Origin of the sequence: Tardiphaga robiniae (assembly GCF_013359755.1) — a bacterium.
GTDB classification, from domain to species: Bacteria; Pseudomonadota; Alphaproteobacteria; order Rhizobiales; family Xanthobacteraceae; genus Tardiphaga; species Tardiphaga robiniae.
Map to the genome: position 1 here is coordinate 56,039 of NZ_JABMCJ010000063.1, position 53,601 is coordinate 109,639.

Below are 53,601 nucleotides of genomic sequence, written 5' to 3' on the forward strand. Positions count from 1 at the left end.
CGATGCTTCATGAGCACAAAACATGCGGCAAGCATTTCGACCCGCTTATGATTTGCTCGGAGTGCGGTGAGCCGGTGCTCGCCAAGGAAGTCCAGGTCCATCCAGGTCCCGGAGCTCGCGAGGCCGTTGCATCCAAAGGAAGAAAGACTAAAGCAAGCCCCGCTTGATTCCTTGGCCCATCCGCCCGCTGTTGGGACGGACCAAGGAAATGTCCTGGTCACTCCGAGCTTGCGTCCAGCACCTCGCCAAACGGCTCCCAGCTCGTTCCGCTCCAGCGCTGCAACTGTAGCTGTGTCCAGACCATGTTATTGGTTGGACTGGTGTTGATCCGGATGCCGGGTGCGGCCACCGGCAACGCCATGTCGTGGATGGCCTTTGCCTGTATCACGATGTTCTTCCGCGACAGATCGTCCCCACATTGCTTGAGGATCTGCTCCAATATCATGCCCTGCATGTAGCCCGTCAGGTAACTGGTGTTGCTGTAATCCGAGCCGGGCAGATACTTTTCGAAAAAGACCTTGTAAGCCTTCACGCCATCGTCGTTCTCCCATCGCACGTCCGAAGGGTCTTTGCTGATGGTGCCGACGACGACGCCTACGGATTTGTCCAGTCCCGCCGGACGCAGCGTGCCTCCGACCGAACTGGACGGAAAGTTGATGACAACCGTCGCCTTCCAGCCGATCTCGGAAGCCTTTCGGATGGCCTGTGCGGCGAACTTTGGCGTGCCGGCGATGAAGAGCGCTTCGGCACCTGAGCTCTTGAGATTGACGACCTGCGAGTCGACCGTCGGCTCCGACACTTCGTAGGCAGCAGTTACGACGCGCTTGTCGAAATCCGCCTTCATGAACGAGCGGAAAGCGTTCACGTAGTCCTTACCCAAGTCGTCGTTCTGGTAAAGGATCGCGTATTTCGCCGTCGGTAGCGCTTTGTTCAAGAACTTCGCATAGATCTTACCTTCGGTGTCGTAGCTGACCAGTCCGGTTGTGGTCAGCGGAAACTCCTTCCCATCGGTGAACTTGCTTGAACCGCTCACCACAGCAATGCTGGGTACGCCCTTTCCTTTAAGGTATTTGGCGACGGCAGTATTTCCCGCTGTCCCGAGCTGGCCGAAGATGAAGGACACTTCGTCGCTCTCGACGAGACGCCGGACATGCTCGACGGCTTTCGGTGGGCTGTAGGCATCATCCAGAGCAATGTAGTTGATCTTTCGGCCGTTGATGCCTCCGCGATCGTTGATGGATTGGACGTAGGCGGCCAAGCCTTTGCCCGTCAGCCCGATGGAGGAGGCCGGACCGCTAAATGGGTACACCCCTCCGATTTTTATCTCTCCGGACGTGACGCCGGGAGCGTCTGCCGCGCGGGCCTCCGAGCAGCCAACCAAGCAGGCAAGCGACATCGCTAACGCAGTCGATATTCGACGCATCGTAATCCTCCCCTGAAGCTCGCCGAGTAACAGGTACGGCGGCGTGCGATCATTCGATCGCGATTTTCGGCTGAACGCCGACGCCTGAATTAGTCAGTTCTTTTTTAGAACCTGTCAATGGTGATTTCGGACCGCCTCCCCCTCCGCCTACCGTGCGCGCAACATTTCAAAGTCGGCTTTGCGCCAGGAGCTGCCAATCGCCCAAGCTGAGCCGAAAAGCCCACTGCTTCACGATAGCTCGTAGCTGTCGTATCACCAGCCGCATAGCCGCCAATTAGAGGCACATGGGGGCACCAACCGACTGAGCCCCACCTTCCAGCCCGTTTCGTTTCCACGGTCGCAGTTTGGCGTTGGCGCCGGGTTGATGTCACTCATTGCAGAATGGCGAGATCACACCGAGTTAGCTGATCGCCGATGACTGTATAGGAAATTGCAGTTTCCTATACAGTCGTCAGCGTGGATGAATTCTCATGTTTCTTAGTTCAGCAATGATCGTCGAACTATCCCGCTCCTCGAACTGATCGCGCCTCGTTTCGAAGCGGGTTCAGAGCTACACGGCCCTCGTCAGAGCACCGTCGATGATGAGGTTGGTACCCGAGATGCGGCTCGCGATAGGGCTAGCCACGAACACGACTCCGGCTGCCACTTCCTCCGCGGTTCCCATTCGACCGGTCGGATTCAAGCTCATGGCCGTCTTGTAAAGTTCGGGCGAGCCGTGTTCGATGCCCTGCCATATGCCGCCTTCGAAATAGGTGTTGCCGGGCGACACCGCGTTGACGCGGACGCCTTTGCCGGCGAGCTGATTGCTCAATCCCTTGGCATAGTGGATCAGTGCAGCCTTGAAGGCGCCGTAAGAGCCGGCGGCGAAATCGACCTCGAACCCGGAGACGCTGGAGACGATGACAATCGACGGCGTCTTCGATTTTTCCAGATAGGGAAGCGCGGCCGCCACCGCATTGACCGTGTGCATCATGTCGATGCGGAATGACTTTTCCCAGGTTTCCGCGGTATCGCCGACCGCCAGTGCGCTGACATTGCATACGAGGATATCGACGCCGCCGAGCTCGGCGGCCGCGCCGTCAACCCATTGCTTGAGGGCGACGGGATCGGCGACATCGGTCGACTTGCCCCAGGCCTTGACGCTCTTCGCCTGCAAGGCCGCAACGACGCTGTCGATCTGCACTTGCTGTCGCGCGCAAATGGCGACGTTGGCGCCCTCGCTAGCGAACATGTCCGCAATCGCACGACCGATTCCCTTACTTCCGCCCGTCACCAGAGCGTTCGTGCCCTTCAATCCCAGATCCATGGTTCACTCCTCGGTTGAGATGCCTGACTGCTCGGCTTGCACGATTGTCATCGGTGCTCTCGCGCGTACCACCCCGCAGCCTTCGTGATCAACCCGCGGTAGCTGTGCGGCATCCGCATAGCAACCAGATCTTTCCGGCGCACAACGTTGGTCGGATAGACGGTGTCGAGATTCGTGGTGTCCACCACCGCCGTCGCCGTCCCTTCGGTATCCGCCGCGATGGCTTCCCGACGCGGAAACTCGAAGGTGTCGGGGCCGAACACGCCGCTGAGGCCTGGATATCCGTTGCCGGGATCGAACACATTCGAGAACGCAAAAAACACGTTGTTCTCGCCGGCGCGAACCCGGAAGTGATGCCAGTGATAGAGATCGGCGCCGGTCGGGATCGGATAGTTCTGCGACACAAGCGATCCCACATGCGGGGTGCTGAAACGTTCCTTAATCGCTGCCGCGCAGACGATGAGATCACACCCCTTCAGCGCAAGGATGCGGCCGGCTTCAGGAAACGATGCATCGTGACCGATCAGAAGGCCGATGCGCCCGACCGACGTGTCGGCCACCACCCAGTCATCGCCGTGACGCGCCCAGGCACGCTCGGATTCCGTCAAGTGGGTCTTGCGGTAAACCGCGACAAGGCCTTCTGGCCCGATCAGGCACGCGCTGTTGTAGATCGCATCGCCGTTACGCTCGGCGATGCCGACGACAAGATACACCTTGAGCTGGGCGGCCAGACGGCAGAGCTGATCGGTCTCCGGCCCCGGAACAGTCTGCGCTCGCGCGCCGGGATTGTTGAGGCCGCTCAGCGCGAGTTCCGGAAACACGACGAGGTCGGCCTTGCCCTCAAGCTCCGCCTGCCGCGCAAGCGAGGTGATGCGCGCGAGATTTGCTTCGACGTCATCACCGGGACTCATCTGCGCGACCGCAACCCGCGACGTCCGCCCCGTCGGCCAGGGCTTGTGGCCGTACAACTTGAAGAAATCGCGAGGATTCCAGCTGAACGTATTGGACAGCAGCCCCGCATAGAGTTCGGGGCGGCGCTGAGAGAACACGGCTTCACCGCCAACACGCCGCGCGCGGGACGCGTCCAGATCCATGTCAGCTAGTGCGAAGCCGTCCCCGCCATCGATCAGGGCCGCAATTGTTCCGTCCGGCGCGATCACGCAACTGCCGCCGCTGAACTGGACGGTGCGTTCAAGTCCCCACCGATTGCTTTCGATCAGATAGCAACCGTTCTCGAACGCCCGGCTGATCCAATACGGAGCCGGTGTGCGCTCAGCGAGCCAGTTCGAGATATGGCAGATCACGTCGGCGCCCTGCAAGGCGACGAGACGCGCGGTCTCCACAAAGTGGATGTCCATGCAGATCAGCAGCGCGATGCGCCCGATCGGCGTGTCTAAGACCTGATGGCCGAGATCGCCTGCCGCCGACCATTTCGGCTCCGCAATATAGGGATGCGTCTTGCGATGCTGGCCAATCACACCTTCGGGTCCGATCAGCACCGCAGAGTTGAAATAGATGCTGTCGCTATCGACCTCCGGCATGCCGACAACAATGTAGCAGTCATGTTTCCGCGCGAGCGCTGCGAAGCGATCCGTGGTCGGCCCCGGGATCGTCTCGACGAACGGTGCGACCTCAGCCCGGTCGAACCAGCAATAGCCCGTGGTGCCCATCTCCGGCGTAACGATGAGCCGGGCGCCCGCTGTCGCCGCCGCTTCGCAGAGTTCGAGCAGCCGCGCGATATTGCGCTCCTTCTCGAACATGGTCGGTTCGAACTGAACCGTGGCAACCTTGTGCACGCGCGACATGATCGGCTTACCCTTTTAGACCAAAAATGATTTCTTGATCGAAGCGCCGAGCGTATATTTCGGATCCACCATGTTGCCGAGCCGGACGCGGCCGGTCTGGGTCAGTAGCATGTAGGCATCGATCTCCTCAAAGCCGTAATCGGCCGTCATCCAACGGCAAAGCTCGCGATAGGCGATGCGCGCAGCATCTTCCATCGGCCGCGCCGAGCCGATCGTCATGATGAAGTCGTTGGTCTCCAGCCGCGGCCAAGCAATGCTCCAGCCCTTGATCAGATCAATCTGGACCGTGGTCACGGTCGGATGCTCGATCGCGACGCCGCAGAGTTCGCCGTCGCCCTGCGCCGCGTGGCAGTCACCGAGATAGAGCAACGCGCCCTTGGTATTGACCGGCAGATAGATCACCGCACCGACACCGACGTCGGGCAGGTCCATGTTGCCGCCGTAATAGTCCGGCACCAGCGACGAAATCGCCTCGATCTCCGGCGAAGTGCCGATGGTGCCGATGAACGGCTCATAGGGCAGCGTGATCTTGTCGTTCCATTTGGTGCCGTTCTCGAGAGTGATCTCGAGCTTCTTGACGCGCTCGGGCAAAGCCGGATTGAGCAACGCGGTCTGGCCGGTGCCGACCAGCCCGCCGAATTCCGGCATGACGACAGTGGTGCCGCGCGGTTGCGGCCCACGCGGCACGATGCTCTCGATATAGACCGCGAGCGTATCGCCCTTCTCGGCTCCGTTGATCCAGATCGGCCCGTTCTGCGGGTTGAGAAAGGGAAAGTTGAGAATCTTCGAGGGGATGTCGGTCTCGTGCTTGATGGCGCCCTCGAACGCATCATGGGTTTCGGCGGAGACCACAGCGCCGGGATCGACCGTCAGCACAGGCCCTACGTAAGGGCCATAGACATAGTGGTACTTGCCCTGATCCTGTTCGGTGATCATGTGATGGGTGCCGGGTTTTCCCTTGGCGACGCCCTTGCTCGCCATGATCGAATTTTCCTGCCAGGCCATCGATTCACTCCTTCGTCTCTGTGTTGTTATGGGCGTGGGTTGGTTTCAGACCGCGAGATGACGGCGCATTTCTGCCTGATCGTCGAGCGCGGCCCGATCGAGGCTTGCGACGATGCGCCCCTTGTCCATCACGTAGCAGCGCTGCGCCATGGCGCGGATCATGTCGAGATTCTGCTCGACCAGGATGATAGTGACGCCGGTGCTGCGGTTGAGTTCGACCATGTTGCGGGCAATGTCCTGAACGATATTCGGCTGAATGCCTTCGGATGGCTCATCGAGCAAAATGAGGTGGGGATCGGCAATCAGCACACGCCCGATGGCGAGTTGCTGCTGCTGGCCACCGGACATGGTGCCGGCACGCTGGCTCCAGCGCTCCGCGAGGATCGGAAAGGCTTCCACAATCCGCCGCCGTCCCTCCTCGGGGATATCGCCCTTGATCGCAGCGCCGACGGCGATGTTTTCGGCCACCGTCAGGCGCGGAAACACGTCGCGCCCCTGTGGCACATAACCCATGCCAAGCCGCGCCCGTTTGTGCGGCGGCAACAGTTCGACGGCCTCGCCGCGATAGACAATCGAACCGCTCATCGCCGGCACGAGGCCAATCAGGCTTTTCATCAGCGTCGATTTGCCGACGCCGTTGCGGCCGATCACAGCGACGATCTCGCTCTCCCACACCTCGATTTCGAGGCCCTGCAACACCGGCTTGCCGCCGTAACCGGCGCGCAAGGCCTGCGTCGAGAGAATGACTTCCTTACGCATGGGCCTGCCCCAGATAGATAGCGGCGACGCGTTCGTCGGCGACGATCTCATCGATCGAGCCTTGCGCGAAGACCTGTCCAAGATGCAGCACCGTGACGCGCTGCGCGACCTGGCGCACGAAGGCCATGTCGTGCTCGATCGCCAACACTGTCATGCCGTCCGCATTCAATCGCTGCACCATCTCGCCCGTCTGATGCGTTTCTTCCGGCGACATGCCCGCAGTCGGCTCGTCGAGCAGCAACAGTTGCGGCTTCAGGCTGATCGCCATGCCGATTTCGAGCCACTGCTTCTGGCCGTGGCTCAGATTCCCGGCGGTCTGCATCTGCTCGGCTTCAAGGTTGAGGAACGTCAGCAACCGATCGATCCCGCGCGCGAGCTCAACGCTGCGATGCGTCCGCTGCAGGGCGATTTCGAGGTTTTGTCGGACGGACAATCCCTTGAATACGCCAGGCACCTGGAATTTGACCGACAGCCCGCGGTGAATGCGCGCGAACGGTTTCAGCGCAGTGATGTTCTCGCCGGCGAACAGAATATCGCCGCTACCGGGATGGTGTTCGCCTAGGATCAACCTGAACAGCGTACTCTTCCCCGCACCGTTCGGACCGATCAGGCAATGGATTTCACCGGCCTCAAGCACGAGATCGACCGAATTGGTGACATGCAAGCCGCCGAAATGTTTATTGAGTCCGCGAAGCTCGAGAAGCGCCATCAGACGTCTCCCTTGCTGCGGCGCGCAACGAGCCGGGAAATCAGATTCATGGCACCGAGCACGAGCCCGTTCGGCGCGATCAGCACGGTCAGGACCAGCAGCACACCCATGAACACCAGCGCGTATTGGCTGCCGTAAATGGTCAGGGCCTGGAAGGCCGCGAGCACCACCAGCGTGCCGATCACGGTCGACGTGAGATCGCTGCGGCCGCCGACCGCGACCCAGATCAACGGCAGCGCGGCCGCGGTCATGCCCATGCTCGACGGCGTGATGTACTGTCCCCACGCCGTGTAAAGCACGCCGGAAATGCCCGCGAGCGCCGCTCCGATCACGAAGGTGATGAGCTGATATTTGCGCACGTCGTAGCCCAGCATCTCCGCGCGCTCCGGATTCTCGCGGATAGCAACGATGACATTGCCAAACGAGGAGTTCATCAGGATGCGCAGGCCGAGATAGACCAGCAGCAGCAATCCCAGCACGGCGTAATAGAGTCCGATATCGGCCAACAACACGATGTCGCCACCGGACCATGGGATCGTTAGCGGCGGCATCGCGCTCATGCCATTAAAGCCGTTGAGGCGCGCCGCGCCGATGCGCCACTCAGGGCCCGCGGTCTGGGCCATAAAGCGCTCCAGCATCAGCGTCACCGCCAGCGTGACAATACCGAGGAAGACGCCGGCGATACGGCCGAAGAACATGAAATAGCCGAGCAGCAACGCAAACAGCGCGGCGATCACGACCGCCAGCACCAGCGCGGCCAAGGTGAACCCATAAGCCGAGCCGAAATTGAGCGTGAGGATGCCGTAGCTATAACCGGCAATGCCAAAAAAAGCGGTCTGCCCGAACGAGAGCGAACCGCCATAGCCCCAGATCACACACAGGCTGAGCGCGATGAACACCCAGACGAAGAAATACACGGTATTGCCGACCGTATAACCGTCGCTGAACAACGGATAGGCGCAGGCAATCGCGAACACGATGGCGAACGTAATCCAGAACGCCGGACCACGACCCACAGTCTGCGGGCCTTCGAGGCGGCGGAGGAAACCAGGCAAACCGTTCACAGCTGCGGATCCTTCAGGTTCGTTCGCGCAGCAGGAAGCCGGAGATGCCTTTCGGCAGGACCCGGACAACGATGATCACGGCGACCAGCAAACCGATCTGGCCAAACAATTGTCCCTGCCAGGAGGTCATCACCGACTTCACCACCGCGAGGATCGCGCCGGCCGGCGCGGTACCGAGGAATACGTCGGCCCCACCAATCACCACGGTGACGAAGGCCTCCATGATGAAGGTGGCGCCCATCGTCGGCACCAGCGTCATGGTGGGCGCGTACAGGCCACCTGCAAGACCGGCGAGCCCGGCACCGCAGGCAAAGGTGAGACTGTAGATCAGGCGGGTATCGACACCGAGAGCCGCGGCCATGTGCGGCACCTGGATGGTGGCGCGGGCAAGCACGCCGAAGCGCGTCCAGTTGAACAGCATATAGAGGCCGCCGAGTACGCCGAGCGCGGAGGCAAACAGCACGAGGCGATAGATGGAATAAGAATACTCGCCAACCTGAAAGCTGCCGAACGGCGTTCCGACGCCGGCCATGGACGAGCCCACCAAGATCAGCGTCCCCTGGGTCGCAATGAGGCTCAGGCCCCAGGTTGCCACGATGGTGTCGAGCGGCCGGTCATAGAGATGGCGGATCACCACGAGTTCGACTAGCGCGCCGACCAACGCGGCGACGATGGCCCCGGCCAAGATCGCCAGCGGCAGCGGCAGGCCGAGATGGACGGTGGAAGCCGTCACATAGGCGCCGCACATGATGAACTCGCCATGGGCGAGATTGATCACGCCCATCATGCCGAAGATCACCGCGAGTCCGCATGCCGACAGCACGAGAAAAGCGAATGCATCGCCGAACTGATAGAGCGCCGAGAATATATGCGTTGCGATGTCCATGAACCAACCGGGATGATGCAAATTCGAAATGCGAGGGAAACTTCAGCTCTTCGAGAACACTGTCCCGGCAGGCAGACGTACCTGCCGGGACGGCGCCGACGCCGATGTCAGGGTTTCGGCGGCGGGTTCGAGGGCGTGTACTGCGCCATAGGATCCTTCTTGGTCAGATCGCAACCGGCATCGCCCAGCCAGTACGGCTTGATGCCCTCCCACACTTTCGGAAACGAGATCGAATGATCGGCCCCGACCTTGGCGAGATAAATGGTGTGCGACATATGCTGGCTCTTCGGGTCGATACAGACCTTGCCCTCCGGCGCATCCATGCAGACATCACCGACCGCGATTACCTTGCGGATATCTTCCCGCTTGGTCGACTTCGCCCGTTCGACCATCTGCTTATAGAGATAGACTGCGAGATAGGAATTCTCGGCTTCCTGGTTCACATAGGGCTCGTTAGGGAACTTGGCCTTGAACTTGGTGTAGAATGCCTTGCTGGCCGGGGTATCGATTTCCTCGATGTAGTTGGTCGTGACGTACATGTCCTTCAGGCTTGGCGGCTTGAAGCGTTTGTGTTCGTAGCCCTGCCCGACGTTGACCGACGAGGCCATCGGCAGATTGACGTTGGCGGATGCCGCCTGCTCGTAATAGGAAGCCTGCGCAGTGCCAACCAGCAGCGTCACCACAAAATCAGGCTTTGCTTTCTGGATATTCTGGATGCTCTGTGAGAACTGGGACACGCCGAGCGGGATGAACTCCTCACCGGCCATCTTGCCGCCGTTCTCCTTGACGATGTTGCGCACCCACTCCGCCGATATCTGGCCGAAATTGTAATCCGCGGCGAGCGTGTAGACGTTCTTGCCGTACTTCTCCATCATGTAGGGAATGAGCGTGGAGAACTGCTGTTCCGGCACCGCACCGGTGACAATCATATGGCCGTCGCAAACGCCGCCTTCGTACTGATTGTTGTAGAATGCGAAGCCGTTGAACTGATCGACGATCGGGCGATAGGCCTCGCGCGAAGCGGACGAGAAGCCAGCGAATACTACGTCGACCTTGTCGCGCTGGAGCACACGCCGCATGAATTCCTGATAGCGTGTGTTGTCGGACTGGGTGTCGTAGGCGACCAGCTCAAGCGGCCGGCCGTCGATACCACCGGCCTTATTGATCTCTTCGGCCGCAAGTTGGATCGCATGCACTTTTCCGATGGTAGCCACCGCGAAATCGCCGGACTGGTCCTCCAGCACCCCGAGCTTGATCGGGGTTTGCGCAAACGCCGCACCTGTCGCGAGAACAAGCGTCCCCGTGAGGGCTACGGCGCGCAGCCCCCGCAACACATTCTTGGTCATGTTGGTGTCTCCTACATCGCTTGCTTGTTGCCGCCTCGCAGCGTGATGCTGGTCGCGCGGCCGGGAATGTCGGGCGCACTTGCCCGCCTGCTCAGAAATTCCTCGCAGTAGAGTTCCAAGTTCTGCCGCGCGCGCATGCTCTCGCGGCGAAGCTGGGAATAGGCGCTCTCTTCATCGAGACCGTCTTGCTGCATCAAGAAGATCACCGCGCGGATCACCGCGCGACGACTACGACGGCGTTCTTCGAGATCCTGAAGGCGGGCATGCATATCGCTACGCAACATGAACTGGTTCACGCCCATGAACAGTGAGGTGTAGACGGCGCCGCCATGGACCGGCTTACGCAAGAAGGAAGTCGCGCCGAGATTGACCAACGCCTTCAGACGGCTCGGCGCCTCGACGCCGACCAGACCGATCACCGGCACCGGCGGCAGGCGTGAGATGGGATTGACCTCAATCGCCACCGCGCCTTCGAGATCGCCGTCAATGAACAGGATATCGCGCTCGGACTGCAGGTTGCCGACATCGATCTGCGCGCGGCCGTCGATGATCTCGGGATATTCGGTCGTCACACCAAGTTTGGCGAGGGTGGACTCGAGTGAGCCCTCTTTTCCACCGCGTCCGATGACGACAAGAGCGCGACCGCCTTTGAAATTCTGCAGCAACCGGGATGTCATGATTGCACCACTCTGAGCACGGGAGAGCGCATTGCACTCGCAAAGCGCGGCGACGACTGAACGAGATAGGGATCTGGCGCGATTGGGCTGCGTGCCTCCAGCAGCACTTCGAACTGCCCATTGAGGGTGGAACGGGCGATCCGCGGTGTCAGCCAGGCGTGATAGGTTTGCGGATCAATGCGCACCTCGCCCTGCGGCGCCAGCAAGCTCTGGCTGGCGACCGCGGCGCGCACGGCGCGTGCATCATCGGTACCCGCCTGCTCCAATGCTGCGGCCAGAAGCTTGACGGCGATGTAGGACGCTTCTGCGTCGGCGGACGATACTGGTCCGCCGGGGAAGGCCTTGGCATAGGCGGCGATGAATGCCGCATTCGCCGGAGATTCCAACGAGGAGAAATAGACGCTGGAGCTCAAGTGCCCGTCGATAGCCTTGTCGCCAATCTCCGCAAGCTCCGGCTCTGACAGCGTGCAGCTGGCCACCGGAATTTCATTGACCTGATCGATACCACGCGCGCGGCAGGCCGCGCGGAAAGCGCGGAAGAAGGCATAGGCGCTCGTACCGATCAGATTGTTGAAGACGAAATCTGGACGCTGCTCAAGGATCGCCGATATCACCTGGTCGAATTCGGTATCGCCCACGGACAGGTAGCGCTCTGCGACCACGGCGCCTCCCCGCGCGGTCAGCGCCTCACGGAAGATGCGGTTGTTCTCCCAGGCCCAGATGTAGTTGGAGCCGACACAGAATGCGCGAGTACCAACCCGCGAGGCGAGATACTCGACCAGTGGCAGCACGTGCTGGTTGGGCGATGCTCCGGTGTAGATCACATTGTCCGAACTCTCGAACCCTTCATAATGCGACGGATACCAGAGCAACCCGTCAAACTTCTCGAAGCAGGGAATGACCTCCTTGCGACTCGAAGACGTATAGCAGCCCAAAACTTGGCGGATGCCGGCGCCAAGCAGCTCGAGGCTAAGCGCGCGGTAACGTTCAAGATCGCCCGACGGGTTCACCACGACGGGCTCCAACGTCACCGCACCGTCTGCCTCGGCATTCTCCTGGAACGCCAGCAACGCGCCGTTCAGCATCGAGCGTGCGACGACGCTGTAGGACCCTGTCGTCGAGAACATTATGCCGATGCGATAGTGCTTCCGCGCCATTAGCCGATCCAAAACAAAAAAAGCGCCCGCCGGCTGTGAAGCCGTGGGCGCCCTCGCCACCAACTGGACACGCTTGAATTTGAAGCGCGGTGTTGGAAATGGTTTGAACTTGTAGCGTTATCGGGCAGCTCTGCCCAACGCTTGCAGTTTAAGCTCCCTTAGAACGACCATACTGTCAAGCACGTTGTTACGGCGAGAGTTGCTTCAATTCATCCCTCGTTGCAGCAAAACTATGCAGGGCGCCGGGAAATTACACTGGTTGCACGAGCGCCAATGACAGTCATTGCGTCAGGATCCATTCAGACGGCAATGCGGAGCATCACCTACCATCCACAGCTATCGAATTAAATCGCAGGTCATACCCAACAGATGTATTATGAACCGGCAAACAAAAAGTATCGACCTTCGAAGACGAGTTGAATGAAAACGCCAGCAATTTGACGACCACCAACGAGGAGACCGCTTGGACCATACACTGCGACATTGCGTGGCTCTTCGTCGATTCTGTATTTAGTCCTATTAGATGAGCGGCATCTGCGAGAGGAGCTCGCTGAGCGCGACCATGGAGCCGCAGGTCAATCAACTTTCGACGCACTCGCGGTAATGCTCAAACACACTTGTAACGCCGCGGGATGAGATCCAGCCATTCAAGCACCAGTTCCCGCCCTGTCGCCATCACAGCAGCTCACGTTTCAACAGTCCACCCAGCCAGTCCGCAAAGACCTGAAACCTTCGAGAGAGATGCTGACGGTGTGGATAGAGCAGTGCCATCGGCATCGGCGCAGCTCGATGATGGGGCATCACCTCGACGAGTTCGCCCGCGTCGAGGTGGCGCTTTACATCGTAGGCCGGGATCTGGATGAGGCCGAAGCTGGCAAGGCAGCAGGCGATATAAACTTCGGCACTGAAGACCTACCCGGGTTTCCAAATTCAAGGTTGGCTTCATTCTACGCAGCAATATCCGGTAGCTACGAAATCGCCTTTCTCTCTCGCCCCAGGCGTCCCAACAGGATCAATCCGGCGAAAATCGCCGCGATCCCGACGACGTGATACCAGGCGAGATGTTCGCCCAGCCACCAGATCGAAAACACTGCCGTACACAGCGGGCTGAGATACAGAAATCCTGCAGCACGCGTCGGTCCGTTGGTGGCTACGCCGTAGATATAGAACACGTTACCAAGCATGGTAGGACCCAATCCGGTATAGGCGATCGCGCCTAGGGCTATGGCCATGTCAGCGTCGGTCCAGGCGAACCATGGACCGCCGCTGGCAACCCATGTGACATAGACCGGCAACGATACGACCAGGAGACCTGCCCAGGCAGTCACCACCGTGAGCGGCAAGGTTTCGATTACGCGCGACCATTCGCGCACACGGATCGAGAACCACGCAAAGAAGATCGCTGCGAGAAGCGACCAGAGATTTCCAAGATTCAGTTGCAGCCCGGTCAGTCGCAGCAGATCGCCCTTGCTGATGATCAGGAGCGTGCCGACAAAAGCCAGAGCGAGCCCACCTTGGCCCATTCGGGCGATCTGCCCCTGCCCCATGATCCAGCCGATCAACACGACCCATACCGGCGTCGTGGCATTGATGAAGCCCACTTCGATGGCTGGGCTTTGATAGGCTCCGCCGATCAGAAGAAACGAAAACAGGCCGACGCCGACAACGCCACCGATCGTCAATTCGCCCAGCCGCGGCCGGATCTCAGGCCAGGCGCGCCGCAGGGACGGCCACGCAATGACCGTGAGAATGACGAGAGCGGGCAGCCAGCGCCAGAACACCAGCGCCGGCAAAGGCGCCGCGTCACGCGCGGCCCGCGCGACCACATGGTTGCTGCCCCAGAGTGCCGCAGTCACTATCAGCGCAAGCGTACCGAGTGATCGCGAGCCGCCGTTCATGCCCGATCGGCGGATGACTGATGACGCCCGCGTTGCGAGACGTGCCATGGCAGGGATAGCCGCTCAGTATAGTCGACGAGAAAGAAGAGGATTGTTCCGACCACGCCCAACAACAGCAACGACACGAACACACGCACCGTATCGAACTGCCCTTGTGCAACAAGTATCTGAAAACCGATCCCCCGGCTGCCGGCCACGAACTCTCCGACGATGGCGCCCACCAGCGCGAACGAGATCGCCACTTTCATGCCCGCGAACAGACTCGGCAAAGCGCAGGGAAAGCGGATTTTTATCAATACGGCCCAAGGCGATGCCTTTGATACCTTGGCCAGCGCCAGCATGTCGGGATCCACCGACCGCAGGCCTAGAACCATATCGATGACGATCGGAAAGATCGCCAGCATTAACGCAATCGCCACCTTGGGCTCAGGACCGGTGCCCATCCAGATAACGAACAGCGGCGCCAGCGCCACTTTCGGGATCGAGTTGAGCGCCACGAGCAGCGTATAAATAGTCCGCTCGAGGAATTTCGAATAGACAATCCCAACCGCCAGCGCGACGCCGATGACGACCGCCAGTACAAAGCCGAGGCATGTCATCCAGAGCGTAAAGCCGAGATGACGCAGGAACAACCCAGGCGTCTCCAGAAACGCGGCAAAGATCGCCGACGGCGCCGGCAGGATCAGCGGCGACGGCTGGAAGACGTAAACCCCGATCTCCCACAGAACAAGAGCTGCGGCCAGCACGACGACGACATCGCGTGTTTCGTTATCGCCCAGAAACAGACGCCTTGCGAAACGCATCATTCCTTGACGATCCCCAACTCGGCGAAGTGGTGACGGATCCGGTGCACATAGGCGGCGAATTCCGGCGTGTCGCGCACTGCAAGCAGGCGTGGCCGCGGGAGGTCGATGGTGATGACATCGACCACCATGCCCGGCGCCTTGCTCATCATGACGACGCGATCTGACAGGAAAACGGCTTCCGCAATCGAATGCGTGATGAACAAGAGCGTCTTGCGCGTATCCTGCCAGATCTGCGCGAGCTCGATGTTGAGATCATCGCGGGTCATGGCATCGAGCGCGCCAAATGGTTCATCCATCAGCAGCAGGTCGGGATCGGCCAGCAGTGCCCGGCAGATCGATGCGCGTTGTCGCATACCACCCGACAGTTCCCACGGAAACCGATGCTCGAAGCCACCGAGGCCAAACCGGTTCAGCAAAGCCACCGCCCGCGCGCGTTCATCGGCGGTCGGTTTGCGGGTGAATTCGATCGACAGCAGGACATTGTCGAGAATGGTGCGCCAGTCCAGCAGGACATCGCGCTGGAACACGACGCCAAGCCGATCCGGCGTGCCGTCGAGCGGTTTGCCGCCAATGTCGATCGTTCCGAAGGTCGTCCCTTCGAGGCCGGCCACCAGCTTCAGCAAGGTGCTCTTGCCGCAGCCGGATGGGCCAACCACGCTGACGAATTCCTGCGGCCGGATATCGAGATCGATATCGACCAGCGCCGCGACCGGCCCGCGCGGGGAGGCATAAGTCTTCCCCACGCGGCCGAGCGCAACATAGGCCGCTGTTTCTGATGAAGCAGGAGGCGCCATGTTACTCAACGAGGCTGTTGGTGTAGTAGTCCGTCGCTTTCCAGCCGGCCGGCAATACGCCCGCGGCCTCCATCGACTTGCCCGCCGCTTCCCAGTCCGCCTGTGCCTGCCAGCCGATCGGCTTGCCCTGCGACGCCGACGTATTGAAGTAATCCAGCGTCAGCTTGATCTGTCCGAGCAGCACCACGGGGTCCAGCTTGGCGTCCGGACGCTCGGCGATCATCGCCTTCACGCCGTCGTCGGGATTCGTACGCAGATGCTGCCAAGCGCGTTGCTGCACCTCGATCAGACGCTTCAACGCCGGTCCCTTGCTGGCGATCACTTCGTCGCGTGCGACCAGGCCGTAGCTCGGGAACGCAATGCCCGCATCAGATGCCAACAGACACTTCGACGGGCGGGTCGCTTCCGCGAGCGGGAGCGCAGAACCGACGGTCGACATCAGACCATCGGATCGCTTGGCAATATAGGTGCCCCACAATGCGGCCGGATCGACAACTTCAACCTTGAGATCGTCACGCGTCATTCCGCCGGATTTCAGATAGACGTCTATGAAGGGCGCCCATGGGCTTGCCGCAAAGACGACGACGCTCTTACCGCGCAAATCGGCGACCTTCTCTATCGGCGACGTCTTGTCGACCAGAATGCAGAGATCGGTCTTGCGCTGGAACGTCGCGATCGAGCGAATAGTGGCGCCCTTGGCTCGCGCTGAGCCAACCAACCCCACCTGAACCTGACCGACATCCGCCTGCCCGGCATTGACCAACTGAATCGTATTGCCAGAGCCGCGACCATCCTGAATATCAACATCGAGCTTGGCTTCCTTGAACCAACCGCGGTTCTGAGCCAGATGCATGGCCGCCTGCACGCCCCACGGCGAGAAATCCAGCCGCACCGACAATTTATCCTGAGCCAGAGCAGGCGAAACACCCGCGCCGGCCGCAGCACCTAGAAGCATCAGGGTCGATAGAAAAAGCCTTCTCATATCCCAATCTCCGGTTTGATTACTCTGTGTCGGCGCCATCCGCTTCTGCCGGCGAATTCTGTGTCAAATAGCTCAGCACCATCTCGACGACGTGCTGGCGTCTCTTGAGCACACGTCGGCGCGCCGCGAGATCGCGGTCGAGCAGCCAGGACAATGTGTGCTGATTGGACAGAAAGAAGTAAGCGAGGCCGGAGATCGACATATAGAGATCGACCGCATCGACATTGGCGCGAAACACACCCTCGGTCTGGCCGCGTTTCAGCAGGATCTGGATCGTGTCGAGCAACCCGCGATAGAGCGGCTTGATGGTGCTCGAACTTTTGAGGTGCTGCGCATAATGGATGTTCTCGATGCTCATCAACCGGATTAGATCCGGCGTCGCAACGAAATGATCGAACGTGCTGCTGACCAGTCGCTTCATGCCTTCGACCGGCGGCAGACCGCGCAGGTCTTCGTCCTGCTGCTTAGTGCGCAAGTCCGTATAGATGCGCTCGAGCACTGCCAGATAGAGCTCGTCCTTGGAGCCGAAATAATGGTAGATCAGGTTCTTGTTGACACCGGATTGTTCGGCGATGCGATCGACGCGCGCGCCGTTAAGCCCGTTGGAGACGAATTCGATCCGTGCCGCGTCCAGGATCTTGGCACGGCTCGCTTCCGGATTGCGGGTGATCTTGCTGGGCGCGGCCACACTAAGCTCCATGGCGCCCTTCCGGTAATGGCGGGGCGTCCCGTGAGGATCGTAGTGCCGCAGTTCCCTCGACGTCCAGCACGCCACGCGGGCCGAATGTCACAGCATAATGCTTTCGCGCGAACTCGGCCGTGATCTTGCCGTCCAGGAAATCCTCGCGCACATCGGAGGGATCACGCAGCAGCGGATTGCCGAAGCCGCCTGCACCGGCCTGCTCGTGGATCAGGAGCGCGCCCTCAGTGACATTCCGCGTGATCTTGCCAGGAATGGCACTACGCTCATTGCCGATCTCGATGTAGTTCTTCGACAAGCCGCCGGGCTCGCCCCCATTGAGACCATAGGGATGAAACTTGACGCGATCGGTGCGCAATTGCAGCAGCGCTTCCGGCGCGAGGATACGATAACTACGGCGAATGCCGACACCGCCGCGATATTGTCCAGCACCACAGCTGTCCGGCACGAACGAGTAATCCTCGATTCGCACCGGATGCTCAGCCTCCATCACTTCGACCGGCATGTTCGAGAGATTTTGCGAGGCATTGGTAACCGCTTCAAGCCCGTCTTTGTCGGGACGACCACCCCAGGCGCCGCAGATCATGTCGACGATGATGAAAGGCCGGCGGTTAGGTCGCAGGCCGCTGATACAAATGACGCTGTTGCCGCCCTCACCTGCGGCTGGCACCTTGTCCGGCACGATCTGCGCAAGTGCTCCGAGCATCGTATCGAACACGCGATACCCCGTCAGCGCACGTGCCGCGCACGGCCCAGGCATGATCGGGTTGAGCACGGAAGCTTCCGGCGCTTTCACTGTAATGCAACGAAAAAGGCCGACATTGTTCGGCACGTCCTTAGCCAGCACGCAGCGTATGCTGAGATAAGTCAGCGAATGTGTGAAACTGAGCGTCGAATTCAACGCTCCTTTCACCTGTGGCGAAGAGCCCGTGTAATCGACCAGCAGCGTACCGTCGCCGTTGACGGTGATTGCAACCTTGATAGGGATCGGCGTATCGGAAAATCCGTCATCATCGATATAGTCGATGAAACTGTACGTACCCTTCGGCCAGGTCTTGATCTCCTGCCGGGTCAATCGTTCCGCGTAGTCGAGCAGTTCCTGCATATAGGCGTCGACATCGTCCGCGCCGTAACGCTGCATCAGCTTCTCCAAGCCGCGCTTGCCGACCTGAGCCGCCGCAAATTGCGCCGAAAGATCGCCCCAGACCCGATCCGGAACCCGAACGTTGATCTTGATCAGCGCCTCTAGCGTCGTGTTCAGCACACCGCGGTCATAGAGCTTGAGCGGCGGAATCCGCAGCCCTTCCTGATAGATCTCGGTCGAATCCGACGCGTTGGAGCCGGGCACGCGGCCGCCGACATCGGTGTGATGGCAGATCACCACGGCGAAGGCGCGCCGTTTGCCGCTGTGGAAAATCGGCACGAACATGAAGATATCAGGCAGATGCATGCCGCCGTGATAGGGATCGTTCATGATGACGACGTCGCCGTCGTGCAGATCGCCTTCGTATTTGCCGAGCACGGAGGCCATGGCTTCTGGAATCGCGCCGAGATGCTGGGCGATGGTCTTGGCCTGCGCCACCATCTGGCCGTCGCCGGCACAGATTGCCGCGGAAAAATCCATCACGTCCTTGACGATTTCCGAACGCGCTATGCGCACGACCGTATAGGCCATGTCGTCGGCGATGGAATCCAGGCCGCTCTTGATGACCGCGAAGGTGATCGGATCGACTTTCATACCTCGAACTCCAGCACAATGCAGCCGATCGCATCCTTGTGCACCCGAGCATCGGGCGGCACGATGATGGTGGCGTCGAATTCCTCGATGATCAGAGGTCCCTGCCGTGGCGACATTCCGACCGCGCCGCGATCGACGATCTCGACCGCGACAGCGGCCTCGCCACGCGCGAAGGAAACGTCGCGGGTTCCGGAACGCGATGCGCCCTGCCGCGCGGCGATCTTCATGGCCGCAAAATCCAGGCGGTTCTCGCGCAGGCCGCGCCCGGCCACGCGCACTTTCATCAGTTCGATCGGCGTGGCATCACGATAGCCATAGGTCTTGAAATACTCGGCGATGAACCGCTCACGGATTTGATCGAAATCTTCGCCCTCGAACGGCACCGTGAGTTCGGTGGCCTGACCTTCATGGCGCAAATCGGCTTCCCACAGAAACATCGTGCGTTCGGCCTGATAGCCATCGCCGGCGAGTTGCCCCGCCACTTGCTGTTGCAGCTCGGCCTTGATCGCCTTGAGGTCGCTGACCTGCATCCCGTCGAGATATAGGCTGACGGTTTTCAGTGCGGTATGCTCAATATCGGAAGCCAGCATGCCCAGTGCGCTGAAAATTCCCGACATCGGCGGCACCACGACGCGCGGAATGCCCAACTGACGCGCGAGATCCGGCGCATGCACGCCCCCGTTGCCGCCAAATGCCATCAACGTGAGATCGCGCGGATCGCGACCACGCTCGACGGTGACGGCGCGCACGGCACGCGCCATCGCCGCATTGGCGACGGCACGAATGCCATGTGCGGCGTCCAGTAGAGTGAGGTCGAGCGGGTCGCCGACATGGGTACGGATGGCAGTCTCGCTTAGCTTGCGATCGATATTGAGATTGCCGCCAGCCAGCGACGTGGCGTTGATGAAACCGAGCACAACATTGGCATCTGTCACTGTCGGCTTTGTGTTGCCGAGCCCATAGCAGGCCGGGCCCGGAACGGCACCTGCGGATTGCGGGCCGACGACCAGCAGGCCACCTTTGTCGATGCCGGCAATGGAGCCGCCGCCGGCGCCAACCTCGGCGATATCGATAGCCGGCACTTTGAGCATATAGCCGCCGGCCTTGATGAACCGGCTCGACGTCGAAATTCCATCGCGGAATTCGTATTCCGACGTCATGGTCGGGCGGCCATCCTCGATAATGACCGCCTTGGCCGTGGTGCCGCCCATGTCGAACACGATGACGTCGCGATCGTCACGCGCGATGCCGAGCCGTGCCGCGCCGATGACACCGCCCGCAGGACCGGACGCCACCACCAGCACCGGCTTCTCGCAGGTCACATTGGCAGCCAGCATGCCGCCATTCGAGGTCATGACCAGAATGGGCGCAGCCACGCCGATCGAGCGCAGACCCGATTCAAGCTTCTGCAGATAAGTGCGCATGGCCGACAACAGATATGCATTCACCACCGTCGTGCTGGTCCGCTCATATTCCTTCATCTCGGGCAGCACCGCGCAGGATGTCGTCACCAGCAATTGCGGGAAATTGGCCCGCAAAATCGCTTCGGCCTGCAATTCATGCGCCGGATTACGATAGCTGTTGATGAATGCGATAGCGACGGCCTCGATATCCTCGGCGAGTAGCGCCTCTCCGGCCGCGATGACGCTTGCTTCGGAGAGCGGCTCGACCGTCGTTCCGTCCGCCGCCATGCGTTCGGTCACTTCCATACGATACCGGCGCGGCACCAATGGCTGCGGCTTCACCCATGTCAGGTCGAACATGTCGGGCATCCGGATGCGCCCGATCTCCAGCACGTCCCGGAAGCCGCGCGTCGTGATCAGTCCAGTCTTGGCGCCCGACCGTTGCAGGATGGTATTCGATCCGACGGTGGTGCCGTGCAGCACTTCGGCCACAGCCGAAGGCGCAATCGATAGCTCCGCCAGCAGGCTTCCGACGCCGTCAACAACCGCCCGACTCGGATCGGCAGGCGTCGACGACACCTTGCTCTGATGGATCAGGCCAGACTCAAGGAACAATGCGATGTCGGTGAATGTCCCACCGATATCGACCGCAACCCGGATTTTTCCGCCTGACGCCATAGCCACTACCGCCCACCCGTCATTACTAACTAGTTAGTCAATAATCTTGACTAGAGGATGCAGAGTGTCAAGCTGCTGTTTTCGGCGCCTAGCGCTCGAAAAACAGGCTAAAGGCTCACTTTTGATCATGTGGGATTGGCTGGCGACGCACGACCAAGCGTAGGGTCGGGGTTCGGCTTCTTGATAGCTACGCTAACGTTCGCTGATGCGTCAGTCGGTTTATTGGATGAATATTTGACCGACTGAAAGGCAGTAGCCAATAAGGCGAAGGCTATTTCTTCACTTTCCCCTTCTTCCTTGCAGCCTTCAGGGCATCGGCTTGCGCGCGGAACGCTTCAGCCAGATTCCGCATCCGTTCAGCGTGCTCGGTGTCTTCCGAGCGATGAGCTACGGCCTCGGCTTTCTCGGCCTGCTTCCTCAGCGACTTCGTTGGTTTCATGCCGATGTTATACCGCAACGCGGGAAGTTGTTCCACGCTTCCACGCTCCCTCCAGACAGCGTAGGATCCGAGTCCGACACTTACCGGGCGAATGCAGAGAACTGCGCGGAGATGGCTGCTGCATCCGATAGCGAGCCAGCCAGGAATCGTTTCAAGCGCATGGAAGCTGCATGGCTCGCGTTGGCCGAGGAAGAGGACTGGCTCGACGGCGAGACACCGCTGGAGAAGTCACCAGTTAATCGACAGTAACACTCCGCGAGCGGCGCCGGAGTTTATGATGCTGGCACCCTTCCGGGCAATCACAATGGCGCGACCGATGCATCTGCAGGTGCTGTGCGCTGTCGGGGCTTCTGGCCATATGTCCGTCTTTCAAGCCCGTTATTGATTTCCTCTATGCAGGCCTCAAGGGCACGCTCCCGCGTCAAATGTTTGGCGTCGCCAACCACTTTTGGGGCGTCCTCCGTCTTGGGATATATGATCCAGCACCTATCCCGGGTCGGTCTTCTTGAACGCCGTAATCAATGCCCCGGTGCTTCACGATCGAGTCGAGTCCTTAATTGCGGCCAAACATACCACGGTGGCAGGACCGGCGCGACCAAGCCGCAAACGGGGAACCCTTTTATCGGCCTCCCAAAAAGAGCGAAGGAACCGCGTTGATCTGGCGCAGAATGGAGGCTGCACCTTAACCTCTCGCTCCTGTCTTCGTATTTGGATCAACGATGCAGCAAGAGGTGACGTTTTGACTTATGCCGATCAGATCGAAATAGCGATTGCAGATCAGGACATCGACAGGTTGATAAAATTTGCATACGGCGACACATGCAGGTGCACTACCGTCAAAGGTGAACCGATGTGCGTCTGCAAGATGTTGGCGACAGCACTTCACTCCAAAGTTGTTCCGCGCTCACTTTTCGAAAACAGGATTGAGCGAGTTACCTCGATCTAACGGTCGATAGATTTCCGGCTCGAGTTAACGCAGGATGACAGCGACCGAATCTTGCCCCCAGAAGCCTCGCTTCGGTCGGCCCGGCGGTAGAGCGACCTACTCGCCGGGCCTTTAGAGAACAATGTGCCCTAACGTTGCTGTTCGAGCAGCCGGACAGCATCCTCCAGCATCGATGTGCCGGTCAGGCCCGACGCGCATTGCCCCAAGGCGGCGTAGGCAGGATGCACGAGTCCGCCGATCCGAACATGAGCGCCTGGTGCAGGCAGGCGCTGGCATGACGCCAACATGAACAGCGAAATGGATCAGTCCGCGAAGCCGGTCACGAAGATGAAGAAGTCGAAGACAATGTGAGAGCCATGGTGATCCGCGAGGGGCGCCTTTCGCAGTTCACGTTTGACTTCTACTGCACGCCAGCAAGAAATCCAGAGCCGACATAGCATCCAAGTATCGCAGTTTGACGCGGCTATTAACTCCAACCACCTCGTCGACTAACGTTTGATCCGGCACGCGCATGAAGCCCATTGACCAGTTCGGAAATAGCCGATCCCCAAATCCAAGGCCTCGTTGAAGCAAGCTGACATCGCGGTGCCGTGGTTCGACGCTGATACGATCGTATACCCCGATAACATCCTCCGGCTCTCCCTCAAGCACCTGAAGAAAGTCACCGTCCGAATGCACAAGCATGCCTGTGACGTGGGCCGCATTATTGCGAGCCCTCGCCTTCTGCAGTAGCTCGGAAAGATCACCGGAAGAAAATGCTTGATTTGCAGTGCTGAGGTATAAGATTCGAAACATGGCTTGCTCCAACATCCGTTAACGCCGGATACTGGAGAGAGTTCACTTAGCTTGCCTTCAAACCTGCTGCCCTCCAATATGACCTCCCGAAAGAAGGAAGCCCCAGCGACGTTTTCGCCTCAACAGAGTGACGCATAAACCATCACCGCGCCACCATGACGATTTGCGTGACCCCAGTGTGCTCGCTTAAAAGCAAGTCAGTGCCGCGCGCGAAGCTCGAAGACGGCTTTGCAGAGATCATCAAGACCTTGCAGCCCGCGGAAGGGCTCTTCGATCTGGCCAAGGCAATGCTATGTGATGCTTGGGACATGCGGCTGGCCGCTGCCAGAAACGAGAAGAGTGCGCTTCAAAAGCAATTTACGGATGTCGAACGGCAGATCGGAAATCTCTTGGATCGCGTCGTCGATGCCTCCAGCCCATCGGTCGTGAGCGCTTACGAGACCCGGATCGAAAAGCTCGAACGCGAAAAGATCGTTCTCGCCGAACGGGTTGCCAGAACGGTGCCGCCCAAGGGGCGGCTGGAGGATTGTATCGAACTGGCCCTGAGATTTCTGGCAAACCCTTGGTACATCTACGAAAACGGCGACTACGTGATGCGTCAGACCGTACTGAGACTGGCCTTTCAAACACCTCTAAGATACGGCAAAAACGGGGTGTATCGAACTCCCGAATTTTCGTTCCCTTTCAGGTACTTGGCAGAAACTTTCGGTGAAAAATGCGAAATGGTGCCGGTTGAGAGGATTGAACTCCCGACCTTCGGTTTACAAAATCAATCCTCGACCTTGTCGAGATCTTTCTAATGTCGCAATAAATACAGTCACATACTGACCTTTTAAAACTGATGAGACCGAAGGCTGGGCTCCTGTTTTTGGTCCTTGTCGCTTCGTTTTCGTAGTCCGTTAAGAGCATCAGCGTGATCCGAGCGCATGCTGCGTATCGATACGAACACGATGATTTATCTTCTCTTTCGTTCGCGCCGCTTGATCCTGATCCTGGTCCTGTTTTTGAGACTTGTTGGAAACGGACCTAAGCACCGACCGAGACATCGACCATGTCGTTGTGCATGATCGTCTGAGGCCCGCGATTGTCCCACTTGATGACGACACCGCTCCAGGTGCTCTCAGCGACGGTGCCGGCGTCGGCTCGGTCGTTCTTCCAATGGACGCGATCACCAACTCTCAAATTTCTCGATTCATCGCCAGTCATCGACGCGGCCTTTCAGTGAACGTCATTCACGCTTTTTCCGAAAGGGCACCACATGCCCCGGCCCCGGCCGTTGTGGCAGCACTGCCCGTTTAGGCTTCGGCGGATCGTCGGGAAAGAACCGCTTCCAGCGATAGGCAGCGTATCCGTAGAAGTAGTCCCACCAAGTTTCGGTAACGCTGGCGTCGCCCCAAGGCATGGGGTCCGGCTCCCCCCGTCGTCATCTTCAGGGATCGCGATCGGGATCGGTATTGCCGGGCTCGTCCACATGATGCCACCAGGGCCCATGCGCGTATACTCGCACTCGTCGGGCTCGGTGCATTCATCAACGATGTCGATGAGCTGAACGATATTGTCGGCAGAGAAGACCCCGACGAGATCGTGGGTCTCGATTATTCGAACGAGATAGGTTGGCATGCCATCTTACCGGCCCCGGTAAGGTCTCCCGTATAGTAGGAATAGCATGCAAGATCGCGCGGGTCACCCCGGCGCAGATGGAGTGAGACTGATGGGTGACAAAGACGATCAAAACAGTCGGCCAGATGACACAGCATTGAAATGGGAGATTTCTGTAGCAGAATTGTGGTGGGTAGCGGCGGGGTCCGCGCTCGGAACGATAATGTCGATCACCAGCTATTTTCTGATTTCGACAGAAGAACATCTTCGCAACGCGGAGCAGCTCAGAGCAAACCCAAACAGTACCAATCCTTGGCTCCAAGAATGGGAATCAAGCCGAATGTTCAGCCTGGGATTCGCTGCAATCTTGTTCGTTGGCTGCGTCTGGTCGATCCTGGCGATTGGGAAGGCCCAGCGAGGCGACCATGCCGCAAAAGACGATAGTGGAAGCGGATAGGGTTGCTCGTTTATGGAATAGGAGGGATCACGCCGGCGATCTGATTCCGACGAAGGCTGCGACTGCTATTGCTGCCCAAAACGCACTCCCAACGGTCGTCTCGGTCCGTTCAGATCGACCTCGCAGCCCGACGAGTTTGAGCACATTTCGTCCCGTCGATCGGATGATGATGTCTAGAACGATGTGAATTAGAATTCCTACGACTTGATCCATTCGACCGACGGCCTCTCTTGACGCTACGGCCAGAATAGATGTCGCCGTGATACCCGCAAGCTAGGTACTGCACTCCCGAATACGAAGGTTGGCGTGGCTTATTTACTCGGAATTTTGATCTTTATGATGCCGATAGCCGTACTCATCGGCTTTGGATCGAAGCAAGTTGCGGCGCGTTCGCCACGGGGCTGGACCTGGCTGAAAATTGCGTGTCAGTCCATCCTGCTGAGTGCCTGCTTGATCGGCTTCATCGTAGCCCTAGATGTGTTTCGGAGTGGCCAGGATATGATGGGGCTTACTCTGCTCTTTTTGCCCATCACGGGGATGGGTGTCTTGATTTGCGCCGGGGCGATGGTTGGGAATCTTGTTGGAATGCCTCCGCGCTCCTGACCAAGCGGCGAGGTAACTCAAGGAACGCCTGTCCTGTCGCTACGCGCTTCTAGCTACGTTAAGCATTCCGTTGCTCTTGGTTGCTGCATTCGTTGTCAATTTTGCGTTCGTGTAGTCAGATCCAACTGGCTTTGCATTCACGGCCGGGAAATCGATTCGAATCATGCCAGTGCGCTCGCCCGTCTCGTTGGTCAACGTCGCTCGTCTCGCAATTATGTGGGTCGGCTTCGGCTGGCCTGTATTGGGGTTGGCGATCGGACTTGAGAAAGGAATTGAGTTGGTTTGGGTGGCCATCGGCACTGTGTTCATGGGGGCAATCTTTGGACTGCCCGCTCTACTACTTGGCCTCGCTCTACCTGCATACAAACACCGAATTTTTATTATTCCGATCAGTCTCTTTGCGATCTTCTGGGCCCTTTCGAGACAGTCTGCCACCTATCAGGGGCTCACTCTGCCTCCATTCATGTTCCTTTGGATTGTTACATTCACGGCAATCTCGCTCCTCCCCCAGCAACGCTCTAATGCTGCGTCTGAGCAGAACTGGAAAAGCGGCTGGCGCCGGCAGGATGTTGCCGATGACAAGTAGGCGCAGTAAAGCCAAATCCCTCGCCGCTTGCACCTTGATCATTGCTGTTGCCGTTATCGGCTACACTTTATTTCGCGACCCATTGCCGTTTCCGCGTCGCTTCGTTCAAACCTGCGACACTGCCATTGCTGACCGGTTAAAGGACCCAGTAAGTTATGAGCGAACCGGCGTGCAAGGTTCTGTAAGAGCACTCAGCCATGAAGAGTTTTTTGCCGATCCGCGTCGGGCCGTCGCTCCTGAGCATCGCAGGGGACTCATTGGATCAAACCAGCCCGTCCGGTATGAAGCACTGATCACATACCAGGCTTTGGATGCCGTGGGCGCTGTCATTCAAGAACAGGCGAATTGCACCTTTAACTCGCTAAGCGGGGGCGACGCGCCAAACAAGACCGGCGGAGTCTTGATTGACGGCGAGTATAACTTAGACTGGGTCAAACGGCAGCATCCCAATTCCAGAGAGATGTTCTTTCGCATACTCAAAAATTCGTAGCAAATATCCGGCCGGGTGCCGCGCTCCTTGTCCGATGATCGACAATTGCTCCGCCTGACGTGGTGTTAATTCGAATGGAAGTAAGGACCGGAGTATGGGATTTCGTGCAAAGTTAGATTTGAATCTTAGGCCTTGGCCTTAGGTCGCACTGGCCGCTCTATTAGGCGCCTTGGGCGGCCCCATCATTCCCGCATTTAGGTACGGCTCCCTCGTCGCCATCGTCGCTGCCGCTGTCTTGGGAGCAGCTATTCTTTCTGTTGTGGCCTGGTGGGTTTTGCGCCAACACGGGCTGCCTATCAGCGCGAATGTTCAAGACATGGTCGACGCCCGACAGCGCGAATCTTCACCGTCAGCCCCGCGCGATCATGGGCAAGGATGACGCCCGCCCCGCCATCCACTAAAACGGTGGGATACAGAAACAGACGGTAGGAGGCCGAGAAGCGCCCTGCTATTATCCTTCAACAGCTAACCTCGCTGGCAGCACGAAGATGACGATGCAGCGGGAGCCAAATATTGTAACAGGTGTAAAAGCCATGGAGGGGCTTTTTGGCTGCTTGGGGATGGCGCTCTTTGCGGTGCTGTTCTTTTCAGCGACCTATTCGGTCTGGCATGTCGTGGTGCTCGATCCAAGGAAGCGTGTCCCGGCATATCTGCAGGTATCGAAGGTTCTCTACGTCAAGGAGGGGAGTTGGGGCTTTGGTCCCGGCGGGAACGAGACAGGTCTCCTCGTTTATGAACTTCCCGCTGATGTCGCTGCGACGATCGCCAGCAAGGGGCTGCCGTTCCTCACCGACCATGACAATGCGCTGAAAGCGCGCCAGCAACTGGTTCCGAATTTCGATTGGTACCCGACGCCCGTCGTGCCCAACTCCGGATGGAAAGGCGACGGCCGCAGGCCCGCTTCGATAAATTTGTTCCTCAACCGATACGGCTTTGGACTAGATTTCGATCAACGCTTCATCGCGATGGCCGATCAGGCCAAGAACGCGCCCGGCAACTTCTATAGCTACGGCTCCGGCGGCCGATTGCTGGTCGTGTCGCCAGCGCTTCGCAAGGTGATCTTCGCCTATTCGGGATAGTCTCCGTGGCGCCCTCCCCGCCATCGGGGAAAATGGAATATGGTCTTTACTGAATTCAGTGGCTTACTTGGAATCTGCGAGTGGCGATGACGAACCCGCGAATAGCCTTAACGTGTTTAATTCTCGTGGTTTTGATGGCCGCCTTTTTCGTGGCAGATGCGTACAATGACTGCCGACAGCAGCATGGGCCGAACTATAAGTGCTTCCCCGGCGGCCGGCACCTTGTTCGATAACAAGCTGGATAAGCTCGTGAATATGCTCGGCGTTCGTATACTACTTCTGACCACCGGATCGGTTGTAGCCCTTTGCGCTCTTGGATCATTGGCTTACGTGACGATGCGCGCGGCTAACCCTATCCTCCTTTGGCTTTTCGTGATTACTGCTCCACCGCTCCTTATGCTTGGTCTTGGCTTCCTTAAAGCCGCCAGAGCGCTTTACCGAAAACGACCGAGTCAGTGAGAACAGAATGCAGGGACCAGTGCGCTCCTGGGATAGGATGGAAAACAATGCGCGCATCGGCGGTCATCGCTACTCTCTCCGGGCTCGCGACGCTATGGTCTGGCTATTGCCTGTTCGTCACTTCGACCGGCCTCGACAAAGCGGCTCGCATACGTGCATCTCCTAACGGAGATGTCGTTTGGCTCGAACGTTGGGAGGCTAACCGCGAAGCGAGCCTCATCTGCGGAATTGTCTTCTTCCTGATCTTCGTTTGGGCCTTTGCCGTGCTTTACAAGGGGCAGCGCGACGAGATCCACCCCTCCCGCACTCCCGAATAACGATCAGTTAGGAGCGCGCTCAACAACTTCGACGATCGCGTGAGGAAGGACCTGAGGCGTGGCCTTTGTCCAACGGATAGCCTCTGCGGGGTTTGCTGTCATCAGATCGAAGTGCCAAACCAGTGGCTCCTTGCCCGATGGCATTGGTGTGGTGACGCGAACCGTGGTCGTCTGCATTCCAGTCTCCGAATCTGTTGATACGCAGACTTTAGCGTTGCATTTGCGAATCAGGAATACGTCCATGGCCCTCCCCGCCACCGGTAAATGGAATATGGCCTTCCGAACTCAGTGGCTTACTTTCAATCTGCGAGGGGAGATGACGAATCCCCGAATAGCCATAGCGTGTTTAATTCTCGTGGTTCTGATGGCAGCCTTCTTCGTGGCCGATATGCACACCTCATGCAAACAAGAGCATGGGCCGGACTACAAGTGCTATCCGAGTGGCCGACGGATGGTGCGGTAGTCGCTGCCAAGTGGCCTGTTCTGAATCTGCGAGTGGCGTCTATCGCCGCGCGGCCTGTCGCCGCGTCCGCTCAATCCCGCTATTGATCTCGCCATGGCATGCTTCGACGGCGAGCTCACGCGAGCGAAACTTGACCGGCCCCTGCACCGTGCGATTGCCAGGATAGATATTCCAGCGCCAAAGACCGGGCTGCACCTCTTGAACGTCATACTCGATCGTTCGGTGTTTCACTGGGCGCACTCCCCATTCCCGGCGGGAGCATATCACAATTAGCGTGGCCTAAATTGAAATTGCGAGTGGCCTATTTCGGCCAGTACCAATTGAGGCGGCCAGTCAAATACTATCTACTGCCCAATAAAACAGTAGAAGAACCAAAACCACAAACGTTGTAATCAGCCCGGCTATGCCGAACGAGAGAAGGACTCGGTAGAGCCTGTCTTCCATTGTGCTGCAACGCCAATTCGCGCCTATTGTTCCGCTTGCCCATCCCGACGCTCGTCGAAATCGTCGCGCCGATCTTATGGCTCCTGCCACGACGTGCTGTCAGTACTCGCAGGTGAGCAAGTCAAGGCTGACGATGGCCACTAGCAAGGCGAAGGTACCAAGAACGGTCGGAAGATGGAATTTCATGCAGATCCGAAGACTGGCGTGATCATCTCTGAGAAGCTGGATCACTAGACCCGTCAAGGGTGAAAAGTGAGCTACTTCTTCACCTTCCCTTTTTTCTTTTCGGCTTTCAGTGCCTCGGCTTGAGCGCGGAACGCTTCAGCCAGATTCCGCATCCGTTCAGCGTGCTCGGTGTCTTCCGAGCGATGAGCTACGGCCTCGGCTTTCTCAGCCTGCTTCCTCAGCGACTTCGTTGGTTTCATGCCGACATTATGCCCCCGCGCGGGCGGTTGTTCCAGCCCGATGGCGCCTCACAAAGTAATCCAGAACGTAAAGCCGGACCTGAGCAGCCCTATTTGGATGCAGCCCAGCCGAAATAATCTCCAAGACGACTTCGTTTGCAGTCTTGCCACGACTGTCAGCGATATCCGTTAGTGCAACCCAGAATGGCTCCTCAATAGAAAGGCTGGTGTTCAGCCCGCCTACTCTGAATCGGTATGTGACCATCGCCCATCATAGCAAGGCGGTGACAAAGCTGCACTGTACAACCTTTCGATGCGGCTGTTGGTCTCAAGGCTTCCCAACCCGGGTCCGCGATCCGGAAAGTATCTGCAGCGCATGCTCTAAATACTCGACCATGATAACGTGGTCGCGCCGTCGACCCGACTGCATAAGGGCTACAGGTCACCATCGCTGGCGCCGAGCAAGTTTACAGAGAAGACAGGACCGGTCATCCCAGTCGCCCTCTCGGGCTTTGTGAGCTACTGGACGGTGACGCGCGCGATACCGCCCACGATTGTGTCGGCTGTTGCGAGAACTGTTCCTAGGTGAGCGGCATAAGCCTATGGCTTTAAAGCCCCAGCACGGTTTTGCTTTAATGCCGTGACTGCTGCATCCAGCTTTTTACGAGAGTTTCCGATCTCGCGAAGTAGTTGGCCCGCCTCCTCTAGCGAGAGACCATGTTTGAAGGCCAAGAAGTCGACGGTGTATCCGGAGTCAGAGGCGGTCTCCACGATCTCGTTGCGGGCCAAAGCTGCTGGCTTGGAGCGCAATCGACTAGCAAACCGCGTTGCGTCCGCTTGCCGAGCAAAAGATCCCGCCATTAATTTAGTTTTACCGGTCGACCAACGGGCTTCGATCGCAAACCGATCGTCAGCCAGTCGGCGAATTGAGTATTCAGGATCCCCAACACCCATGCACGCCCCCACCAGTCCGAGAGTACAGTTTTAAGCCACGTCGTCCGACCAGCGGGCGACCTTGCAGATGTCTAATCTCGGCTGGCTACCCGTACAGGAAAACCCTCCACCGTTCTGTGACATACTTCACACGTATGCGCGTGCTTTCAATGACGATGGCGGCGATGACGGTTGTAGCACTCATTGCGACCGCGGTATTCTTGCTGTCAGTGGCCTGGCTCTAGGCATCACAAGAGCAGTAAGGGCAAGCCCAGCACCAGCAGGAAAATGACGAGGACGCCAAGTCCTAGATTATCGTCGCCCTTTACTTCTCTTGAAGCCGTCGGTTCGACCGTCGACATTCTTCAGCCTGACAATAAGCCAGCCACTTATCGACGAGCCATCCAATGCCCCTCTGCTGGCGCCTTAGTGAGATTTGATTTCCACCCATCACCATCGTTATGGCCTCTCTACGAGGCCGCTTGAAGCGTGCGCGCTTCGAGAGCTTCCATGTATTGAGCAATGGCTCTGTTTGAGAGTAGCAAGCGGCTCCTTACTCCCTGCCGGATCATGGTTTCAACCGAGTGGAGTAGAGTGTGCGAGCAGAACTCTGCGTCCTCGATCTCGCCTGCCCGTTCCAGATAATCCCATGCAATCTGAATCGCCTCTTCGATGAGGACAGCGATGTGAACCAGTTGGCCAGGATTACTTCTCATGCCTATTCAAACGGCACGAATGGGTTTCGTTCCCCACAAACGGGGAACACACGATGAAACCAGAGGTTACGAACATATAAATGAAAGGACAGACCATGAGCGACGAGAAAACAAACCCGCCAAGCGATGACGACCGCCACAAGCAGGACTGGGGTAAGCAATCACAGAGTAACGAGCCCTGGAAACAGAACGCTCAGAAAACCACCGACCCAAGCCTGCCGGATACGCCAAAGCCGGACTTGGAGAAGTGGAAAGACACCAACACCCACTGACCAATAAAGCCCGCCGCACCGGAGGACTCCAATGCGACGGGCCTTCGAAGCCGCGTTGGGGTGCGGCCTCATAGATTGAATGTGAAGTTACCGGAAACGTTCCGGGTGCGACCAGCGACCTTCCATGCCGCCGGAGAGACGATCGTGGTTTTCTTTCACGATCGCTCTGAGGTCAGCGCAGACGGCTGATTGGGATGACCCGGCCGCAAGATCAAGGAACGCCTGACCGAAGGCTTTCGTCTTTTCACGGACCATCAGATCAGCTTCATCCCATGCGGCCGATCCCCCAAGCATAAAAACTTGCATACGTAATGCGACGACCCGGCTCGCTTCGAAGCCGAGAAGGGAAGCTTCGGTCATTGCGACGAGAGTAGATGCAAACATGATGGCTCCAATGGCGATAGCTCCCGCTCTAAACGGACGGGATCACGTTGGAACACCGCCTATCGAGCATCGTTCCCCGGCAGGGGCGTAAGTTGCCCCGCGGCTGAAACGTCGCGCGCCGCATTCAGCGCTGTAACGGTGATCTCTCGAAGCTGATCCCGCGGAAAGTTCAGCCGAAGCATGGCTTGGAAGCCGAGTTCGTAGTTTCCAAGAAGCTCCTGCTCAAGCACATGCGCGATTGCTTCCATCTGAGTGTCGGAAGATGTCGGATCTGGAACGACGCTTACCGGCAACGCTTTGATGATATGGCCTGCGGCGAGGACCGTCTCAGCCATCAAGACACCTATTTGAACGTTCAGCGCGCCTAGTTTCAGCAAGCCGTCGACAATTTCGCGTGCGGGATCGTAATTCATCTGTCTACCAATGGCGCGTCCCGTATGACCTTTGCCAAAATGTCCAATGGTCGGCCGGGCTTGCGGCCCTCGTCGATCGCTGAGCTGACTCGGTCGGCGGCGTCCTTGACGCCATCGATGACGACATTTTCAAATCTTCGGCTCGCTCAGCAGCCGGGGGGGGGGGCGTTTCGTCAGTCATTTCGTGATCACCTCGCTGCAATGGTGATCTGGCGCGGCAATTCAGTATAATCCAGCCGCCTTTAACTCCTGTTGATTTCCGTCAAATGCTTGATCTGTTTCTCAAGTGTTCCCTGATTTTCAAGTAGTCGTTTCGTGACAAGACGCAGGAAGAAAAAGCCAAACGTTGGATTCTGAAAATAAAGTTGCTCGACTTGCGCATAGCTGACCACGAGCATCTCGCCGGCCTCGGTGCATTTGAAAGTCTGGCTTCGCGCATTGCAGGGAGACACCAACCCGAGCTCACCGACGATGTCGCCAGGCCGGATATTGAGGCCCAACTCCACAAGGCGATAGTTTCCACTCATCACAAAAAATATGGCGTCCGCGATATCTCCCTTTGCAAAGATCGTCGCACCGCTAGTGTAATGATGCGACGTGGTGAACGACTTGATCCATTCCATTGACAGATCGCCCTCCGACGCCACCTTCACCTTCGTGATAAGCCGCATCATCTGAAGAAGCCGGAAGGAGTTGAGCGGCAATAGCACGGAATGCAGCAACAGTTGTGGATACGATGACGTCAAGATTCCATAAGCAATGAAAATACAGTTGGCGACAATGCCCACGGCGCGTAGCGGGATCATGTTCCGCATCGAATAGGTTGTGATCGTGAGCGCCGCGGCGAGGTAACCGAAAGCATCCCCGCTCGTCATAAATCCGTATAGGTGATCGGTTGCCGTCGATCCGCTAACCGAAAGAATTTCAGAGATTGATGACATTTGTCCGCCCTGATTTCGCGGCTGACGGCTAGATCGTCAGAATGAAAGAGGCCACCGACTTAGGACCGCGCCGCTGGATTCGCCCACCAAGCGGCAGTTGGATCAATACCACGCGGAGCTACTGGAACGACTTTCACGGCTCGATGAAACAATCGCCGGTCTCATCCCTTTAGAAACTATGGGCGGGAGCGGTGGCCGCTGACGTCCAGTCGGCGTAAGAGCGCAACCGCGGAATCGCCTTGCAGAAACTCACCACGCATACCGCACCACGCCCTTGCCGGCGTAGCTGCGCGTGACATCCGAGAACTCGCCTTCAAAGGTGCCGGCGACCGCCCATCCGTTCGTCCACTTCATCTCCGCGGATGCGGTCGTCAACGCAGCATCGCGCGCCTGCGTCGCGCCGTTCACGACGAAGCTCGCACCGGGCAGCGTCTGGAACGTCGCCGAAGCGAAACGGTCGGCGTTGAAATCGTGCGCCCATGCGACGCGGCCGCGCAGCGTCAAGATCGCATCCGTCACGGCAAACGACTTGTCGGTGCGGAAGCCGAATTCGCTGCGGGTGCTGATCACCGTCTTGCTGGCATAGGCCAGTGCGAAGGTGTTGGCGCCGCCGCCGGCGGTCTCTGCATAGGGCGGCAGATCGAGTGCTATGACCTGCGCCGCGGCATAAGGCGTGAGGCCGACGCCTGATAGCCACGGCATCAGGGTTCGGTTGCCGCCTTCGATGCGACCGGAATAACTGTTGGCATTGAACTGGGCGCGCAGCCGATCGCCGCCGACAACCCGATCGGTGGTGATATCCTGCCAGCCATAGGCGGCGGCTGCGGTGACGTAAGCCGAACCGACCGTATGACGCACGAATGCACCGGCCTGGAACAGGTCGCTGCGGCCCGAGCCGCCGTTGGCCACCGAGAAGTTGGTGCCGCCGCCAGCCAGCGAGAAACCCGCCACGGTGTTTGGCGAGAACCGGTAGTCGGCGCCGACCGCGACGCCGCCGATGCTCGACCGGGTGTCGTTCGAGCCGACCACCGTGTTGCCGTCGGTGTTGCGCGAGCCGCCGAAGCCGGCCGCCCACACGTTCCAGCGCTCCTGGAACCCCGGCGCCATCGGCGGAGCCTTGCGATAGGTCGCGGCCAGTGCATCGCTCGGAGCGCGCTTTGCGGCGTAGGCCAATGTTTCGTCCGCGTACCCCACCGCGCCGGCCTGCGTACCGCGGCCTGCGCTGAACGGATCGGTCATCACGCCCATGAACTGGGTCATGGCGTCGAAGGTGGTCTGCTGGGCGCCGGTGGCTGTCTCGCCGGAAGCTTGAGACAGGCCGCTTGCGGACATGTTGGCGAAAACCGCGGGAATGCCGCCGGTGCTGTTGAAGAAATTGGTCAGCGCGTCGCCGACGTTTCGCTGGTTGGTGTTCAGGCCGCCTGGAATGCTGAAATCCAGAATCAGACCGAGATACACATTGTTGGCATCGTAGCTCAGCGTTGAACTGTAGTTTGACGGCGCATTGTATGTGGACACCGAGGGCGAGAAGGTGCCGCTGATGCCGCCGGTCGCGGTAAGGATCTTGTACGTCTTTTGCACATAGGCGCCGTCGGCGTACACGACGAACGCGGTTGCGCCGCCAAGTGTGGCCGTGCCGGTGACATTGGCAAACGTCGACGTACCTGGAGTGACGGCAACTGTATAGAATGCACCGGACTGGAACGCGAGATTGCCAGCAATCTTCGTTGATGAGCCCGGTACGGTGAGATCACCGGCAGACATCACGAAGGAAATCGTGCTGTTGCCGCCCGTTACAGTGCCGGCGCCGCTCAGGTTGGAGAACGTCTGGTTGAAGCCGTTCAAATCCAGGGTCGCGCCGGCTGACACGTCGACTACTCCAAAAGGTCCAAATGCGCCGGCAGATCCGGCCCGCAACGTGCCGGCGCTGACATAGGTCGTACCCCAGTAAATGTTCGTCCCCGCCAGCTCCAGGGTGCCGGCGCCGGTCTTGGTAAAGCCGAAGCCGTTCCCGAGAGGCCCGACCACGTTTGAGATCACGCCTTGCAGGACGGTCGTCGTTCCCGCTGCGATGTCGAAGTTGGGATTGCCGCTCGTCACAAATGTGAGGTTGTTGGCTAGCGTGGTATTGGCCGTGACGGCCAACGTTCCGCCATCGAACATCTTGATCTGTTTATTGCCGCTGCCCAGGTTGACGCCGTTCGCAATGGACAACGTACCCGCTTGGATAGCGACGTCACCGGCAAACGTGTTGGTTCCGGACAGCACCAGAGTGCCGGCGCCGGCTTTCGAAATGAACCCGCTGCCGGTAATCATTGCAGCGAGCGTTGCGTTGGTCGATTGGGCAAGGGTGAGCGAGCTGCCCCCGAGGTCGATATTTCCAACGAGGCCATCGGTCGGATTGCCGAGTGTCAAGGTGTTGGCGCCACCTGCGAAGCTGATCGCATTGGCCCGTGTTATGCCGTCACCATTCAGTCCGCCCTGGATCGTCCCGCTGTTCAAGATCGTGATGTTAGTACCGGAAATACCGGCACCCCCTGCGCCGTTGGCGCCATTGCCGGCGCCGCCCACGCCTCCGGCGCCGCCCGCGCCGCCGCTCAACAGCGAGCCTGTCTCCACATTCACCGTTCCGCCGGCGGCGAAAAACGCGCCGGCTCCACCGTTACCGCCCGAACCGCCGAACCCGGTTGCGCTCGATCCGCCAGTACCGCCGGCACCGGCAATCCGCTGAGCACTGAACGCGACATTGTAGGTGGCATTTCCGGACAACGCTAAACCGGCACCGCCCGTTCCGCCTCCGCCTCCGCCTCCGGTGCCGTTTCCAGCACCACCGTTACCTCCGGCGCTTCCCGTGAAGCCTCCGCCACCGGTGGAAACAGATGTGCTGCCGTAGTATATATTGAAGCCGCCGCCGCCGCCCGCACCGCCGTCGCCCGCGGCTGCACCGGCGGCGCCATCTCCCGCTGAAACGTTGGCCTGGGTCGCACCCGCGCCTCCCGCGGCACCACCACTTCCAGCACCGCCAGCGCCGCCCGCTGTACCCGGTCCCTGTGCGTTCCCTCCAGATCCGCCACCGCCGCCGCCGCCGCCCCCACCTGCATTGGGAGAGCCGAAAATCCCGGGATCTCCCGTTCCACCCGACAAATCATCGGCGCCGCCGCTGCCTGCCCCTAATGCGCCCGTTGCTCCTTCTCCGCCCGTACCACCATCCGCGCGCGCGGGAGCGCCGCCGACGCCGCTGGCGATCGTCACGACGGACAGTGACAGCCAGAGCGCGGTGCTTCTGAGAAAAGCGCTGCGAAGATGCGGCTCTCCAAATGTAGGGTTCGTGGTCTGCTTCGTTGGCGACCCGAGCTTGAACTTCATAACTTAACTCCAAAACGCCAAGCGCATTTGCTTTCGACAAGAAGTCCCGTCAGACGCCTCGAAAGAGCGGTGGCAAAACGGCTAACCCGGTCTTACGAATAGCCAGAGAATCGCAGCGCCACGGAGCTGACTCGCAGCGGGAGACGAATGCGCATAAGGAAATCCGGTGCGCCTATGACGTCAGTGCACCGTCATTTCAGCTTTAGTATTTTTCGTGTGGGAGTGATTTCGTGCAAGACGATGAAAGAGCCGGGAGACCATGGTCTCTCCGTCCTGGCTTCGGCTGGCATTTCACGCCGGCTCGCGCCCGCGTGCGCATCGTTATATCCCCCATATCGGCACGGTGAGGGAATCCGTCTTCCCAGCACCCGCACTGAATATCGCGCTACCTGATGCGTCTGAGAACCACCTAGAAAGGTGGTTCGGCGTGCTTTATGTATGCCCGCGCAGGCTCGGCTTCCGGCACAGATTGGGAATGACATGCATCTCTCCACGGATCCCACCGATCCGCACAATCAAGAAGTCTATGCACTCTGGGATCAGCTGGCCGAGTTCTCAGTCGCCGACGGCGACGCCGCGCTGACACACCTGCTGTCCGCACTGCGAACCATGTTGTCGGCACGCAATGTGCTATGGGGCGTGGTCGTGCGATTGCCTTCGCCGAAGCGGGCCGATCCCTTGCTCGGCTGGCGTCCGCGCCTCGTCAGGGTGCTGGACCCGATGCCGGCGGTGGCGGCTTCAGTCCAGAAGCAGTACGATACACTCTGGTCCGACGACGTCGACCTGTCTCAAATCCTTTCCATGTCGGGCGATGAACCGTTCCGCGTCCGCCTGCTGTTTGAAACGCTTCCGCCGGAATGGTTCGAGGGCAAGCACTATCGGCGGCACTATCTGGACGTCGGCTTCGCCGACAGCATTTCCGTGCGCGTTGCGCTCAATGACGACGTGAGGATTCGCCTGTTCGTGTTTCGCGATGCGCAGGCACCCCGCTTTACGGTGCAAGACGGCCAGCGTCTAGGCTTCGTCATGCGCGCCTTGAGATGGTTCCACCGAGAGCAATTGCTCAGCCACGGTCTGCTCATCGCCAACGCGCCCCTCACACCCGCCGAACGCCGGGTGTTGCTCGCACTGCTCGACGGGGGCACGGAAAGCCGGATCGCGCAGAAGCTCGACCAAAGTCCGAACACCACGCATTTCCACGTCAAATCGATCTACGCCAAGTTCGGCGTGCGCAATCGCCCGTCGCTCTCTGCGCTCTGGCTCGGCAAGCTACGATAACGACGGGGCGAAACCAGACCGGCTACACCGTTGACACTCTCGCCACTGAGGCGCACGCACTCTACTTGTGGGACAAGGTGTCAAGCTCTGGGAGTGACGCGGGCCAAAATGGCGGCATGGGAACGTTATGATCTGCGGGCCGTTCGTTCATCCATGGCGGCAAGGTGCGGCCACAAGGATGTTGTCCGATGCCAGCCGATCAAGAAACAGTCGTCGCCCCGCACGAAACGCCACAGACTGATCACACTCCTGCCCACGCCAAAATGCTAACAATAGGCCTCGTCGTTTGGCTGCTCGTAGGCGGGTTAGCGGTGCTCGGCGCATACGCGTTTCTGCTTCGAGGTTGAAGCCGTCCCTGGACCGAGAGCAGAGCCGAGCCCGTGCTTCTTCGCTGTCCTGCTGCCACTTTGACGCTCTCCCACCAACGGCTGAAATGGCGAGCACGAAAGCAGACAGTCGGTTAGCAGTGTTTTGTCTCGTGTGTTTCGCTATCTTGATAGCGGGCATCATGGTGGAGAAATACTGGGATTGCTCTTAGTTGGTATTAAACGAATAGGCCGCTTGCAGGAAGCCGCCATAGCGCTCGGTGCGGGCCGGCAGGGTCTGACACGGACATGGCGTGCCAAAGAAATTGGTCTTGGCATCCTCCGTGGCCCACATCGCCCAATAGCGCGCGCCTGCACCGACGGATAATGACGGCGTCACATAATATGAGAGGATCGTTTCCAGCTGCACGCCCCTGCCTTCGCCGCTCTCCGGCGAGCGGGTATCATATGCGTTGCGCAACACGTGGTCGTCGACGCCCGAGAAGCGAACATAGGGCAGATAGGCCGCATCGCCGGTGAGTTTCAGCCGATCGTTCAACATGACGACTCCGTTAAGGCCGACTCGCAACGAGTGCCACGTATCGTCCTCCGTAATCGCCAACGTCGATCCCGGGATCGCTGGCACACATGGTGCCGCGACGGTCGCATTGGCGATCTGCGTGCAGCCATAAGCCGATTTGTTCTCGCGGTAATAATTATAGCCGATGAACGGCCCCACGTTGACTCCCGGGCCGCGGATAAACGCATAGCCGACATCGACTGTGGCATAGGCGATGCTGCCCTGCACGGGGTCCGACACCGTGTTCGAATAGGGAACACCGAAGCCGGGCATCCAGTCCTCGTCGTTCATCTTGCCACTCAGCAACTTACCGCCGCCGATGAAGCCTTTGAGGAAGAAATCTGCCAGGCCATCGACACGACCGAACACTTCGCCGGAGGCTGCCGGACTCTCATATGTCAGTCGCGAGTTCAGGATGTTCTGCTGTGCAGGATCGGTGCCTGCGCCGAGATCCTTCTGAAAACGACCCGACGAATACCAGACGCGGCCGCCGATCTCGATGTCACCTCGCATGCTCGGATCTTCAACGCTTTGCGAGCCACGCAAATACATGTTCTCGGAATCGTCCCACCGCGCATCGGTATCGCCGCCGAGCTTCATGTTCAGCCCGACTTTGACAGTCTGGATGTTTTGCGAAACGCTGGTGCTGCCTGGTGGCGTCGTCCCATAGAGCGCAACAGGCGGAAAGGGCTGGAAATAGCTGCCGGGCGTCGACATGCCGAAGCTGTTGAAACCGGCATAGTCGTATTCCATCTTCACCGACCAAGCTGGCGACACCGCTCGTTCGATGCCGACGCCCGCGGTCCAGCCCCATTGGCTGTTCTTTGTGCCGGTCGAGATGTCGATCGGGTTGGTATTGATATCAATCTGCTGATTGAGCCAGGCGACGCCACCTTTGGCATAGAGCAAGGTGCGTCCGGCCTCGCCAGTCGCGAAGCCAACGCGCCCTGTAACGGTGCCCAGCGCGTTCTGCCGCACCCGGCAATTGGCCGACAGGAAATAGCCGGATGACGCAAGGCACGTATTGGTGCCATTGGAACCGACTGCGCTAATATCGGCCTCGACGCCCAGCACCAGATTCCGGCTCGGCTGAAAATTAAAGCCTACCTGCGCGCCTCCCAAAGCCGTCGGCGTTCTGACATCGCCGCCATAAACGGCCGGGCCGTTGCTATCCGTGAATCTGGATTGTCCCAATCCGCCGCCGACATGGACGCCGAGATAAGGTCCGGCCCATGTCCAAACCGCGAGGGGATAAGGCTGACCGTATTCGGGCAGATCCGCAGCGACCGCCTGGCTTGCGCCAAGCAGCAGAGAAGCAACGACAATAGATACTCTGGTCATGCAACCACACTCGAACGCCGCACCAAGATTGGGCGCAGCTTCGGCGAGATTCGTTAAAATTTCCCCTTTACGTTTCGCTAACTGTGTTTTTTAGCAAGGCGTCAACCATGACGGACCGGCCACGCGCTTTTAAGCCCGCGCGGGACCAGACCAGACGGGGCCGGGCCCGCGCACTCACGAATGGAGAACGCAAGTGACTTGGCAGCCGGCTGATATAGGCGCGCCCGATGCTGGACGACGACGACGAAATCTGCCCTGAATGCGGCGAGGCGTTTATCCCCGATATCGAGACGTTCGCAGGCACAACTCGCCAACCCCAATGGGTCATCCGCCACCGTGCCATCCACCTCCGTGCGAGCCGCCGCCACCATGAAACCTTCCTCCTCCGAAACCGCCGCGAGCTGACGCATCCGATAGGGGAGGCAGGCTCATGGCGGCAACGGCACCTGCAACGATTACTTTTTTCCGTAACATCGCTTGTCCTTTCCCGGTAATGGTGGCTCCGGGGACGACGACGCTATTCGGGCCGTTTTGTTTCAACTGAGGCGACAGTGATGGCCTTGTTTCCATCGGGCGGTGGTAAGCGCTGCACTTCGAATGCGGCCTTGAGGCGCCCGGCGTCGCGCGGCACGTCGCCAAAAGCGCCGGGCATTGCACCGGGCGGATTTCACTCTAGCTATCAATCCCCAGTCGTCCGGTGCCACCGCTAATCAAAAGAAACATGGAACGGCTTGGAAGCAAGCGCATTTCCCCTGCCGGAGATGCGCATGCCCAAGTATTACTTCCCCATTGTCGACGGTACGAAGCTTGTAGATCCCGTAGGACTGGAGCTCCAAAATGAAGAGCAGGCAAAGCGCCAGGCCGAGCTAATAGCCAAGTACGTGGCGCTGACCGGCGCTAAGGCCCGCCACATCGTTGTGGAAGACGGCGAAGGGACAGAAATTCACAAAGAGCCGGTGAAGCCGGAAAGCCCTATTAGATGAAACCCGGCCCTATAACCGGGCCGGGTCCAGCGGCGGTTTATGCCTTAGCCACGAACTCCTGCGTGGTGACGGCGTTGGCGTAAAATGGGGCGATCTCGGCGATGAAGTCGTCCTGCTGTTTGCGAGTATAGCCGGCCGACGCGTTGTAGATGACGTTGGTGTGGTAGCCGAGGTCGTGGGCATTGCGCATCGACGACTCGACGCACTGGCGCAGCGAAAAGCCCGACAGGTAGATCTCGTCGATGCGGTTGTTGCGCAAGTAGCCGTCGAGCGTGGTTCCGACGAAAACGCTGCTGCCGCCGGCGCGCTCGCGAACGACATGCTCGCCCGCCGCCGGCTCGAACCCGGGGAAGAAATCAGCCTGCTCGCCCAGGAACGCGCCATGGTCACGCGTCATCTTGCGCAGGCCGTACTTGGCCTCGCCCAGCACCTTGAATGTCGGCTCGAACTTCAGCGCTGCGTGGATCACGTGCAGGCCGCGACGGCGGGCCTCTTCGAGGATGATCTTCGAATTGGCGATAGCGGTGTCGACCTGCTCCCGGTCCTGGAACGCCGGATAGATGCCACCGGTCGGCGAGAGCCAGTCGTTGACATATTCGATTAGGATCAGCGCGCTCTTGGATGCGTCGGTCATGGTATAACTCCTGGGATGTTGGTTAGGATCAGGCGGCGTTCATCGCGCCTTGCTGGCGCAGGTGGTCGCGAAACAGGTCGGGATAGGTGTCGATTACGGCGTTCTTGACGCTGGGTCGCTCAGCGAGCGCCGCGCGCCACCCCGTGACGCGTGGCAGGCCCGCGAAGATCGGGTCCGCCACTTCCGGATCGATGATCCCGAAATAGCGGAACAGCGGTGCGTAGACCGCATCGACCAGACCAAAGTCCGGCCCGGCGAAATACGGGCCGTCGCCCAGCTCGGCCTCGATCTTGCTTAGCCGATCATGGAAGGCGGCCCGCTTGGCGTCGGCGGTCGCCATGTCCTTGGCGTGAAGGAACTGCCAGCCCTCCGTAAAGGTCTGGGTGGCGAATTCGATCCAGGCGCGATGCCGGGCACGCAGCAATGCATCGTCGGGATACATCGCCGCGCCACCCTGCGTCTCGTTCAGATATTCGCAGATGACCACGCTTTCGAAGAGGATCGCATCCTCACCGTTCGGCTGGCGCACCTTCAGCACCGGCACTTTGCCGGTCGGCGACAGGGCTAGAAACCAGTCGGGCTTGGCCGATAGATCGACGTTGACCCGGTCGAACGCCACCCCTTTTTCGAGCAGGACGATCGCGGCACGCTGGACGAATGGGCACAGCGGGTGGCTGACGAGAGTGAGGTTTTGCTCGGTCATGATGGTGTCTCGATGTGCTGGAACAGAGATCAGAGCGACTGGCCGCCCGACACGTCGAACGTCGTGCCGTTGGCCCAGCCGAAATCGTCGGACAGGATGGCTGCGACCGCGCCGCCGATGTCGTCGGGCTGACCGACGCGGCCTAGCGCGATCTTGCTCGCGACGAAGGCATGAGCCTGTTCGTTATCGCGGACCCTACCACCGCCGAAATCGGTGGCGATGGCACCGGGCGCGATGGCGTTGACGCGGATCTGCCGCGCGCCGAGTTCCAGCGCCATGAACCGGGTCAGCGTCTCGAGCCCCGCCTTGGCCGCCGCATAAAGGCCGAAGCTGGCCATCGACGTGCGCGTGAAGCCCGACGAGACGTTGAGGATGCGTCCGCCATCGGCGAGAACCGGTAGCAATGCCTGCGTCAGGAACAGCGGTCCGCGCAGGTGCATGTCGATCATCGCATCGAACTGTTCCTCGCTCGCGTCAGCGACCTGCACGTGGACGACGGCACCGGCGTTGTTGACCAGATAGTCGAACCGGTCGCTGCCGAAGCGGCTCCGGAGCGTTTCGGCGAAGGATGCGGCGAAGGCCGGAAAGCTCGCCACCTTGGTGACGTCGAGCGCGAGCATCGCCGCCGTGCCGCCCAGCGCCTCGATCTCGCTTACCAGCGCATCGGCTTCCGCCGCGCCCTGGCGATAGGTGCCGACGATGCCGACGCCGCGACGGGCGAGGTGCAGCGCCATGTTGCGACCAAGGCCGCGGCTGGCGCCGGTAATGAGAGCGATCTTCTGAGACATGGCTAGGTTCCTTGTGAATTGATTTTTCCAGACGGCACGCCGCTGAGGCGTCGCATTTCGCTGCCAGTCAGGTAGGCGATTGCTGTGTCCGACGCCCCGCCTAATGCTCTCAATTGCTTGCCTAATTGTCTCAAGCGCTTTGCAGATGGGAGAAATGGTGTCATGCTCCTTGGCATGACCGACAACCTACAGCCGCATCGCGATATCGCGCTCCGCCACGGGCGGACCGGAATGACCCTGACGCCGATCCCGCGCCTGGAAATCGGCGTAGGACAAACGACCTCGGGAACGTCACCGTGTCTCTACCGCTCGATGATCTGCTTCATTCTGCAGGGATCGAAAGAGGTGGCCATCCACGACGATCTGCTGCGCTACGACGCGTCTCAATATCTGGTCAGCGCACTCGATCTGCCTTTGAGCGGCCAGATCCATGACGCTGACGAGGGCAGTCCTTATGTGGCGATTTCGTTAGTCCTTGATCCGGCACTTCTCGCCGAGGTCGCATCGACGATGCCGGCGGTGCGCGACGCGGACGCGCCAGGCAGCGGCATCGCGATCAATCCGATGACTCCGCCGCTGCGCGACACGCTGCTGCGACTGCTGGCGTTGCTCGACACGCCTGCGGACATCCCGGCGCTCGCGCCGATGGCCGAACGCGAATTGCTTTATCGTCTCCTGCAGGGCCCGCAGGGGCGACTGTTGCGCCACATCGCCCGCCCAGAAGGCGCGATCGGCGGCATCCGCCGCGCGGTCGAATGGATCCGCGACCGCGGTAATACGCGGCTGCGGATCGAGGCTCTGTGCGAAGCTTCTGGCATGAGCCGTGCGAGCCTGCATCGCCACTTTCTCGCGCTGACTGGATTGAGCCCGATCCAGTATCAGAAGCAGATACGCCTTCAGGAGGCGCGCCAGTTGCTGCTCGCCGGCGACCGTAGTGCATCCGACGTCGCCTATGCGGTCGGCTATGAAAGCGCCTCTCAGTTCAGCCGCGAATATCTGCGGCAGTTCGGGGCTCCGCCCGCACGCGACGTGCGCAAGCTCAGGCAGTCGATCGACAATCAAATGATCAATTAGTCGGCCGTCAGCTTCGAAGCTGTTGACTCCAAGGCTGTTCAAGGGAACGCATCGCCCAATGCGAGCCGTCGCGCTGACGGCCAGCTACCGGGAACCCAACCAATACAGTGAGAGTTTTAACGATACTCTGTGCCCTGCCGCGTAACGGCTCTAGTACGAGTATTGGCCATGCGACGCATGCGAACCCTACCCTGTCCAAATTGCGGAGCCGCCTCTTATTGGATCAGATGCTCCCTCCCCGAGAACGGCTTGGTTGCGCATTCCTACGAGTGCCCAAAGTGCAGCTTCATCCATGCCGCTGTTGAGCCGGATCCAGCAATCCAAGCGGGGGGCTGGTTGAAGGGCGAACTGCGACCGCCGGAGAATTAGCCATGATCAGGCGACTCCTCGCGAAACCATGGGACACGGAAGACATCGCCAAGCTGAAAGAGCTAGTCGACAGCGGAGCATCTGCTCTACGTGCCGCGGCAGCGCTCGGCCGGCCCCTTACATCAGTGAAAAGGAAGGCGAACGATCTGGGTATTTCGCTGCCAAGCGTCCGCAAGGTAAGGGCGGACCTGCGAGCCAAGGGCGCTATCGAGGACCTTCGACGTCGTAGTCTGCACGAAACGCCGAGGCGCTTGACCGGAACTAATCCGTTACAGGACGTTTGAATCCGCCGTTCAGTCGCGGAGTTGCGTTGTGTCTTGGTCAACCCGGTTTCCCGATCCAATAGCCCTGCCCGATGGCGGTAAACTTGCGACCCTGCAGGATGCTGGCGAATACATCACCCGCCTGCCAAAGCAGACGCACGACACCCCACCGTGGCAGAACGCGATGCACGTCTTGATCCACGCGGCCGAGTACGGCGGGCCGATCGAGTTCGCGCGCCTCGGCATGCTGCAAGCACTCTTTCCCAAAGGCACTCCGGTCTACCAGTCCGTCGACAAGGACTTGAAGTGGCGCAACCAGCCCAAGCTTGTGAGGGATCGATGAACACGCCGGACGTGGATACTGCATTGCGCGCGCTTGAAGATGCCAGGCACATTCTTGGACAATACGTCGATCGTGGTCCACGAGATCCGGAAGGGACGCTGGAACGCTTGCTGGCCGTCCTCGATCGGGAGGATTTAGTGAAAGCTCTGGACCGGATCAATCGGAGGCGAGTCATCAGGCTGGTGGAATAATAAAGCCCGACGCCACCGGCGGGTGTAGATCCGATGTTTGAGCTGCTAACGGCGCGACACCGGATGGCCAATGAGGAACCTTCAACAATTCATCTCATTATCCGAGCGTTCTGCATCATATGCGAACAGGAGGATATTATGAAAAAATTTCTGATAACCACCGCAGTAGCCACTTTCGCGACAACCTCGGCATTCGGCCAAGCGGCCGTTGTTTCGACCGAGTATTATGTTGTCCGTGACGCTACTACCAAGAAGTGCACCATCGTCGACAAGAAGCCGACCACAACCACCACGACGATCGTTGACAACGGTATCTTCAAGACCAGGGCTGAAGCCGAGACCGGCATGAAGACTATTAAGGTGTGCACTGAGAACTAACCATCTCTAAGCTTCTGCCGCCCAACTAGCGGCAGAAGCTCAACCTGCCGGGCATTCGGGGAACATTGCTCACGCGAATTGGTTAATTGAAAAGCCGGATACCGTTCCCCCAAGATCACATTAAAATCCGGTCAGGCCCGATGGCATTTCCCCCGATGACGTCGGGCCGCTTCGTGCCGTGATACTTGACCTTCACGGTAAAAAACTCGCCGAACGCTTTCCAAAGCTGCGTGAGCCCGATGAACAGGCCGAACGCTGTCGCGCCGACGCGCAGCATGCCCGCCGATGACAATGTCGGTCTCGATTTTCTGCAGCACCTTCCCGGCCTCATGTCCGACGAGGCCTTGGCCGCCATGTTACACGGGATATCGGCAAGATTCCCATGAACGACGTCTCAAACGCGACGGAAGGCAATAGCGCGCGCAACAGATCTCGGACGAGTTCGGATCGCCCCACCGTCATTACCACTGTGTACTATCCATTCGCCGTTCGATGCCTGCCCTGTAATGATGCCTACGTGATGCGGCCATACGACGATCACTCCAATGCCTGGGCCTCCGGCATTCATACCCGTTCGAGCCCACTCTCGAGCTAGCGCAAGACGTCGATCAGATTGCCCAAGATACTTGCTGAGATACGTTCCGCACCACGCTCGGGCTCTATGTTGATTTCCCTTTCGGGCTTCAGCTGAAGACGCAACGAAAATAATCGCACAAGCCAACAATGCGACTCTCGACATACTCAACTCCATAGAAATGGACGACTACTGACAAAGCCGTCTGCAAACCTACGGTGCGAACTTCAGTTCCTTCTTTCCCGCTCCAATTAATACAAACGGTGCCCAAGGAACGACGGTGGTAGCCAGACACAATTACTATCGAACTTGAATGCGCATTCGTGCAATCGACCGCAACCATTAGACAAACCTGGCTGAGGTGACGAAGGTAGCTCCATAACGGTGCTATCCTGTGGTGTCGCCGCAAGCGCTACAACTTCCAAGGCAATTGCTAGATCACACACTGCGCCGTCGCACGAATTTTACCATTCGTAGGCTGCAGTTGCTGACCTAGAGCGTGTACTCATAAATTGAGGTTCGCAAGCAAGCTCAACCCGTTTCCGCTATTCGGCACATTGCAGACTCAAGCTCTACATCGCCTCAGGTCCCTTTTGTGCCAACAGGCGACCTTAATCCGCGCGGCCCACCTATCCTGGTCGCCCATGGCTTCCGCGCACTCGGGGGGCGCCGCCGAGCCACCTGCCAAAGGCGGCGATCGCGAGAACAGGCACCAGCAACAGCGGCACGGTGAAGATCGCGATGTAGGCTTGGCCGGCATCGCGGACACCACTGGCGATTGCAGCGCCCCAGATGCCATGCACCATGGCGACCATCACCAACGCCATCGTGGCGACGACACCGCCGAAGCTGCCGGTTGCAGCCACAGCCCCGAGCGACCACGCGAGCATTAAGAGATAGAGCCCGATCCCGACCTTGTCTGAGCCATGCGTCACAAAGAGCAGAACAAATGCTGTCGCTGCGAAGGCGATGCCGACGGCGTGCACGATTGCCGTCCGCTCCGTGCCAAGGCGTCGCGCCTCCGCTCCGATCAGGTGCACGTAGCCGCTGCCGGCCAATGCCACTAACCCGTTGGTGACGCCGTCGACGCCTAATCCGTAGAGCGCGCCCGACAAAGGGCCGTTTAGTGACAAGCGAGAGAAGTACAAGCCTCCCCAAGCGCCGAAGCCGAGGGCGGAAAGGCCTGCCGCGATCAAGTGGGAACGGGTCAGCATGAACAGGCCGGCGCCGGCCAGCAGCGGCAATAGCGGCACGACGACAACGAGGTAGAGCAAGTCGAGAAGGGGCATTGACGATTCCAATCCGCCAAGATGACGTCCGAACCGTGCCACAGCCGAAAGCGATGGCAATGAAAACCGGCCAAACTGCTGTGCATTAGTGGCCCGGTCCTGCGGTTTGGTTCATGCAGGCGAGTATCGGGGGTGGCAAGCATGTCGGCCAATTTCAACAAAGCGAAATGCGCATGATAGGCGTCGAAGCGACGGGCCCGCGTCCAATTCAAACACCGTGGCCGCGACGATCTGCGCGCCTGGTACTGGCCGCACGCGGATGACGCCATATCGGGATGTAGCACGATATCGCCCACTCGCCGGGTTGAGGTAGCCTCGCTTCTATTCCAAAGTGAGGCGATGAGCATTCCCCATGCGGGCGACTTATCCTCGCCGAGAACGCCATTTCGCCGATTTCGCCATCGCCTGCGGCAACTTTACGAAGGACACAGCGCGCAGACACGCTGGTTCTTGTATGGATTGCTGGCATTCGACTTCGTCTCCTTGCTGTTCATCATCGCCACCTCGTTCTTACCGCGCGGTGAGACCACACGCGTGCTCGACCTGACCTTCGGCGTGATCTTCCTGATCGAGTTCATCGCGCGCTTCATCGCGATCCGGCGTCCGCTGCGCGAATTGATGCGACTGACGACGTGGACCGATGTCGCCGCGATCGGTTCGCTGCTGGCATCCGCAAGTGGTGAAGCCGCCGGTTTCCTGCGCGTGCTGCGAACGCTGCGTATGCTGCGCACGTTTCGTGTGCTCGAACATCTGCGCCGCGACAGCGCGCTGTTTCGTCGTCACGAAGAGGTGCTGTCCGCGCTGGCCAGTCTGTCGGTATTCATCTTTGTGATGACTGGTGTCGTCTACGAGACCCAGCACCACACCAATCCGCACATCGCCAACTATGCTGATGCGCTTTATTTTACGGTCACCGCGCTGACCACCACCGGATTCGGCGACATCACACTGCCCGGCACCATGGGCCGACTGATCACCGTGGCGATCATGATTTTCGGCGTGACGCTGTTTCTGAATCTTGCACGCGTGCTGTTCAACCCCAGCAAGGTGCGGTTCAAATGTCCGGCTTGCGGGCTTCAGCGCCACGACCGCGATGCGGTGCACTGCAAGGCGTGCGGAGGTTTGCTGAACATCCCCGACGACGGTGCGGTGTGACGCGAGGAGCTCTGACTCCAGAAAGCAAGCCCCTCTGATCGAAGATAGCCGCCAATCGCGGATTTTCTGAACATCGCGGCGATTGCGACAGGAAACTGACATTTGAACGTTACTCAGTGCTGACTTTCCTGGCTTTGCTCCTACAGGTGATTCTCGCGGATCGAATGTTATGAAACGTGGCGTAAAGGCAGGTATCTAACCCGCGTCGACTTGGCCCGGCGCGGGGGGCTCCCACACGTCGCCGTTGTTGAATGTCTTTTGTGGCTCAACAGAAAGCGAATAGCGCGAAGTCGACCGTTAGGGTGGGCGGATGCAAACATCTACATCATCGCTGTCTCACCTCCAGCTCGTCGCCCGATGCATGACGACATGACCAGTTTTCACCCAGAGGGGCCGGTCGACCAAAATGGCGAGAGATCGCCGGACCGTTGTTGCAGGTGCATTGGCCGTTCGATAATACAAATATCTCGGGACCGCCGACGAGATCGCCGCTCGCGATCTCCTGAAAACTGCTTGGGAGCTTTTTGAAGACAGCGTAGTGCGCGCAGCTAAGCTCAGCCGCGAGAACGGGCGGCCCGATCAGACCTGCAATTGCGAAACTGAGAATCGTGGACTTGAGAGCGCGGCGGTAGCGGTAGAGGATCGTTCGCGCTAAGTGATGCCCGCGTATTAGGGGTCCCCTCAAACAACGAGTCATGACGGACTGGTAAACAATCCCACCAATGACGTGTGGCCAGCGCTGCATGGTCCTGCTTCCTACTATTCAACGCACATCTGTCGCATCTCGCCGAGGGCGCATTCACCAAGCACAGGGTCATCAGGCATACGCTTCGCAAGTTTAGGACCAGCGAGATCACGCCGGCTCGATCCCGCTGCACCTCGTTGCATTCATGAGTCGCTATGGGATGTTTTGCGGGGCGAACGTGATGGCCGGGTGTAATCATGCCTTGCGTGCAGTCTGCTTTGCGACCCACGCCGGATCCAGTCGCGCCGCCTCGACGATGTCGGCGTCACCTCCGGCGGTGTCGCCGATCTGTTGCTTCTGTAGGCCACGTCGGTACAGCGCCATGACATTGTCGGGCTGAAGCCTCAAGGCGGTACTATAATCGCCAATTGCGCGCACGAGGTCGTGCTTGTCGACGAGCGTCTCGGCACGATTGACGTAGAAGAGCGGGGCATCGGGATTGAGCTGGATGGCTATATCGAGATCGGCGATCGCGCGGTCCAGTTCATTGCGGCCGTAGAAGATGAGGGCGCGATTGTTATAGGCCACGGCGAATTCCGGCTGCATCCGAATCGCCATATCGTAGTCGGCCAGGGCACGGTCGAGGTCGCCCTTGTCGTCCCAGGCAGCGCCGCGCCGAAAGATGCTTTCGGCGTCACTCGGATCGAGACGGATGGCAGCGTCGAAATCGGCGATGGCGCGGTCGTACTGGCCATCGCGGTTCAGCGCCTTGGCGCGGCGGATGTAGTAGTCTGGGTCTTGCGGCGCGAGGCGAATGGCGTCGGCAAAATCGGCGATGGCGCGTTCGTCGTCGCCCTTGAGCTGCCAGACATCGCCGCGAGTGGAGAACGAAAAGGCGGCCCCTGGATCAGCGCGCAGCGCCGCCTCGGCTTCGGTCATGGCGGCGTCAAGATTGTCGTTGAGCTGATGCTTGACCGAGCGTGCGACATGCAGCAGCGCTAAATCGCGGCCGAAATAATAGTTCAGGCCGATGGAGCGATCGCAGGCAGCCATTGCCTTGGCCGAACCGTCGGCGAGACAGGCGGCATAATCGCCACCAGGGCCGGCCAGGGTGGCGCCGACGGCATAAGTCGGCGCCACGGCAGCGCTGGCGGCCAGCGCCATTGCCATTAGCGTGCTGCAAAACGGCAGACGGTAGGGCGAGCGTATGAACAGTTGCTGGAACAAGCGCGAGTACAGGCCAAATCGGGCGTTCGGGTGCATGTATCGTGCTCGGATGCGAGAGGACCGGGACAGTGTTGCTACTTGGTCGGCGGCATTAGCCGAAAGGTTCGACAGCGGGAGCGCCCGGAGCGGCCGGGCCGGCGTGCTCACGAAGATAATGTGAGGGATGACTCGATCCGGATTTTCGCCGAGCGGGGACCTTGCGCATCTTATTTGTTTCTGTGGTCGAGCGTCGCGCCCCGACTGTTCGATTCCGAGCATCCATGTGTGGTCAGGCTCCACGCGCTCGACGCAATTTCCAGTTTCCTTGCGAAACAATCGCGAGTCCTATCCGCGTATTCCCTTAGCAACGATACTCCGGGAACGCCGCATCAACGGTCTCTCTAGTTCAGGGATGTGAGATGGTCAGGTGTTCGCCAACCTAGGCGCTCTCACCGCTTCTATCGCACTCTTAATGGCCGATGCCCCCGGCAGCAGATCGGCCCTCCCCGGCGCCATGTGGACCGTGTTTGCCTTCTCTGAAGGCGACCCGGACGCGCTCCATCGCGCGTTGGAAGCAGCGCTGGAGAATCCGCACCGATATGAATTGCGCGCCCCGGAGTGATCCCTTACAGGAAGTCAGATTCCCACCTGATCCTGACGTCTGACATCCATGCCAAAAAAGAAAGCTACCGCCGACGAACTGATCTGGCTCTTTCACGAAAAGCTTGAAGGCTCCAACTTCCCCAATGCCGGAATTGCGATAATTCCAATCGGGGGCGGCAATTGGTCCGCGCTGACGAACGCCACCGAACGCCGGCACTATCCCGATCTGGCGAAGACTGTGGCGCGAATAGAAAAGCAACTCCGCGCACGCTTCCTCCTGAGAGAGGTCTGATCTGACTTCACGGGCGGGAACTAAGCCGGCAATCGACTATTTTATGGTCTAATCGACCAAGGCTGTATCTTGAACGAGACCAACCAGTTTGACCTTCCTACGCTGCCAAATGCCCCAGTCTCCGAGCGCGCTCGGATGAGCGACAACCAAAGCCTCATCAAGGCCCGTTACTGCCGATCGATCTTGAAGGTAGCCGCGATCAGCACCGACCAGGAAGCACGAGGGTTGCTGGAAAGTCTCGCGACCGAGCAGCCAACGCCGAACACCTCTGCTCCGATGGCTGCGGCCGAAAGCGCTTCTTTGGCCGCGATCCGCGATCTTGCTGGATTTCAGCGCGGTCGAAGCGTACCCCAAAGCTCCAGCGAGTGGATGCGCGCCGCTCGCGCAATCCAGTTGTGGCTGAACGTTCACGATCAATAGGCATCGTGCGCGCGTCATGCGGGGAAATGCTGCGATGGTACTCGTTCAGCCCCAAACAGCGCCGGCTAACCTGGATGGCCACCCAGCCGATCAGAGCCTTCACGACGCCGTTGATGATTTCCTGCATGCTATCGTCGATGGCCTGATCGATCTCGATCGAGGCAGCAAATGTGGCTGATTCGGCCACGACAAACCAAGGGCGCCAGAACAAGGCGCTTCTAATTTCACCTTTGAAGAGTTCAATTTGCTCGGAGGCCGCCGAGCGCGGTACGGACTGCGCAGGGAATCAGAAGATGCAAATGCGCAGAAAACTTGAGTTGGCGATGATCGCGATTTACGGAGCAGCTCTGCTCGCTGGGATCTCGGCCGAGGCCATCGCATCCATCGCCAAATAAACCTGGCCCTAACAAGAGCCCGCGCGATGCCGTCGCGCGGCGAAATTACTCAAGGGGGTCCGGAGAACGTGCAGTCGGGATTGGCAAGCGGAGAGCAAGCATCGCCTCCCTATAGGAGAATAACCAACCTCCATTTCGGGGAGTTCTCAGTCGGCCTAGGATTGCGTGGGCTGCTATTTCGTAATCCGGCTTGAGCCTGATTCCTTCAGTTATGTGGACGATTTCAGGGCGCGATTGAAACCCGCACGCCGTGCGAGGGTGGCGCTTTGGGAACCATGGATGACTGTGCTATCCCACCCCGATGGTCGAAGTTTTCCAAATTATTTTGATATTGAGCATTGCTGGGATGCTTGTTGCAGCGACCGTAAGATGGATCAGCGGGATACGACACCGCCGCTACCATTCACGACTGAATCAGACTCCTAAACCCGACGAAGATTGACTGCCCGCCACAGGGTAGCGATGGACATGGTGCCTGCCAAAACACACCGGCTAGTCGAAGTGTTCATC

Annotated in this window: 58 protein-coding genes and 1 pseudogene (1 of these 59 running past the window's edge); 22 read left to right on the forward strand and 37 right to left on the reverse strand. The window is 59.2% G+C overall.

Features of this window, described 5'->3' with window-relative positions; translation table 11 throughout:
• Window positions 1–167, forward strand: partial view of a winged helix-turn-helix transcriptional regulator gene (locus HP556_RS01960; RefSeq protein WP_175365718.1) — the 3' portion only. The gene continues 331 nt to the left of window position 1, outside the view; only the last 167 of its 498 coding nucleotides appear in the window; its start codon lies beyond the left edge, outside the window; it ends in the stop codon at window positions 165–167.
• A 50-nt stretch (window positions 168–217) separates the two neighbouring features.
• Here the strand turns inward: HP556_RS01960 and HP556_RS01965 are convergent, their stop codons facing one another.
• The 20 genes and pseudogenes from HP556_RS01965 to HP556_RS02060 all read right to left on the reverse strand — a co-directional run bounded on the left by HP556_RS01965 (window position 218) and on the right by HP556_RS02060 (window position 21,611).
• Window positions 218–1,423 carry an ABC transporter substrate-binding protein gene (locus tag HP556_RS01965; protein WP_175365719.1) on the reverse strand — a complete coding sequence of 402 codons (1,206 nt, stop codon included), beginning with the start codon at window positions 1,421–1,423 and terminating at the stop codon, window positions 218–220.
• Window positions 1,424–1,973: 550 nt separating this feature from the next.
• On the reverse strand, window positions 1,974–2,729 hold the full coding sequence (locus HP556_RS01970) for an SDR family NAD(P)-dependent oxidoreductase (protein ID WP_120292943.1): 756 nt from the start codon (window positions 2,727–2,729) through the stop codon (window positions 1,974–1,976).
• 47 nt (window positions 2,730–2,776) lie between these two features.
• Window positions 2,777–4,534: a nitrilase-related carbon-nitrogen hydrolase gene (locus HP556_RS01975; RefSeq protein WP_175365720.1), complete on the reverse strand. Its 1,758-nt coding sequence runs from the start codon at window positions 4,532–4,534 to the stop codon at window positions 2,777–2,779.
• Between the two features lie 15 nt (window positions 4,535–4,549).
• Window positions 4,550–5,539: an acetamidase/formamidase family protein gene (locus HP556_RS01980; protein WP_175365721.1), complete on the reverse strand. Its 990-nt coding sequence runs from the start codon at window positions 5,537–5,539 to the stop codon at window positions 4,550–4,552.
• A 45-nt stretch (window positions 5,540–5,584) separates the two neighbouring features.
• Window positions 5,585–6,298: an ABC transporter ATP-binding protein gene (locus tag HP556_RS01985; protein WP_175365722.1), complete on the reverse strand. Its 714-nt coding sequence runs from the start codon at window positions 6,296–6,298 to the stop codon at window positions 5,585–5,587.
• Window positions 6,291–7,007, reverse strand: coding sequence for an ABC transporter ATP-binding protein (locus HP556_RS01990; RefSeq protein WP_120292935.1), 717 nt, complete (start codon window positions 7,005–7,007; stop codon window positions 6,291–6,293). The genes HP556_RS01985 and HP556_RS01990 overlap by 8 nt, the downstream gene beginning before the upstream one ends.
• Window positions 7,007–8,071, reverse strand: coding sequence for an ABC transporter permease subunit (locus tag HP556_RS01995; protein WP_120292933.1), 1,065 nt, complete (start codon window positions 8,069–8,071; stop codon window positions 7,007–7,009). Before HP556_RS01995 ends, HP556_RS01990 begins: the two co-directional genes overlap by 1 nt.
• 13 nt (window positions 8,072–8,084) lie before the next feature.
• On the reverse strand, window positions 8,085–8,957 hold the full coding sequence (locus tag HP556_RS02000) for an ABC transporter permease subunit (protein WP_089267934.1): 873 nt from the start codon (window positions 8,955–8,957) through the stop codon (window positions 8,085–8,087).
• A 107-nt stretch (window positions 8,958–9,064) separates the two neighbouring features.
• The gene (locus HP556_RS02005) at window positions 9,065–10,303 is read right to left on the reverse strand and encodes an urea ABC transporter substrate-binding protein (RefSeq protein ID WP_120292931.1); all 1,239 of its coding nucleotides are present in this window, start codon (window positions 10,301–10,303) and stop codon (window positions 9,065–9,067) included.
• Between the two features lie 11 nt (window positions 10,304–10,314).
• Entirely contained in the window at window positions 10,315–10,980 is a 666-nt protein-coding gene (locus HP556_RS02010; protein ID WP_120292929.1) for an ANTAR domain-containing response regulator, read from the reverse strand.
• On the reverse strand, window positions 10,977–12,137 hold the full coding sequence (locus HP556_RS02015; protein WP_120292927.1) for a transporter substrate-binding domain-containing protein: 1,161 nt from the start codon (window positions 12,135–12,137) through the stop codon (window positions 10,977–10,979). The genes HP556_RS02010 and HP556_RS02015 overlap by 4 nt, the downstream gene beginning before the upstream one ends.
• Before the next feature lie 675 nt (window positions 12,138–12,812).
• Window positions 12,813–13,049: pseudogene (locus HP556_RS02020) on the reverse strand (LysR substrate-binding domain-containing protein); the annotation flags it as partial.
• Between the two features lie 56 nt (window positions 13,050–13,105).
• Window positions 13,106–14,083, reverse strand: coding sequence for a DMT family transporter (locus HP556_RS02025; protein ID WP_120292925.1), 978 nt, complete (start codon window positions 14,081–14,083; stop codon window positions 13,106–13,108).
• Window positions 14,032–14,841, reverse strand: a complete 810-nt coding sequence (locus HP556_RS02030) for an ABC transporter permease (protein ID WP_175365723.1) — start codon at window positions 14,839–14,841, stop codon at window positions 14,032–14,034. Before HP556_RS02030 ends, HP556_RS02025 begins: the two co-directional genes overlap by 52 nt.
• Window positions 14,838–15,635 (reverse strand): ABC transporter ATP-binding protein, encoded by a 798-nt coding sequence (locus tag HP556_RS02035; protein ID WP_120292923.1) that lies wholly within the window; start codon window positions 15,633–15,635, stop codon window positions 14,838–14,840. Before HP556_RS02035 ends, HP556_RS02030 begins: the two co-directional genes overlap by 4 nt.
• Window position 15,636: 1 nt before the next feature.
• Window positions 15,637–16,617 carry an ABC transporter substrate-binding protein gene (locus HP556_RS02040; RefSeq protein WP_246297333.1) on the reverse strand — a complete coding sequence of 327 codons (981 nt, stop codon included), beginning with the start codon at window positions 16,615–16,617 and terminating at the stop codon, window positions 15,637–15,639.
• Between the two features lie 19 nt (window positions 16,618–16,636).
• Window positions 16,637–17,305, reverse strand: a complete 669-nt coding sequence (locus tag HP556_RS02045; protein WP_244558570.1) for a TetR/AcrR family transcriptional regulator — start codon at window positions 17,303–17,305, stop codon at window positions 16,637–16,639.
• Between the two features lies 1 nt (window position 17,306).
• The gene (locus tag HP556_RS02050; protein WP_175365724.1) at window positions 17,307–19,055 is read right to left on the reverse strand and encodes a hydantoinase B/oxoprolinase family protein; all 1,749 of its coding nucleotides are present in this window, start codon (window positions 19,053–19,055) and stop codon (window positions 17,307–17,309) included.
• Window positions 19,052–21,136: a hydantoinase/oxoprolinase family protein gene (locus tag HP556_RS02055; RefSeq protein WP_175365768.1), complete on the reverse strand. Its 2,085-nt coding sequence runs from the start codon at window positions 21,134–21,136 to the stop codon at window positions 19,052–19,054. The genes HP556_RS02050 and HP556_RS02055 overlap by 4 nt, the downstream gene beginning before the upstream one ends.
• 271 nt (window positions 21,137–21,407) lie before the next feature.
• On the reverse strand, window positions 21,408–21,611 hold the full coding sequence (locus HP556_RS02060; protein WP_175365674.1) for a hypothetical protein: 204 nt from the start codon (window positions 21,609–21,611) through the stop codon (window positions 21,408–21,410).
• Window positions 21,612–21,686: 75 nt separating this feature from the next.
• Here HP556_RS02060 and HP556_RS02065 point away from each other — a divergent pair, with 75 nt between their 5' ends.
• A complete protein-coding gene (locus HP556_RS02065) occupies window positions 21,687–21,824 on the forward strand; it encodes a hypothetical protein (protein ID WP_175365725.1) in 138 nt (45 codons plus the stop codon).
• Between the two features lie 1,084 nt (window positions 21,825–22,908).
• Here the strand turns inward: HP556_RS02065 and HP556_RS02070 are convergent.
• Window positions 22,909–23,316, reverse strand: coding sequence for a BLUF domain-containing protein (locus HP556_RS02070; RefSeq protein ID WP_175365726.1), 408 nt, complete (start codon window positions 23,314–23,316; stop codon window positions 22,909–22,911).
• Window positions 23,317–23,516: 200 nt separating this feature from the next.
• Here HP556_RS02070 and HP556_RS02075 point away from each other — a divergent pair, with 200 nt between their 5' ends.
• On the forward strand, window positions 23,517–24,116 hold the full coding sequence (locus HP556_RS02075; RefSeq protein WP_175365727.1) for a hypothetical protein: 600 nt from the start codon (window positions 23,517–23,519) through the stop codon (window positions 24,114–24,116).
• Window positions 24,117–24,342: 226 nt separating this feature from the next.
• Here HP556_RS02075 and HP556_RS02080 read toward each other — a convergent pair whose 3' ends face one another.
• Window positions 24,343–24,498: a hypothetical protein gene (locus HP556_RS02080; protein WP_175365728.1), complete on the reverse strand. Its 156-nt coding sequence runs from the start codon at window positions 24,496–24,498 to the stop codon at window positions 24,343–24,345.
• A 529-nt stretch (window positions 24,499–25,027) separates the two neighbouring features.
• Here HP556_RS02080 and HP556_RS02085 point away from each other — a divergent pair.
• From HP556_RS02085 to HP556_RS02110, 6 genes are all read left to right on the forward strand, one after another.
• Window positions 25,028–25,372 (forward strand): hypothetical protein, encoded by a 345-nt coding sequence (locus HP556_RS02085; protein ID WP_175365729.1) that lies wholly within the window; start codon window positions 25,028–25,030, stop codon window positions 25,370–25,372.
• Window positions 25,373–25,678: 306 nt separating this feature from the next.
• Window positions 25,679–25,975: a hypothetical protein gene (locus HP556_RS02090; protein WP_175365730.1), complete on the forward strand. Its 297-nt coding sequence runs from the start codon at window positions 25,679–25,681 to the stop codon at window positions 25,973–25,975.
• 163 nt (window positions 25,976–26,138) lie between these two features.
• Window positions 26,139–26,561, forward strand: a complete 423-nt coding sequence (locus HP556_RS02095) for a hypothetical protein (RefSeq protein WP_175365731.1) — start codon at window positions 26,139–26,141, stop codon at window positions 26,559–26,561.
• Window positions 26,551–27,051 (forward strand): hypothetical protein, encoded by a 501-nt coding sequence (locus HP556_RS02100; protein ID WP_175365732.1) that lies wholly within the window; start codon window positions 26,551–26,553, stop codon window positions 27,049–27,051. The genes HP556_RS02095 and HP556_RS02100 overlap by 11 nt, the downstream gene beginning before the upstream one ends.
• Before the next feature lie 488 nt (window positions 27,052–27,539).
• Window positions 27,540–28,130: a hypothetical protein gene (locus tag HP556_RS02105; protein WP_175365733.1), complete on the forward strand. Its 591-nt coding sequence runs from the start codon at window positions 27,540–27,542 to the stop codon at window positions 28,128–28,130.
• Window positions 28,131–28,636: 506 nt separating this feature from the next.
• Window positions 28,637–28,906 (forward strand): hypothetical protein, encoded by a 270-nt coding sequence (locus tag HP556_RS02110; protein WP_175365734.1) that lies wholly within the window; start codon window positions 28,637–28,639, stop codon window positions 28,904–28,906.
• Window positions 28,907–28,909: 3 nt separating this feature from the next.
• On the opposite strand, the gene HP556_RS02115 is transcribed toward HP556_RS02110, so the two are convergent.
• The 4 genes from HP556_RS02115 to HP556_RS02130 all read right to left on the reverse strand — a co-directional run bounded on the left by HP556_RS02115 (window position 28,910) and on the right by HP556_RS02130 (window position 31,171).
• Window positions 28,910–29,083, reverse strand: a complete 174-nt coding sequence (locus tag HP556_RS02115; protein WP_158596809.1) for a hypothetical protein — start codon at window positions 29,081–29,083, stop codon at window positions 28,910–28,912.
• Between the two features lie 987 nt (window positions 29,084–30,070).
• Complete coding sequence (locus HP556_RS02120) at window positions 30,071–30,238, reverse strand: hypothetical protein (RefSeq protein ID WP_175365735.1); 168 nt, start codon at window positions 30,236–30,238, stop codon at window positions 30,071–30,073.
• Window positions 30,239–30,245: 7 nt separating this feature from the next.
• Window positions 30,246–30,482, reverse strand: coding sequence for a ribbon-helix-helix domain-containing protein (locus HP556_RS30545; RefSeq protein WP_175365736.1), 237 nt, complete (start codon window positions 30,480–30,482; stop codon window positions 30,246–30,248).
• A gap of 335 nt (window positions 30,483–30,817) precedes the next feature.
• On the reverse strand, window positions 30,818–31,171 hold the full coding sequence (locus tag HP556_RS02130) for a hypothetical protein (protein WP_175365737.1): 354 nt from the start codon (window positions 31,169–31,171) through the stop codon (window positions 30,818–30,820).
• Between the two features lie 790 nt (window positions 31,172–31,961).
• Here HP556_RS02130 and HP556_RS02135 point away from each other — a divergent pair.
• Window positions 31,962–32,138: a hypothetical protein gene (locus HP556_RS02135; RefSeq protein WP_175365738.1), complete on the forward strand. Its 177-nt coding sequence runs from the start codon at window positions 31,962–31,964 to the stop codon at window positions 32,136–32,138.
• A gap of 87 nt (window positions 32,139–32,225) precedes the next feature.
• On the opposite strand, the gene HP556_RS02140 is transcribed toward HP556_RS02135, so the two are convergent.
• The 4 genes from HP556_RS02140 to HP556_RS02155 form a co-directional block, all read right to left on the reverse strand.
• A complete protein-coding gene (locus tag HP556_RS02140) occupies window positions 32,226–32,522 on the reverse strand; it encodes a hypothetical protein (RefSeq protein WP_175365739.1) in 297 nt (98 codons plus the stop codon).
• 59 nt (window positions 32,523–32,581) lie between these two features.
• Window positions 32,582–32,935 (reverse strand): hypothetical protein, encoded by a 354-nt coding sequence (locus HP556_RS02145; RefSeq protein WP_175365740.1) that lies wholly within the window; start codon window positions 32,933–32,935, stop codon window positions 32,582–32,584.
• Between the two features lie 242 nt (window positions 32,936–33,177).
• A complete protein-coding gene (locus tag HP556_RS02150) occupies window positions 33,178–33,876 on the reverse strand; it encodes a Crp/Fnr family transcriptional regulator (RefSeq protein ID WP_246297335.1) in 699 nt (232 codons plus the stop codon).
• 249 nt (window positions 33,877–34,125) lie between these two features.
• Window positions 34,126–37,242, reverse strand: coding sequence for an autotransporter outer membrane beta-barrel domain-containing protein (locus tag HP556_RS02155; protein ID WP_175365741.1), 3,117 nt, complete (start codon window positions 37,240–37,242; stop codon window positions 34,126–34,128).
• 480 nt (window positions 37,243–37,722) lie between these two features.
• Between HP556_RS02155 and HP556_RS02160 the strand changes: the two genes are divergently transcribed.
• Window positions 37,723–38,520 (forward strand): helix-turn-helix transcriptional regulator, encoded by a 798-nt coding sequence (locus HP556_RS02160; RefSeq protein ID WP_175365742.1) that lies wholly within the window; start codon window positions 37,723–37,725, stop codon window positions 38,518–38,520.
• A 534-nt stretch (window positions 38,521–39,054) separates the two neighbouring features.
• Here HP556_RS02160 and HP556_RS02165 read toward each other — a convergent pair.
• On the reverse strand, window positions 39,055–40,746 hold the full coding sequence (locus tag HP556_RS02165; RefSeq protein WP_175365743.1) for an outer membrane beta-barrel protein: 1,692 nt from the start codon (window positions 40,744–40,746) through the stop codon (window positions 39,055–39,057).
• 227 nt (window positions 40,747–40,973) lie between these two features.
• Between HP556_RS02165 and HP556_RS02170 the strand changes: the two genes are divergently transcribed.
• Both HP556_RS02170 and HP556_RS02175 read left to right on the forward strand, forming a co-directional pair.
• Window positions 40,974–41,240, forward strand: a complete 267-nt coding sequence (locus HP556_RS02170) for a hypothetical protein (RefSeq protein ID WP_175365744.1) — start codon at window positions 40,974–40,976, stop codon at window positions 41,238–41,240.
• A 273-nt stretch (window positions 41,241–41,513) separates the two neighbouring features.
• Window positions 41,514–41,729 carry a DUF6894 family protein gene (locus tag HP556_RS02175; RefSeq protein ID WP_175365745.1) on the forward strand — a complete coding sequence of 72 codons (216 nt, stop codon included), beginning with the start codon at window positions 41,514–41,516 and terminating at the stop codon, window positions 41,727–41,729.
• 37 nt (window positions 41,730–41,766) lie between these two features.
• On the opposite strand, the gene HP556_RS02180 is transcribed toward HP556_RS02175, so the two are convergent.
• Genes HP556_RS02180 through HP556_RS02190 form a run of 3 tightly spaced genes read right to left on the reverse strand, consistent with a single transcriptional unit; the run spans window position 41,767 to window position 43,854 of the window.
• Window positions 41,767–42,363, reverse strand: coding sequence for a cysteine hydrolase family protein (locus tag HP556_RS02180; RefSeq protein ID WP_175365746.1), 597 nt, complete (start codon window positions 42,361–42,363; stop codon window positions 41,767–41,769).
• 28 nt (window positions 42,364–42,391) lie between these two features.
• A complete protein-coding gene (locus tag HP556_RS02185) occupies window positions 42,392–43,066 on the reverse strand; it encodes a glutathione S-transferase family protein (RefSeq protein WP_175365747.1) in 675 nt (224 codons plus the stop codon).
• 29 nt (window positions 43,067–43,095) lie between these two features.
• Entirely contained in the window at window positions 43,096–43,854 is a 759-nt protein-coding gene (locus HP556_RS02190; protein WP_175365748.1) for an SDR family NAD(P)-dependent oxidoreductase, read from the reverse strand.
• Between the two features lie 174 nt (window positions 43,855–44,028).
• On the opposite strand from HP556_RS02190, the gene HP556_RS02195 reads away from it, so the two are divergent.
• The 4 genes from HP556_RS02195 (at window position 44,029) to HP556_RS02210 (ending at window position 46,472) form a co-directional block, all read left to right on the forward strand.
• Entirely contained in the window at window positions 44,029–44,928 is a 900-nt protein-coding gene (locus HP556_RS02195; RefSeq protein ID WP_175365770.1) for an AraC family transcriptional regulator, read from the forward strand.
• Between the two features lie 681 nt (window positions 44,929–45,609).
• A complete protein-coding gene (locus HP556_RS02200) occupies window positions 45,610–45,903 on the forward strand; it encodes a hypothetical protein (protein WP_175365749.1) in 294 nt (97 codons plus the stop codon).
• Window positions 45,900–46,094: a hypothetical protein gene (locus HP556_RS02205; RefSeq protein WP_175365750.1), complete on the forward strand. Its 195-nt coding sequence runs from the start codon at window positions 45,900–45,902 to the stop codon at window positions 46,092–46,094. The genes HP556_RS02200 and HP556_RS02205 overlap by 4 nt, the downstream gene beginning before the upstream one ends.
• A gap of 138 nt (window positions 46,095–46,232) precedes the next feature.
• A complete protein-coding gene (locus tag HP556_RS02210; protein ID WP_175365751.1) occupies window positions 46,233–46,472 on the forward strand; it encodes a hypothetical protein in 240 nt (79 codons plus the stop codon).
• A 115-nt stretch (window positions 46,473–46,587) separates the two neighbouring features.
• On the opposite strand, the gene HP556_RS02215 is transcribed toward HP556_RS02210, so the two are convergent.
• Window positions 46,588–46,764 carry a hypothetical protein gene (locus HP556_RS02215; RefSeq protein WP_175365752.1) on the reverse strand — a complete coding sequence of 59 codons (177 nt, stop codon included), beginning with the start codon at window positions 46,762–46,764 and terminating at the stop codon, window positions 46,588–46,590.
• Window positions 46,765–47,675: 911 nt separating this feature from the next.
• The gene (locus tag HP556_RS02220) at window positions 47,676–48,335 is read right to left on the reverse strand and encodes a hypothetical protein (RefSeq protein WP_175365753.1); all 660 of its coding nucleotides are present in this window, start codon (window positions 48,333–48,335) and stop codon (window positions 47,676–47,678) included.
• Window positions 48,336–48,674: 339 nt separating this feature from the next.
• On the opposite strand from HP556_RS02220, the gene HP556_RS02225 reads away from it, so the two are divergent.
• Entirely contained in the window at window positions 48,675–49,490 is an 816-nt protein-coding gene (locus HP556_RS02225) for an ion transporter (protein ID WP_175365754.1), read from the forward strand.
• Between the two features lie 940 nt (window positions 49,491–50,430).
• On the opposite strand, the gene HP556_RS02230 is transcribed toward HP556_RS02225, so the two are convergent.
• Entirely contained in the window at window positions 50,431–51,717 is a 1,287-nt protein-coding gene (locus HP556_RS02230; protein ID WP_175365755.1) for a tetratricopeptide repeat protein, read from the reverse strand.
• Between the two features lie 334 nt (window positions 51,718–52,051).
• Between HP556_RS02230 and HP556_RS02235 the strand changes: the two genes are divergently transcribed.
• From HP556_RS02235 to HP556_RS02250, 4 genes are all read left to right on the forward strand, one after another.
• Entirely contained in the window at window positions 52,052–52,276 is a 225-nt protein-coding gene (locus HP556_RS02235; protein ID WP_175365756.1) for a hypothetical protein, read from the forward strand.
• Between the two features lie 69 nt (window positions 52,277–52,345).
• Window positions 52,346–52,696: a hypothetical protein gene (locus tag HP556_RS02240; protein WP_175365757.1), complete on the forward strand. Its 351-nt coding sequence runs from the start codon at window positions 52,346–52,348 to the stop codon at window positions 52,694–52,696.
• Between the two features lie 34 nt (window positions 52,697–52,730).
• Window positions 52,731–52,874 carry a hypothetical protein gene (locus HP556_RS02245; RefSeq protein WP_175365758.1) on the forward strand — a complete coding sequence of 48 codons (144 nt, stop codon included), beginning with the start codon at window positions 52,731–52,733 and terminating at the stop codon, window positions 52,872–52,874.
• Window positions 52,867–53,091 carry a hypothetical protein gene (locus HP556_RS02250; protein WP_175365759.1) on the forward strand — a complete coding sequence of 75 codons (225 nt, stop codon included), beginning with the start codon at window positions 52,867–52,869 and terminating at the stop codon, window positions 53,089–53,091. The genes HP556_RS02245 and HP556_RS02250 overlap by 8 nt, the downstream gene beginning before the upstream one ends.
• Window positions 53,092–53,601 lie beyond the last annotated feature (510 nt).

Excerpts from the sequence above, each read along its gene's own strand:
- HP556_RS01985 (WP_175365722.1), bottom strand. The coding sequence starts at position 6,298 with ATGCGTAAGGAAGTCATTCTCTCGACGCAGGCCTTGCGCGCCGGTTAC.
- HP556_RS02085 (WP_175365729.1), top strand. The coding sequence starts at position 25,028 with ATGGGTGACAAAGACGATCAAAACAGTCGGCCAGATGACACAGCATTG.
- HP556_RS02155 (WP_175365741.1), bottom strand. The coding sequence starts at position 37,242 with ATGAAGTTCAAGCTCGGGTCGCCAACGAAGCAGACCACGAACCCTACA.
- HP556_RS01965 (WP_175365719.1), bottom strand. The coding sequence starts at position 1,423 with ATGCGTCGAATATCGACTGCGTTAGCGATGTCGCTTGCCTGCTTGGTT.
- HP556_RS02135 (WP_175365738.1), top strand. The coding sequence starts at position 31,962 with ATGAGCGACGAGAAAACAAACCCGCCAAGCGATGACGACCGCCACAAG.
- HP556_RS02000 (WP_089267934.1), bottom strand. The coding sequence starts at position 8,957 with ATGGACATCGCAACGCATATATTCTCGGCGCTCTATCAGTTCGGCGAT.
- HP556_RS02050 (WP_175365724.1), bottom strand. The coding sequence starts at position 19,055 with ATGAAAGTCGATCCGATCACCTTCGCGGTCATCAAGAGCGGCCTGGAT.
- HP556_RS02235 (WP_175365756.1), top strand. The coding sequence starts at position 52,052 with ATGCCAAAAAAGAAAGCTACCGCCGACGAACTGATCTGGCTCTTTCAC.
- HP556_RS02190 (WP_175365748.1), bottom strand. The coding sequence starts at position 43,854 with ATGTCTCAGAAGATCGCTCTCATTACCGGCGCCAGCCGCGGCCTTGGT.
- HP556_RS01975 (WP_175365720.1), bottom strand. The coding sequence starts at position 4,534 with ATGTCGCGCGTGCACAAGGTTGCCACGGTTCAGTTCGAACCGACCATG.
- HP556_RS30545 (WP_175365736.1), bottom strand. The coding sequence starts at position 30,482 with ATGGTCACATACCGATTCAGAGTAGGCGGGCTGAACACCAGCCTTTCT.
- HP556_RS02205 (WP_175365750.1), top strand. The coding sequence starts at position 45,900 with ATGAACACGCCGGACGTGGATACTGCATTGCGCGCGCTTGAAGATGCC.
- HP556_RS02175 (WP_175365745.1), top strand. The coding sequence starts at position 41,514 with ATGCCCAAGTATTACTTCCCCATTGTCGACGGTACGAAGCTTGTAGAT.
- HP556_RS02145 (WP_175365740.1), bottom strand. The coding sequence starts at position 32,935 with ATGAATTACGATCCCGCACGCGAAATTGTCGACGGCTTGCTGAAACTA.
- HP556_RS02005 (WP_120292931.1), bottom strand. The coding sequence starts at position 10,303 with ATGACCAAGAATGTGTTGCGGGGGCTGCGCGCCGTAGCCCTCACGGGG.
- HP556_RS02115 (WP_158596809.1), bottom strand. The coding sequence starts at position 29,083 with ATGCAGACGACCACGGTTCGCGTCACCACACCAATGCCATCGGGCAAG.
- HP556_RS02130 (WP_175365737.1), bottom strand. The coding sequence starts at position 31,171 with ATGGGTGTTGGGGATCCTGAATACTCAATTCGCCGACTGGCTGACGAT.
- HP556_RS01980 (WP_175365721.1), bottom strand. The coding sequence starts at position 5,539 with ATGGCCTGGCAGGAAAATTCGATCATGGCGAGCAAGGGCGTCGCCAAG.
- HP556_RS02025 (WP_120292925.1), bottom strand. The coding sequence starts at position 14,083 with ATGGCACGTCTCGCAACGCGGGCGTCATCAGTCATCCGCCGATCGGGC.
- HP556_RS01970 (WP_120292943.1), bottom strand. The coding sequence starts at position 2,729 with ATGGATCTGGGATTGAAGGGCACGAACGCTCTGGTGACGGGCGGAAGT.
- HP556_RS02225 (WP_175365754.1), top strand. The coding sequence starts at position 48,675 with ATGAGCATTCCCCATGCGGGCGACTTATCCTCGCCGAGAACGCCATTT.
- HP556_RS02180 (WP_175365746.1), bottom strand. The coding sequence starts at position 42,363 with ATGACCGACGCATCCAAGAGCGCGCTGATCCTAATCGAATATGTCAAC.
- HP556_RS02070 (WP_175365726.1), bottom strand. The coding sequence starts at position 23,316 with ATGTTTCGAATCTTATACCTCAGCACTGCAAATCAAGCATTTTCTTCC.
- HP556_RS02055 (WP_175365768.1), bottom strand. The coding sequence starts at position 21,136 with ATGGCGTCAGGCGGAAAAATCCGGGTTGCGGTCGATATCGGTGGGACA.
- HP556_RS02220 (WP_175365753.1), bottom strand. The coding sequence starts at position 48,335 with ATGCCCCTTCTCGACTTGCTCTACCTCGTTGTCGTCGTGCCGCTATTG.
- HP556_RS02150 (WP_246297335.1), bottom strand. The coding sequence starts at position 33,876 with ATGTCATCAATCTCTGAAATTCTTTCGGTTAGCGGATCGACGGCAACC.
- HP556_RS02110 (WP_175365734.1), top strand. The coding sequence starts at position 28,637 with ATGCGCGCATCGGCGGTCATCGCTACTCTCTCCGGGCTCGCGACGCTA.
- HP556_RS02040 (WP_246297333.1), bottom strand. The coding sequence starts at position 16,617 with ATGAGAAGGCTTTTTCTATCGACCCTGATGCTTCTAGGTGCTGCGGCC.
- HP556_RS02035 (WP_120292923.1), bottom strand. The coding sequence starts at position 15,635 with ATGGCGCCTCCTGCTTCATCAGAAACAGCGGCCTATGTTGCGCTCGGC.
- HP556_RS02165 (WP_175365743.1), bottom strand. The coding sequence starts at position 40,746 with ATGACCAGAGTATCTATTGTCGTTGCTTCTCTGCTGCTTGGCGCAAGC.
- HP556_RS02015 (WP_120292927.1), bottom strand. The coding sequence starts at position 12,137 with ATGGCGCGGAAGCACTATCGCATCGGCATAATGTTCTCGACGACAGGG.
- HP556_RS02170 (WP_175365744.1), top strand. The coding sequence starts at position 40,974 with ATGCTGGACGACGACGACGAAATCTGCCCTGAATGCGGCGAGGCGTTT.
- HP556_RS02210 (WP_175365751.1), top strand. The coding sequence starts at position 46,233 with ATGAAAAAATTTCTGATAACCACCGCAGTAGCCACTTTCGCGACAACC.
- HP556_RS02065 (WP_175365725.1), top strand. The coding sequence starts at position 21,687 with ATGGCTGCTGCATCCGATAGCGAGCCAGCCAGGAATCGTTTCAAGCGC.
- HP556_RS01990 (WP_120292935.1), bottom strand. The coding sequence starts at position 7,007 with ATGGCGCTTCTCGAGCTTCGCGGACTCAATAAACATTTCGGCGGCTTG.
- HP556_RS02185 (WP_175365747.1), bottom strand. The coding sequence starts at position 43,066 with ATGACCGAGCAAAACCTCACTCTCGTCAGCCACCCGCTGTGCCCATTC.
- HP556_RS02120 (WP_175365735.1), bottom strand. The coding sequence starts at position 30,238 with ATGAAACCAACGAAGTCGCTGAGGAAGCAGGCTGAGAAAGCCGAGGCC.
- HP556_RS02245 (WP_175365758.1), top strand. The coding sequence starts at position 52,731 with ATGGTACTCGTTCAGCCCCAAACAGCGCCGGCTAACCTGGATGGCCAC.
- HP556_RS02010 (WP_120292929.1), bottom strand. The coding sequence starts at position 10,980 with ATGACATCCCGGTTGCTGCAGAATTTCAAAGGCGGTCGCGCTCTTGTC.
- HP556_RS02195 (WP_175365770.1), top strand. The coding sequence starts at position 44,029 with ATGACCGACAACCTACAGCCGCATCGCGATATCGCGCTCCGCCACGGG.
- HP556_RS02030 (WP_175365723.1), bottom strand. The coding sequence starts at position 14,841 with ATGATGCGTTTCGCAAGGCGTCTGTTTCTGGGCGATAACGAAACACGC.
- HP556_RS02160 (WP_175365742.1), top strand. The coding sequence starts at position 37,723 with ATGCATCTCTCCACGGATCCCACCGATCCGCACAATCAAGAAGTCTAT.
- HP556_RS02140 (WP_175365739.1), bottom strand. The coding sequence starts at position 32,522 with ATGTTTGCATCTACTCTCGTCGCAATGACCGAAGCTTCCCTTCTCGGC.
- HP556_RS02095 (WP_175365731.1), top strand. The coding sequence starts at position 26,139 with ATGCCAGTGCGCTCGCCCGTCTCGTTGGTCAACGTCGCTCGTCTCGCA.
- HP556_RS02100 (WP_175365732.1), top strand. The coding sequence starts at position 26,551 with ATGACAAGTAGGCGCAGTAAAGCCAAATCCCTCGCCGCTTGCACCTTG.
- HP556_RS02105 (WP_175365733.1), top strand. The coding sequence starts at position 27,540 with ATGACGATGCAGCGGGAGCCAAATATTGTAACAGGTGTAAAAGCCATG.